Raw genomic sequence first — 57,671 nt, forward strand, 5'->3', positions numbered from 1 at the left:
CGCTTTGGCAAATACTATTGTAGCCGAGGCCAAAATGGGCGTGCAGCGCGCCGATTTGTTCTGGGCCGTCGACTCTGGCGCTATAGGTCTGGTCACCGATGCAGGCTTAGCTCACCCCCTACCTGATGATCTGTCTGCCCAGCTTCAGCCCCAATTCCGTTACCCTGGTTGGGCTCCGGTGACTGGCAGGGTTCGCACTTTACCCTACAACACTGAGCGCCTAAGTGTTGAGCAGATCCCAACAGATATTATGGATATTGCCGAGAGCGACTTGAGCATCGGTTGGGCGCCCGCTTACGCTTCGTTCCAATCATTTGTCACGGCCATGCGCCTCATAGAAGGTGATGACAAAACCGCTAAATGGTTAAAGAAGGTGCAAAAACGCGCCAAATCCTATGCTGGCGAACTGGGCGTAGTGATGGCTGTTGAACGCGGTGAGGTAGATATTGGTTTTGCCAACCATTATTACACCTTAAGGTTGAAATCCGGTAAGCCCGATGCCAATTTAGCGTTAGCCTTTACCAATAATGATGCTGGCTGTTTAGTCAATGCCTCTGGTATTTTGGCTCTGAGCGAAGACCCATTAGCAGTGAACTTTATGCGCTACTTACTAAGCGCCGAAGTGCAAAGTTATCTCGCCCAGGAAGCCTATGAAATTCCGCTTATAAGCGGTGTTTCGCAGCCACAAGGGTTGCCGCCACTGGCTAGTATTTCACCACCCAAAGTAGACTTAACGCAACTAGCAGATTTGCGACCGACTCTCGATTTAATGCGCGCCAGCGGTGTGTTGTAATGCGCCTACCTGCGTCTTACCCTCTAGCGCTGCTCGCGGCGCTAGTTGCCCTAACCCCTGTGTATGTGCTGCTGAGCTTAGCAAGTGACGCTAACACCCTATTTGACAGTCATAATCTCGAGATTCTCGGCAACACCTTAGCGCTAATGGCATTGACCGTGTTGGGCTCCATCCTCATCGGCGTGCCTTTGGCGTTTATAAGCGCTTATGTGCACTTACCACTGAAAAAATTCTGGTTAGTGCTTTTTGCGGCTCCCCTCGCTATCCCGAGTTATATCGGTGCATTTACCTTGTATGCCGCATTCGGTCCTGGTGGCGAAATAGAAGGGTTGTTTGGCCTGACCACCGCGCCTATGTATGGTCTCAGCGGCGCAGCGATAGTGATGACCCTTTATACCTTTCCTTTTGTGATGATGACCACCCGCTCGTCGCTATTAAGCTTAGATGCCAGTATGGTCAACGCTGCGCGCACTTTAGGAATGTCCATGACCGGCAGTATTTTTAAGGTGATTTTACCGCGCGTGGTCAATGGTATCGCCGCCGGCTCGCTACTGGTCGCGTTGTATACCTTATCCGATTTTGGCACCCCAGCGATGATGCGCCTGGATACCTTCACCCGCGTTATCTACGTTGAATACAATGCCTTTGGCCTAAACCGAGCAGCAATGCTGTCATTACAGTTAATGTGCATTGTTGGTTTTTTATTGTTTTTAGAATCACAAATAAAAACCGCCACCGAGCGCCATGGTCGTGCGCTTATACTGTTCCCCAGTCGCTTGCAGTTAATGGGGTTATTTACCATTTTCACACCTATTCTGATGCTTGCTATTGGTTTGCCTTTGGCTATTTTTATGCTTTGGCTCGCCCGTGATGGCGTTGCCGATTTTGACATAAATATCGCCTGGAACTCGGCGTATGCGTCGATTATAGCCGCGCTCACCGCCGTGATTGTCGCCATCCCCGTTGCCCATGCGGCACTGACCGGCAAAGCCGGGCGTATTATGGAGCGCGTCACCTACTTTGGTTTTGGTATTCCCGGAATTGTTATGGGCACAGCATTGGTTTATGGTGGCCTGCAATTACCCCTGCTCTATCAAACCCTCGCCTTATTAGTGATTGCCTATGTACTGCGCTTTCTCCCTTTAGCCGTAGGTAGCATTCGTACCAGCACTGAACATTTGGATGGCAGTTTAGTCAAATCCGCACGGGTATTAGGTGCTTCTCCGAGGGAGGCCTTTATGCGCGTGACTTTGCCCCTGACTGCACGCGGCATTGTCGCTGGTGCTGCACTGGTATTTTTAGAGTCTATGCGCGAGCTCGAAGCAACTTTATTGCTTGGTCCAACTGGCTTTGAGACCCTGTCTACCTACCTATGGCGAGTGTATGAGGCCGGATATTTTGGTCGCGCAGCAATTCCAGGGCTACTTCTAGTAGTGATCTCCGCCGGCGGCCTCGCTATTATGCTTTCAGGCGAGAAACGCAGTAGTTAAACGTGAAGAGGAAACCTAAACATGCTATCTGTAAGTAAGCTGTCTATCGATTACGGTAGCAATCGCGTTGTCAGTGAACTCGACCTGGCCCTTGATAAAAGCGAAATTTTGATGCTCGTAGGCCCCACAGGCTGTGGAAAAAGCACGATTTTACAGGCCCTCGCCGGGCTTATTCCCATCAGTGAGGGGCAAATCGATGTTGGCAAGTGGCGCGCTACCCCCACGCAAACGGTGCCTCCTGAAAAACGCAGCGTAGGTATGGTATTCCAAGACTTTGCGCTGTTCCCACACTTAAATGTGCAGCAAAATATTTGCTTTCGTTTAAAAGACCACACCTTGGCCGATCATTGGATTGACTTACTTGGCCTTCAGGCATTTCGCGATAAAAAGCCTGCCACCCTCTCCGGCGGCCAAAAACAGCGTGTTGCCCTGGCTCGCACTTTGGCGCATCAACCGGATTTTGTGCTACTGGATGAACCCTTATCAAACCTAGATGCAGCGCTCAAAGACACGCTGCGCTGGGATATTCGCAACGCTTTGAAAGAAGCCGGCGTGCCCGCTATTTGGGTGACCCACGACCAAGAAGAAGCACTCTCTGTGGGTGACCGCGTCGGGGTGCTCCGCGATGGTAAAATTCAACAGATTGATAGCCCAGAAAAATGCTTCAGCATGCCTAGCAATCGCTTTGTCGCACGATTTTTGGGCGAAGCAAGTTTTATTCGCGGACAACATCAACACCACCAAGCCAGTACCGCGATAGGAATAGCGCCAGTAGTAGGCATTGACGACAGCGCAGCGGAAGTAGATGTGTTGCTGCGCCCAGACGATGTGTTATTAGCGCAAGATGCAAACAACAGCAATGGTGTTGTTACTTGGGTCAGGTTTGAAGGCGGCAGCAGACTGTGCGCGATTGAACTACCCTGCAAAACCACGGTGACCAGCCGCGTGAGCCATGAAATGCTAGTGCGCCCTGGCGATAAGGTGCATGTTTCCTTAAGCACCTCACACCCATTAGCCGCATTTACAATCCAGAGCAGCACCTAGTTACGGGATAAAGTTCGCTCTCAACGCTGGTTGTGTACTAAGGTTAGTGAAGGTATACGAGCGAGTGGGTGAGAGACAATGCTGAGTCGAAATATCCGCCTTGCCAGCTTAGCGGTCGTGGCGGTACTCCTTACGTGGCTGATTTCAGGTGAGTACGATTACTGGCAGCATCAACGTCAATGTGCAGCACGCTGCGAGCAACTAACGCGTAGCGCGCCATCCGTACACGAGGTGAGATACCAAGAAGATGTGCAGTTGTGTCGTTGCTCAGACGTTACAGAACAAGCATTGCTGCTCAATTAGATACAAAAAAAGCGCCTTAAGGCGCTTTTTTTACTTTAACGAGCTCACCCTTACTTGGTTAAGTCATCAAAGAACTTTTTCACCCCGTCGAAGAAACCTTTCTCCTTCGGGCGGTATTTTGAGCTGTCTTTGCCCAAGCTGCTTTCTAACTGCTCAAGTAGCTCGCGTTGCTCACTGTTGAGGTTCACTGGCGTTTCAATCACCACCTTACAAATTAAATCACCGACTGAACCGGAGCGCACTGACTTGACCCCTTTACCACGCATACGGAACATCTTTCCAGTTTGCGACTCTGCTGGGATTTTCAGCTTAGCACGACCATCTAGCGTTGGTACTTCAATCTCACCGCCTAACGCTGCTGTGGTAAAACCGATAGGTACTTCACAGTACAGATTGTTGCCGTCGCGAACAAAGATAGGGTGTTCGCGTACACTCACTTGTACATAGAGATCGCCTGCAGGCGCACCATGAGCACCGGCCTCACCTTCGCCAGCAAGACGAATACGATCGCCAGTATCCACACCCGGGGGAATTTTCACCGACAATGTTTTGGTGCGCTCTACGCGGCCTTGACCATGACAACTATCACAAGGGTCGGAAATAATTTGCCCTGTCCCCTGACAAGTTGGACACGTCTGTTGCACTGCGAAGAAACCTTGGCGCATTTGTACCTGCCCTGCACCATGACAAGTATGACAGGTTTTCGGTTTTGAGCCTGGTTTGGCACCTGAGCCATCACAAGGCTCACAGGCCACCCAAGTAGGCACTTTGATTTCGACGTCTTTACCGCGCACCGCCTCTTCTAGGCTTAAGTCCATGTTGTAACGTAAATCGGCGCCACGTTGTTGACGTGACTGACGACGACCGCCGCCAAAGATGTCTCCAAAGACATCCCCGAAGATGTCACCAAAATCGCCTGCGCCACCGCCAAAGCCGCCGTGGCCGCCACCGCCGCCTTGTTCAAATGCTGCATGGCCGAACTGATCATAGGTTTGGCGTTTTTGCTCATCACCGAGGACTTCATAGGCTTCTTTGACTTCTTTGAACTTATTTTCAAGCTCTTTATCGCCGGCAGTACGATCCGGGTGATATTTCATCGCCAGGCGCTTATAAGCCTTTTTAATATCTCGGTCACTGGCGTCCTTTGCTACGCCAAGGACTTCGTAATAATCGCGTTTTGACATATCTACCACTACTGTTAATAAATGCAGCAAGGCTGCAAAGTGAAAAAGGGTTTACCGTTGAGCCTTAGCCATGGCAACCCTTATTCCTAAAATCTACATACACTAAGGGCGCGTCAAGCGATTTCGCCAGCGCGCCCTTACAAAGTTCAAGACTTATTTATTCTCGTCTTTCACTTCTTCAAACTCAGCGTCAACAACATCGTCGTCTTGCTTTGCTTGTGATTGCTGCTGTGCACCGGCATCAGCGCCACCTTGCTGTTGGGCTTTCGCTTGCGCGATTTCCATTAGCTTTTGTGACTTCTCAGCAAGCGCTTGGGTTTTCGCATCGATTTCTTCTTTGCTTTCACCCTTAATCGCAGTTTCAAGTTCCGTTAGCGCACTTTCGATAGCTGTTTTATCTTCTGCCGGTAAATCATCACCCGCTTCTTCGATTTGCTTACGCGTACCGTGTACTAAAGCATCTGCTTGGTTACGTGCAGTTACTAACTCTTCGAACTTTTTATCTTCCTCAGCGTTTGCCTCGGCATCACGTACCATTTTTTCTACTTCATCATCGCTTAGACCTGAAGAAGCTTGGATAGTGATTTTTTGCTCTTTACCTGTGTCTTTATCTTTTGCTGACACATGTAAGATACCATCGGCATCAACATCGAAAGTGACTTCGATTTGCGGCTCGCCGCGACGCGCTGGACGAATACCCTCAAGGTTGAACTGACCAAGCGACTTGTTGTCGGCAGAGCGCTTACGCTCACCTTGCAGTACATGAATTGTTACTGCATTTTGGTTATCTTCCGCTGTTGAGAAAGTTTGCGACTTCTTCGTTGGAATGGTCGTGTTTTTCTCGATCAATGCGGTCATCACTTGGCCCATGGTTTCGATACCAAGAGACAGTGGAATAACATCAAGCAGAAGTACGTCTTTCACGTCACCAGCAAGAACACCACCTTGCACTGCCGCACCCATCGCTACCGCTTCATCCGGGTTTACGTCTTTGCGAGGTTCTTTGCCGAAGAACTCAGTAACCGTTTTCTGCACTAATGGCATACGTGTCTGACCACCCACTAGGATGATGTCATTCACATCACCTACCGATAAATCGGCATCCGCCAGTGCTTTTTTCAATGGCTCGATAGACTTAGTAACAAGGTCTTCAACTAATGACTCAAGCTTAGCGCGAGTCAGCTTCACGTTCATGTGCTTAGGACCGCTAGCATCAGCCGTAACATAAGGTAGATTCACCTCAGTTTGCTGTGCACTTGAAAGCTCAATTTTAGCTTTCTCGGCGGCTTCTTTAACACGCTGCATCGCTAGCGGATCGTTATTAAGCTCAATACCTTGCTCTTTTTTGAACTCTTCTACCAAGTAGTTGATAACGCGGTTATCAAAGTCCTCACCACCTAGGTGCGTGTCACCGTTGGTTGCCAGTACTTCGAAGGTGTGCTCGCCTTCTACTTCGTCGATTTCAATGATAGAGATATCAAAAGTACCACCACCGAGGTCATACACAGCAACCACGTTGTCGCCTTTTTTCTTATCCATACCATAAGCAAGCGCAGCGGCCGTTGGCTCGTTAATAATACGCTTAACTTCTAGACCCGCGATACGACCTGCGTCTTTTGTTGCTTGACGCTGTGAATCGTTGAAATATGCAGGCACTGTGATTACAGCCCCTGTGACTTCTTCACCTAGGTAATCCTCGGCGGTCTTCTTCATTTTCTTCAAGACTTCGGCAGAAATCTGAGGAGCAGCACGCTTTTCGCCTTTTGCTTCGACCCAGGCGTCGCCATTGTCTGCTTTAACAATCTTGAACGGCATGATGCCGATATCGCGTTGTACTTCTTCGTCTTCAAAACGACGACCAATTAAACGCTTGATTGCAAAAAGTGTGTTAGTCGGGTTGGTTACCGCTTGGCGTTTCGCCGGCTGACCTACTAGCGTTTCACCGTCTTCAGTGAATGCGATAATAGAAGGAGTCGTGCGATCGCCCTCGGCGTTCTCAATTACGCGTGGCTTATCACCGTCAAGTACTGCTACACACGAGTTAGTAGTACCTAAGTCGATTCCAATAATCTTACCCATGAATCTTCTCCAACTTCAAAATTCTGTTAACGTGTTCGATGACTACTAGATAGGGGCCGCTTTTGTTAATTCAAGCGTCATAATTAAAAAAATTTCGTTTTTTTGTCATTTTTTTCAATTTTCCCCCTCGCCAAGGAAAAATTTGCCGTTAAACTGGTCTGACAAGTTCAATTAAGGTGAGACAGATGACCTTTGATACCCTATTGGCCAGCGTGACTGGCGAGAACCAACAAACGCTCGAATTTCCTGCTTCTTGGACACAAGGGCGCACAGCCTTTGGCGGCTTGTCTTGCGCATTAGCCTTACAATCCATGCTGAAACATTGCGATCGCGATCGTATTTTACGATCGTTTAGTGCGCAATTTATTGGCCCCATTGCTCCAGACACCCCCTTTACCCTGACCTTCCACCATTTACGCGAAGGCAAAAGCTCTAACCAATACAGCGCAACCATTGAGCAGCATGGACAAGTGTGTTTATCTGTCCAAGGATTATTCGCCAAAGACCGCGCCTCCGAGGTTGAAGTGCCAGTGGCCGCTGTCACCGTCCCAAAAGCCGCCGATGCAGAAAACTGCTTACCCTATGTAGAGAATGTTATGCCGGCCTTTTTTCAGCATGTGGACTTAAACCTAACCGAGGGCAATATGCCTTATAGCGGCGCCGAACGCACTGACTTAACAGGCTGGATGCGCTTTAAAGGACAACAGCAGCAGTACGACTGGACCCATGTCATTGCCCTGATTGACAGTTGGCCACCATCGCAATTACAAGCATTTAAGCAACCGGCACCAGCAAGTAGCATGAGTTGGCATGTAGAATGTTTAACGCTACCTCAATTAGCAGCGTCACAATGGCTAGGCTTGCATGTGCACACCACCGCCGCACATAACGGCTACGCTTATGAAGACGCCACTGTTTACTCTGAGTCAGGGCAGGTGCTTGCTCGCTCTAAACAAACTGTGGCCTTATTTGCTTGATTGGCGCTGAGCATACGATGGCGCGCTGGCAAGCAATGCCTTGTAGCGCGGTGTTTTTTTTAGCTCTGCAAGACCTTGGTTGAAGCGCTCACGCAGCTGTGAATCAGTAAATACCACGTGTCGGGGAGAAGGAGGCCAAAGCGCATGGATGGTAACTGGCTTTGTCTGTTGCCCCTGGTTCATTGCAAAGGTGTGTAAGTAATACTGAAAAATGCGCTTCTCCAGCACAATCACATCTACCCACCCCTTCATGAGATGGTCTATTTGCGCATACTGATTGACTACCTCATCATAACTCAAGGCGTTAGTAATGGCCTTGGTATAGTCAGGTCCAAGGTAGTTTTTGGCATTTTGAAACGCAAGAATGCTTTTACCATGTAAGTCACTGAACTGCTCAATGCTGAAGTTATGCTCAGCTAAGCTAATAGCTACATTCTCAAAATACAATAAGGGCTCGCTGTAATAGCCCTCGAGCCCTGACTCTTTCGGAATATTAATCGCGCCGCTAATTTTACCTTGGCGTAACTGCGCCTCGGCACGGCGATTACTTAAAAAGTGTAAAGTTAATGGCCCAAGCTGCGCTTTTTCCAAAGCATGTTTGATAATATCTATCTCAATCCCGTGGTGTCCGTCTTTAAATACATAAGGTGGGATGTAAGCACTGGCGGAGAGCTCCACAGCGTTATCGTCGAGGTTATTGGCAGCATTTGCTGTGCACATAAACATCGTACACAGCATTACCTTACTGATAGCTAGCCAGTTCATCGTTGCCAGACCCCTTGTCATAACCCGTCCTTAGTCACTAGGAATTACATAAAATAAGCGCTATGCTCTAACATTAGCAGTTAACTGGATAAAGTTTGAGAAAACATGCAACTGGCCTGCCCGCAATGTGATCTAGTGGTCGATGTGCCGCGACTACAAGCCAAACAAGTTGCCCAGTGCCCTCACTGTCACTCGAGCTTAAATGCAAGCAACGTCAATAACGACCCTAAAGTTGTAGCCCTCACCCTGAGTGCCATTATTTTATTATTGAGCTCAGTGTTTTACCCTTTTATTTCGTTCTCCAGTCGAGGCATCACGCAAACTATGACCTTGCCTGATGCCGGACGCATGCTTTTTAACTACGACAGCACCCTATTAGGGATATTTATTGATATCAGTATCATTATCTTACCCTTAGTGATGCTGTTGTTACTGCTGCCTTTACACTTGGGTTTTTTGCGCACCTTGCCAAAACATTGGGGACGTAAGCTGCTGAAATTGACTCTGGCATTGGACACCTGGGTGATGTCGGAGATTTTCCTCGTCGGCGTATTGGTCAGTATGGTTAAAATAATGTCTATGGCTGACATTACCTTTGGCATTAGCTTTTGGGCCTATGGCGGGTTTGTGCTGACATATATAGGTGCCCTATCTTACGTCAACCGTCCTCGACTGTGGCGACAGATTGCCCCCCATAAAGAGGTCGCCGTTCCACAAGGAGTGAGGGCTATTGATGTCAACCTACGCGCCTGTCATGTTTGCCAGCAACTTACCTACGACAAATTATGCCCACGCTGTCATAGCACTACGCATTATCGCAATATGCAAAGTGTACAAAAGGCCGCTGCCTGGCTGGTGACGTCGGTACTGTTGTACATTCCTGCCAATGTACTGCCTATCATGTATACCACCAGCTTGGGAGACAGAGAGCCATCAACGCTAATTGGCGGCGTAATACTGTTGTGGCAAAGTGGTTCATACCCCATCGCTTCGATTATCTTCCTTGCCAGTGTGGTGGTGCCATTTGCTAAAGCATTGGTGCTTGCGACCTTGTGCGTGATGGTTTACCGCCAAGCCAGTCGCCGCTCTATGGTGTACACTCGGCTATATCAGGTTACTGAATTTATTGGCAAATGGTCGATGATTGATGTATTTGTTGTTGCTATCTTGGTAGCCTTAGTACAGCTAGGCAACCTGATGCTGGTCGAACCCGGGTTGGGCGCGTTATGTTTCGCAGCGATGGTTATTTGCCAAATGATGGCGGCCCATGCTTTTGATCCACGTTTGATTTGGGATCCCCCTGAAAAAGTGAAGAGAGTCGTGAATGAGTAATACTGCGCGCATTAAAACGGCGCCTAAACTGTCCCCTATTTGGCTGATCCCTATCATCGCCTTGTTTGTTGGTGCTTGGATGTTACTGCAACACCAACTCTCACAAGGGCAAACTATTTACATCAAAATGCCCCATGCTGAGGGTATCGTCGCCGGTAAAACAGAAATCAAAGTTCGCAGTGTAAAAATAGGCACTGTCGATGCAATTCGATTGGCGTCAAGCCGCGACCATGTTATCGCCCGAGCTCAAGTCGATAACCACTACGATAACTTACTCACTGAAGATGCAAAAATATGGGTGGTCAAACCGCGCGTGGATGAAAGTGGAGTCACCGGCTTTAGTACTTTATTTTCGGGTGTTTATTTAGAATTCGCCCCCGGCGAGAGTAAACAGCTCACCGAGCGCTTTGAATTGCAAGAGGAGCCCGCACTGATTGCCAATGATGTCAAAGGCGGGCGTTACAAGTTAATCAGCCGAGATGCTGAAGTGCTTGAGGTAGGCACAGGGGTTTACTTTAAAGGGTATAAAATCGGCCAAATCGAAACTGCCAATTTTGATTGGCAACAACAAGTGATGCGTTACGGTTTATTTATTAATGCGCCGTACGAAAACCTGGTGACGTTGAACACGGTCTTTTGGGTTAATTCAGGACTCGAATTTGACCTATCCGCTGATGGTATCAACGTCAAAACAGGATCGATCGCGAAAATGCTAAAGGGCGGTATTTCGCTGGCTACCCCAGAGGGCGATCCTCCAGGAGCAGTCGCCAAGCAAGACCACACCTTTAGCCTAAGTGACAGCTATAAAGCTGCGCTAGAACAGCGATTTTATGATTACCAGCACTACCTCATTGAGTTTGAGCAGTCTATTCGCGGCCTACGAGAGGGTGCGCCGGTCGAATACAGGGGTATGCGCATAGGCACTGTCGAGCAAGTCCCGGCTGAGGTTATGATTGATGGTCGCCCTGCTCACTTTAGCAATACCAGCAATGCCGTTCCGGTACTTATACGTATCGAGTATGGGCGCTTGTACCGCGACTCAACACAAGCGAGGGAGTTTTGGCAATCCCATGTTGATGAGCTCCTGCAACAAGGACTTAAAGCTTCTTTGAAGCCTGGCAACCTGCTTACTGGCGCCGTTTACGTTGATTTTGATATCTATCCTGATAGTGAATTGGTCGGCTTAACACAACGCGGCGACTACACTGTTTTCCCCAGTACCTCCAGCGGCATCACGGTGCTGGCCAACCAAGTTAATGATGTACTCAATAAGGTTAAAGGCCTTCGTATAGAAGAAAGTTTGGCTCAGTTTGAAAGCACCATGGCCCGTTATGAAACGCTTGCTGTGGATATGCGCCAGTTCATGAGCGACCCGAGTATGAAAGCGCTGCCCAAAGAGTTTACCCAAGATATGGCTGATATTAGCCAAAGTATGCGCCAATTTGAGCAAAGCATGGAGCAATTTGAGGTGACCATGGCGAGCTTCCAAAATGGTTCGAAAATGTATCAACAAATGCAGTCTTCACTTGAGCAAATGCAGCGCCTAATGGATGAACTGCAGCCCCTATCGAAAGGGTTAAAGGAGCAACCTAATATGCTGATCTTTGATAAAGAGCTGCCTGCTGATCCGCTGCCAAGGAGTGATAACTAATGGTTCGACTTATTTTATTACTGATGCTGGCATTGCTGATACAAGGCTGCGCCACAGACTCGCGAACTAGCAATATACGCTACTACCAATTAGATAGCGCGCTGTTTAATAACAATCTGCTACGCACCGATGAGCAGACCCAACACCTATTGCGTTTAAGCCCTATCAGTTTACGCGGTAACCTTAATAACCGTGCCATGGTGGTACGACGCTCACCGCAAGAAATATACAGCGCTAATTACCATTTTTGGGCCGATAGCCCAGCACTCATGCTCGAAAGTAGCGCCCAGTTGCAGCTAATGGCCACATTAGAGCAAGTGCTGGTCGTCAAAGGGGCTGATGTCTACGCCGAGCAGCTGCAGTCATCGTTTTATCAGCTCGATATCGACATCGACCATTTTAACGGCGGCCTCGATAACAATGCAGAAATAGCAGGCTTGTGGCGTTTATCTCGAGTTGATGAGAAAGGTAAATTACACGTACTCAGTATGGCGCGCTTTAGCCAAAGCGAGCCGCTGGCACAAGATGGCTACGCTGCTTTGGCATCCGCCCTGAGTAAAGCATGGCAAACCAGCTTGAAAGAGATTGCTAACGCCCTTCCTCAGCACTTTAATCAAGGCTAAATCAAACACATAAAAAAGGCTCCCATGGGAGCCTTTTCTGCACATTATTATCCAGTCAACTACTGCTGCCAGCTGATTTGCTTTTGGAAGTCAGCCACCGATTCCACCTTGGTTTGCTCAGGTAAATCAGCGAAGTCCTTGTCGGCAAATTTACTGCCACGAAGCTGCACGTTGAGCCTTGCGGCTTCTGGGTTCATCATCGTTTGCTGGTAAAATGCTTGAATGTCTGCAAGCGTCAGTTGCTCGACCGCCGCAATCAGTTGGCTACGGCTGTTGAAATCAAACTGTTCGCGATACCAATCGGTAATAAGACGCCCAAGTTCATCTTTTAGATTTTTTGGCTGCTCTTTGAGCGCCACGAGAGTGGCATTTTTAAGTTGCGCAAACGTCGCCTCATCCATCTCATTAAGCTCTTGTTGATATTGTTGCTTGAAGCTATCAAAACGGGCCTGCATTGCCTTCGGACCTTTGACCGGGGTTTGAATAAACAACCCTATGGCGGCATAGTCCTCAAGTGGACGGGCGATAGCACCAACGGCGTAAGCCAGCTGCTCTTCAGTGCGCAGTTTATCAAAGGCCACCGTACGGAAGTGCCCTTGTAATACCGCAGCGGCTGCTTTTTGCGCATAACCTGGGGTCGGGTGATAAACCATGTCAATAATAGCGACATCAGCCACCTCTATGTCTTTATGAACAACATAGGTTTCGCCCTGCTTAGGTTGCCAAGACTGAGAACGCGTATACTGGCTATCTTCTTTTTGCGTTGGCAGCGCCTGAGTAATATTTTTGGCAATAACGTCAATACTGCTTTGATCATAGTTACCAAAAGCAAATACCCGCACTGTGTTATGCGTCAACACTTGGTTCATCAATTGCTCTAAGTCCGCGACCGTAAGTGATTGCGCTTTGGCAATCAGAGCCTCGGTGTCGTAACTGCCAGAGCGAACTAGGTTGGAGTACTCATCAAACGCTTGGTAAAAAGGAAATTGCTGCTGCGCATTGTTTAGTGCTCGTACATAGCGGTCTACGGCTTGATTAAATGCTTGTTCATCGACTTCAACCTGCAAGTTGCTTAGCGCTTCACGTAATAATTCTGGCTGTTTATCGGTGAACCCGCCGACAGTGAGAGTAAACCCGTTACCAGGGTCCATGCCTACCGACATGCCAGCAATAGAGGCCTCGGTTGCCAACGCGGTTTGCGACAAATTGTATAAATCGGCCCACAAACTCATTAACACCTTCGCAGTCATATCGTTTTGTGGCGCTGGTGAATTAACATACACCTCGACCAACCCCTTAGGCTGCTCAGCAAAATGTTGGCTCGGCTGCTGCCAAATCTTGATACCGTTTTTATCGTAGCTCACAACCGGTTTAGTTTGCGCCGCGTAGCCACGAGTTTTGATATCAAAATGCTGTGGCAGCAGACGATTAACGCTGGGTAGAGACAAAGCAAACTCGCTCGCTTGCTGCCAACTTGCTTGCTCTTCGCTGCTGATATCTTCAATGCGGTATTCGCCGTCGTAGAAGTGCAGCTGGCTATCGGTTTGCTCTTGCTGAGAAATATACCAAACTCGCAAGGTCTCGCCGTTAAGCTGTGCCAGCACCTCCTGCACTGCCTGCGGATTAAACTCACCATAATAGTAAGGCGCGTTAATTGCGTTGGTGAGCGGATAATCCTGCATGCTTTGCGTTAACGAAGAAACATAGCTAAATTCATCGCTTTTCTCTAAGAACTGAAACTGGTTATTCAGCGACGTTCGAATTTCGTCGAAGTACTTCTCATCAACACCATTTTCCTTGATAAGCTCAATGTAACGCATAATCGTAGCAACGATTTGTTCGCGGTTTTGCATCCCTGCATCTGTCAGTTCAATATCCACTGACAACGCGCCATAATTGCCGTACATATTCGCTGATGCATTGGCACTCAATTGTGAGACCCAGCCCTTATCACGCAGTATTTGCGCTGGAGAGCCTGGCATTTCATTGCTAAGTAAGTAGGCCACAAAGCGGTTCGGTTTAAGGGCAAACTTATCCATGTTATTTTTAATCGTGAAATCAAGCTTCAGCTGTTTCACATCTTCATTGGGCTTGTAGTAAATACGTTTGCCACCAGCCTGATCAAAATCCAGTTCAGCCTTCACTTGTGGCTCTTCAATGTTTTTATTTTCGATATTGGCGAAATATTGCTTCGCTAGCTGGCGCATTTCATTGAGTGGGCGATTGGAGATCATCGCCACTTTCATTATATTCGCGGAGTAATACTGGTTGTAGAAATCAACCGTTTCTTGGTGTAATGAGCTCCCTTCTTTATCGCCCAACGTCTCTAAATTACCAATCAGGAAGCGGTTTGCTGGGTGCTCACCCATCATTTTACGCGCGAGTTTAAACTGCCCGAAAAAGTCCATTTCCCGGCGCATCGACCACTCGGCATTGACCGCATTTTTCTCTTTATCAGTGTACTCAGGGTACAGCTTTGGCGATTTGAAAAAGTCACTAAAACGGTCAAGCCCCTCTGCGTAGGCATCGTTATTCACTTTGAACATATAGTTGGTGATATCGAGCCAGGTATAAGCGTTATGAGCACCGCCATTTTTGGTCATAAAGTCACTGTAGCCCTTGGTATCGGGGTAGCGTTCAGTGCCTAAAAACAGCATATGTTCGAGGTAATGCGCCATGCCTTGTTGCGACATGGGGTCGTGCAAAAGCCCAACGCCCACGCTTAATGCCGCCGCAGATTTCTCCGCACTGGGGTCAGAAACCAGCACCACATCAATGCCATTGTCCAACGTCAGTGTCTCGTAGGCCCGCTTGTCGTTAGGGCTCACAACTAAGTTTTCCGGGATCAATTGCTGAGTCAGTTCGCTTTGTGAAGGCGTCGATGTACTTTTACAACCAGCCAGTACGGCAAGGCTCAGGGCACTCAGTGCTAATGTCTTTTTCATGAATTTGTCTCTTATAAGTGGACGTTTTCTTTTATGATCAAAAATCACTGATGAAAATGCAATGAAAAAGCTATCAAGTTTGTAACAATGTATGAAAACACTGACTACCTTTTCTGGCACTCGAATAATAAGAGTAATTCAGGTATGGTCTGGGATGTTTATAAATAATAACGAGTAATGGGAGATTAACGTGCACCAATGGCTTATTTTGGCAATGTTCGCGCAAGTACTGTTAACCCTTGTGGTGATGGTAATAATGGGGCGACGTCGTTTTGCTGCCGCACGCAACAAACAAATTAAAATGCAACAATTTGCCACTATGGATCTCGACAATGCCCCGGAGTCAGTGCAAGTGGCCGGGCGTAACTTTATTAACCAATTCGAAATCCCAGTTTTATTTTATGTTGCGGTGCTCACTGCATTAATTACACAAACCACCGGCTACGCTTTCACCGCCTTGGCTTGGGGTTTTGTACTACTGCGCCTTGCGCACACTGTGGTCCATATTAGTAGTAACCACCTAAAAACACGTTACTACCTCTTTTTGTTTGGTTGCATCACCGTGCTGGCGATGTGGATCATGTTGGTGTTGCGCATGCTCTAATACCCGCCCAAGAAACGGCGCGCTAGCGATACCCTAGCACGCCGATTAGGCTTGCCTTACGCACGGCGCCAGCGAATCAACAAGCTAAGAGGTAATAACCACCAAAATGCACCTGAGCTTGAATCATCCCCTGACTCGACAGGTTCATCAATTAAGGTATTTTCAACCGGAGTCAAGTTTGCCGCCGAATTGGGGTCATCATCAATGACAATAACGTCGTTAACAATAACTAGGTTGTTTGCCGTTAGCTCAGCGCCTTGCTGGCATTCGTCCGTACTGTAATCAACGACCGGCGTGCTAGAACAAGTAGGCAGCGCATTAATGGCTTTAACAACCTCCATCCCCTCACCTATGACCTGACCAAACACCGTAAATCCACCGTTTTGCAGATCTAAGTTACTACTGTTATCGGCGACATTGAAAAACCACTGACTTGACGCGCTGTTAGCGTTGCCACTGCGTTTAGCCATGGCGATGGTGCCAGCGACATTGGATAGCACAGGCTCATTATCTACCGTCCCTTGGGATTCAATGGCCACGGCCCCGCCATCGTAAATAAACCCGCCCCCCTGAACAATAAAATCCTGCTCGGAGCGATGCAGGTAACTAAACTGATAATCGCCACGCTCAACATAACCTAGAAAATTAGCCACTGTTTTTGGTGTATGCTGATCAAAGAGGTTAATTTGAATGCTGCCTTGGGAGGTTTGCATTTCAACGACAGTCGCGTGAACAGGTTGCGCAAGAGTAAGCCCCGCTGCGACCAGACCAAAGCCAATAAGTTTATTCATGGGATTTCCTATGTTGTTGTTTTGAGCCACTTTACATTGACTCAAGCCATGCTTCCATGAGGCACAGTGAATAACAACAAATTGATACCTGGGGGTAAAACCCAGTTACAAATTGGTTAACAACATATAACTATAAAGTATCTTTTTGCGCTTTTTTAAAACAGATTCGACTTATCAAACTATTAAGAGTTCTCTAGTATGTGCATATCATTTGAGCAGCTAAAAACAACAACTATGGATAACAGCAACAACCTCATTTGCGACTTTGGTGTTCACAAAGGCGAGTCGTACCGCCAAGTGCCTGCATCGTTTTTAAACTGGATGGTCGGTGTCAATCATCATCAAGCACCCGTAGCACGTGCTGAGTTACGCCGTCGTGAACAAGCAGCACTGGCCAGCGTCTCGTCTTGTGCAAGCCAGCACAGTGAGCTAACTGGCTGATCTGTTGCGGCTGAGCCCGGTTGCTTCAGCAAATATCTTAACTTAGGGTATAGGCAGGCGGATTTGCACAGTCCGTCTCAGACTAGTGAAATTGTCATAAAGTTTAATTAAAATCAGGCGCAACGACAATCGCCGATAGGAATCCCCTGTGCGCCTAATTACTCTTTCAGTGCTTACATTGCTCAGTGCATGCTCTGCCTCCACGCCGACACCCGAGTCACACTCTAACTCCGCACAAGCACACTATATTAGTGTGTTTCATACTAACGATCATCATGGCCGCTTCTGGCATAACGATAAGGGTGAATACGGTATGGCTGCGCGCGCAACATTACTAAAACAATTGCGCGCACAAGCTAAACAACGAGGCGATACTGTGCTGTTGCTTTCAGGGGGAGATATCAATACTGGTATTCCTGAGTCTGACTTACAACACGCGGAACCTGATTTTAAAGCCATGACGTTGTTAGGCTACGATGCCATGGCCATTGGCAATCATGAGTTTGATAATCCATTAGCGGTATTAGACAAGCAGCAACGTTGGGCCGACTTTCCGTTGCTGAGCGCTAATATTATCGATAAACGCAATGGCGAGCCTGCTTACACTCCTTATACGCTGTTACAAAGAGATAATCTAAATATCGCTATTTTAGGCCTGACCACCACCGACACCGCGAAGATTGCGAACCCTGATTTTATCGGTAATTTTGATTTTATTGAGCCCGCAACCGCGACCAAAAACATGCTTCCTAAAATTGAGCGCCGCAACCCTGATATCGTTATTGCCGTCACGCACATGGGTCACTACAGCAATGCTCAACACGGCATTAACGCCCCCGGCGATGTAACCTTAGCTCGTAACTTGCCCAAAGGCGCCGTAGATATGATCATCGGTGGCCACTCCCAAGAACCAGTGTGCATGGCGGCAAAGAACAGCAACAACGATGGTTACCGCCCAGGCATGCCCTGCCAGCCAGATAATCAAAACGGTATTTGGATCATGCAAGCCCATGAATGGGGCAAGTATGTGGGTCATGCTCGATTTAAACTGCTAGGTGAAGAGTTGACTCTTGAAAGCTATGAGCTGATCCCAGTAAACCTTAAAGACGAGACCGGTGAATGGGTCGGTGATTACATCAATAAAGACCAAGAAATGCTCGACTTTTTAACTCCTTACCAGCAAAAAGGCCAAGAAAAGTTAAGCGTGACTTTAGGGCATACCGAAGTTCACCTTCAAGGCGACAGAAACAAAGTTCGCTTTGGACAGACGAATTTAGGACAGCTGATCACCCAAGCACAAATGAATCATGTCGATGCTGATTTTGCAGTCATTAGTGGCGGCGGTATTCGTGACTCAATCAGCCAAGGAGATATCGATTACAAAGATATTCTTCGTGTACACCCGTTTAAGAACCGCATTGGCTACATTGAATTTAGTGGTCGTGAGGCTTTTGCATACATCAGTAAAGTCGCATCATACCCTGTCGATTCTGGCGCCTATGCCCACTTCAACCAAGTGGCACCGGTGTGCGAGGGGGATGAATTGGTCTCAGTGCGCATTGACGGTCAACCGTTAGAGCTAGATAAGACCTATCGTATGAGTATCAATAGCTACAATGCGGCAGGTGGCGATGGCTATCCGCGTTTAAACACCGACACCCGCTTCGTAGACACTGGCGACTCGGATGCCAGTATTTTGAGCGAGTATGTAAGCAAGCACAGCCCAATTAAGGCAATTAACGTGCCTCATCCGGTTACTTGCCAATAACCTCAAAATCATCGCCATTGACGGCCCTAAGCCCATAGTGATGGACACGCGAGCGTGACCCTTCACCATGGGCTTTAGGCGGAAAATAAGGTTCTTTATCTTGCGAGTCTGCTGCAAACACTTCATCCAGTGCAGCACGAATTTCACTTAGCGTTTTCTCTAAACTATTGCCAAAGTTGGGGCGCTTTCTAATCGTGTGTCCTAAATCGATAAGGCGGCTAAAATACTTATGGGCCAAATCCAGTAGCTCCTGTGGCACCTCTTTATTTTGATTTAACGTCACCTCAGGGTATTCAATGCCAAACTCCAACAGCGCCAGATAAAAACAAAGGGGTTTGTTCGCCAATTGCACCTGCCTACCCTGCTCACCATAGCGTAGGCTTTTATCTGCTAAATCAATCAGTAGGCGCTTGCGCTCAAGTATCGGCGTCCCCGCTTCTCGCGCTTTATCTAATTTGCTTTGAAGGGTTTTAAACCATGCTCGCATGGCGACAGACAGCAGCAGCACGATGAGAAAAGGCCAAGGGCTCAATAGCTGGGCTAGAGGCATCACCGCTGGTGACAGCGTCACGGTGAACGTTTCCCCACCTGTGCGAACGAGGTTGAAGCTCTCAAGATTGCTTGTCTCATTACCGAGCGTTGTACCCGCTATTGCATGCACTTGAATGGCGTAACCTTGTGATGTGAGGTGAGTGTTGAGCTGCTTGAGATAGTGCACCACACGTTTGCGGTCGCCCGGTACCTCCAACAACCTATTGGGTAGTCCAATGTATTGAGCATCCAGGGCTATCCGTGTTTTGACATGGGCTATCGCTTGTTGCTGTTGATGATGCCAGCTACTCAATGCCCCCACCGCGTAACTGCAGTAAGCGATAGTCATAGCCAAACATGCAAATAATACCGTGGCGATATTGGCATTAAAGCGCCGAACCCAGCTGTGCACGTGCTTCAGCAATGCAACTTTAATCGCTCTCACAGCGGCTCTCCTTGAAATGTTGCAGGTGCTGAATCACTGCACTGCCAATAAGGTTTGGCTTGTTTAAAGTACTGTGCCGATTGCTCTTCTGCTTGGCTTAAAATAGCGCCCTGAATAGCACAAGCTAAGTCAGGGTTGTCACTGGCTTGGCGTAAAAACCAATGGCTACCACTGATATTGTCACTGATTGCGGTTATATAATTTGCAGAAAAACGCTCGTTATCTGCTTGTTGCCAATAAGAACTAATGATATCCACTTCACCTAGCGCTAACTTATCTCGCAACGCACTGTGCGAGTTCACAAAAGTGATATTCAAGCTATTCATATTAATATCCAGCTCCTTGAACACCTGCTTGGGCATAATGTGGCCGGAGCGACTGGTGGGATATTCAATTAGGCCAATGCGCTTATCAAGAAAGTAGCTTTTCTCTAAGCGCGGCTTTTCTTTACTAGCAATAAAGTAGGCCGTGTAAGAAGGATAACCGACTAGCGGTGAGTAACCATAGGTTTCATGGGCGGTGAAGGCACTGAAGAGGTTTTCCTTGGCGAGGATTAAATCCGCTAAACCTTTTCCCAGCACATTCACCTCAAACTCAGAAGAGCCTCCCCAAAAAGCTTGGACAGCGCCGTATTGCTTAGACACAGTGGTGTCCTTACATAGCGATTGAGCCAATCGTTTGACGACATTTTCGCTTGGGGCAAACAACGTAAGCTGCGTTTTATTTTCTGGCTGGGTGGTATTACAACTGTAGTGAGTCGCTATAACATTACCCAGTTGCGTAGTTGCCAAGGTAAAACGCATTGTTCCGATAAGGTAACTAGTTAACGCCAGTACCATTAATGTAACCAGGATAAGCGCAGTGTCACGTCTGTTAAATATGCTTGTCACGGGCTTTTGTGCTGCTTTTATTGAATTCAATTACTATTTCAACAATTATAATTACTTATTGCAATAGGTAATTTTATTTATAACCTATAAGCAATTGTTTTATATGCTTTATTAACAAGTAATTATGAATCCCATCAAGTCCTGTTTTTTCGCTTAAAAATCCGGACAATTTGCCTTCACTTAAGCAAGCCAGTAACGTGACAACAACAATGAGTTTACAGTTCAATTATACGCATCTGAGCAAATTGACGCTTATTTGCATCCTCGCTTTTGTTAGTTTTTTCGCAACGAAAGTGAGCGCTTGGGGCGCCAACGGTCACCGTATTGTAGGATCCATTGCTGAGCACCATTTGGATGCTGATGCAAAGCAACAGGTGTCTACCATTTTAGCGGGCCACAGTATGGCCAGAGTCAGTACTTGGGCTGATGAAATGCGCTCTTCCCCCGATACATTCTGGCAAAAGCAGGCCAGCCCTTGGCATTACATCAATATCGACTCCGTTGAGGAATTTACGCACCAGCACTTCTCAGCAAAAGAACACAAGCATGATGTAAAAGACGCCTATACAGCCATCCTAACGGCTATGAAGGCACTGCGCTCTCCAAAAACAAACCAACAACAACAGCAATTCTATTTGCGTTTTTTAATTCATATCATTGGCGATATTCACCAACCTATGCATGTCGGTAATGCCGAGGACCGAGGCGGTAACCGCATCGATGTCACTTTCTTTCGTGAGCAAACCAATTTACATCGTTTATGGGATACCGACCTTGTTGAGAGCCAAAAGCTGTCATATTCCGAATACGCAGACTTCCTATGCTGCGTTGATATCAAGGCAATCAATAAAGATCTGGATATTAAAAAGTGGCTCATTGAGTCTCACCACTTAGCGCAAGACATTTACGCCAATACCGGTGAGCAAGTCAGCTACGACTACTTATTTACCTATCGTCCAGTGATGGAGCAACAACTGCAGCGTGCGGGTGTACGCCTAGCAGCCGTGCTTAACGCGCTATACGGACAACAATAGACCGAATTAATAACAATAAAAATATTCACTCGATTACACACTGTTTAACCAATGAAACAAAACACGGGAAACAACATAATGAAAAACGTTCGCTTAACGAAAGTGGCCGGCGCGCTCGTACTCGCTTTGGGCGTGTCAGCAAACGCTTTCGCAGCCGATACTTCATCATCAATGCGCGGTAAGATCACCACGCCTAAAGGCGATGCTGCACCTAACGTGCAAATCTCAGTGATCCACGAGCCTACCGGCACGGTGAGCACCTTTACGACTAACGATTCTGGCGCGTTCATCGCCAAGGGTTTGCGTGTAGGTGGTCCATACCGCATCCTCATTGACTCAGATAAATACAGTGATGCAGAGCTGGAGAACATCTATCTTGAACTAGGTGAAACTCGCCGCGTCACTTCTCAGCTTGAGCCTATCAACGTAGAGCGTATCGAAGTATCAGGCTACCGTATTTTGCAAAAAGCAGGCGGTTCAAGCAGCGTATTTGGCCAAGACACAATTGCTAACACTCCGAGCTTTAATAACGATATCAAAGACATTGCTCGTTTGAATCCGTTAGCAAGCATTAATGGTAGCGGCGAGCTAACCATTGCCGGTAGCAACCCAAGAAGTAACAGCTTAACCGTTGACGGCATCGGCCAAAATGACGATTTCGGCTTAAACTATGGCGGTTACCCCACTGAGCAGCCACCTGTTGCACTTGACGCTATTGAACAAGTGTCAGTAGATACCTCACCGTTTTCAGCGAAAAAAGGTAACTTTGGTGGTGGTGTTATCAATGCGGTGACTAAATCGGGAAGCAATGAGTTTGAATTCACCGGTTTCTATGAATTCACTAACCCAAGTCTTGCTGGAGAAGTAGAAAGTATTTCTCAGGTATACGCAGATGGAAGACCGGTACTCGACGAGGATGGTCGCCGCACCTTCGAAACAACCAAGACAGACCCTATTCAATCTGAAAAGCGTTTCGGGATCAGCACCGGTGGCGCCATCATCGAAGACGAATTATTCTTCTTTGTTAACTACAACAGCTGGGCCAGTGAACTGGAAATGGACTATGGTTTTGAAGGCTCAGGTGCAACGCACGAGTACGATACCTCAGAGCAAAACTTTAATGAGTTCCTTTCTGTACTAGACAGCACCTACGGTCTGAGCGATGAGCTTGGTGGTGACCCGGAAGATACCAACGACAGCTTACTGGTAAAACTAAGCTGGAACGTGGCTGAAGATCACCGCGCTGATTTCACCTACCAATGGCAAGATGACGCCGACGAGCGAAACTACGGTACCGGTGGCGACACAGTAATGTTGGCTTCGAGCCGTTATACCTACGAAACCAAGTTTAACAACTTTGCTGCTAAGCTATACTCAGATTGGTCAGGTAATCTCTCGACCGAAATTGGTATTGCCTATAAAGATGTCAGTAGCGACAGCCTCACCAACTCAAGCATTGGTAGCGTTAAGGTAGAAGAATACTATCGCGGCCCAGCCTATCAGTTCGGCACCGATGAATATCGTCATAAAAACCAATCGGAAACAGAAAACCTCACCCTGACCTTTGATGGTACTTACTTCTGGGGTGACCACGAAATCAATTTTGGTGCTCAGTACGAGTCACTGCGCCTGTACAACCTATTTGCAGCAGGTTCATTAGGTGTGTGGGAATTTGATAGCCTAGAAGGTTTCCAAAACCGCGAAGTGGGTAACTACAACGGTAACTACGACTTCGATTATAGCAATGCCTACACTAATAACGCCGATGACACGGCTTATGACGCACGTCGAAATCAGTTTGCTGTGTATGTTGAAGACAAATTCTACCCAACTGATGAGTTGGAACTTACTGTTGGTCTTCGTTATGAGCGCTTATCATCAGATGATAAACCCACGCTAAACGAAAACTTCCTAGCCACTTATGGGTACTCAAACCAAGAGAACCTTGATGGTTTAGATATTATTCTGCCGCGCGTTGGCTTTAAATACTACGCGTCCGAGAACCTCACCATCAATGGTGGCGTAGGTCGCTTCCAAGGCGGTATTCCAAACGTTTGGTATAACAATCCATACCAAAATGACGGTCTAACTTATGTAGCAGCCACGTCGCAAGCGATTGCGGATTACTATTCACAAGACGGTGTTGAAGCGGATATCACCCGAGTACCTGAAGCAATCCAAGCTTCTATGACTCAAGGCGCAGGAAGCACTAACTACACCGACCCTAACTTTGAATTACCGTCTTCAATTCGTGCTCAACTTGGCTTTGAATATGAGTTTGATTCAGAGCTACTAGGTGATGGCTTTAGCTGGACCGGTGAAGCGGTTTATCACAAAAAAGAAAACGAAGCAGTATGGCACAATACCGCTTTGGTTCCAGTGGGTGAATCAGCTGACGGTCGGGTGATTTACGAGAGCCGTTATGATGGTGAGCGTGAAGAAAACTACGACATCATGATGACCAATGCTGACGAAAACGGTCGCTCAGTGATCCTAGCCACGGCACTTGCCAAAGAGTGGGACAACGGTCTGTATGCGTCTGTGAGCTATGCGCACCAAGATATTACTGAAGTAGCGCCTGGTTCATCATCACGCGCGATCAGTAATTATAAGCATGCGCTAGTCGAGAGCCGCAATATTGATACTGTGGGCCGTGGTCACTATGAAGTAGAACACAGCTTTAAAATTAACCTTCGCTACAAGACCGAGTTCTTTGAAGGCTATGAATCACAGTTCAACATGTTCTTCGAGCGTCGTTCGGGTCGTCCTTACAGCCACTCAATGGGCTTCTACAATGATTACGACTTCGGCGATATCGGCAGTGAGTTCCAAAGCCACTCAGCCTACCTAGCCTATATTCCATCTGGCGCTGATGACGCAGCGGTCAACTGGGATGAGTCACAGGTGACGTGGAATGAGCTAGAAACCTTGCTAAACCAAGCTGGCATTTCTGAGCGTGGTGAGATCATCGGCCGTAACACCGGCACACAACCTTGGGTAACCACCATGGATGTAAGCTTCAAGCAAGAGATCCCTGGGTTTGCCGAAGGCCACAAAGGCCAGCTTTACGTGATGGTTGAAAACTTCGCGAACTTACTTAATGATGATTGGGGCGTAGAAAAGCGCCTAAGCTATTCAGACCAAGCAGTCTATGACTTTGGTGGCTTAGATGACGAAGGTCGCATCATCATTGACCGTCGCCACAATGGCTTCGACACTCGTAACTACAACTCTATTTCAAAGAGTTCGTCGGGTTGGCAAGCTAAGATTGGTGTACGCTACACTTTCTAATTAGTTAGAAAATCGCAACCTCAAGCCCACCTCCTCGGTGGGCTTTTTTATACCTAGACTTCCCCCTTCCCTAGGGTTATTCGTGATCATTATACCCCTGACACTCTGGTGTGCTTTTATGCAACCGCCTCACCCGACGATATATACATCCCGCTGCTAGTTAATACTCCAACTTACAGTTTATAAACAAAGTTCAATCTAAAGCGGACAAATGGCCTTTAATTTGCTGAAAAAGAGTGACTAAGCTGGCTATGATGGGTACAATTCACCCACTTTCAACAGCCACTAAGCCAAGCGCATTAGAGTGTGTCGATATACTGGCATCTATGAGTCGATGAACTAGGCTTAGCTGTTAATATATTTAAAGCAAGTAACAATAAGAGTCACGCCGTTGAGCAAGGTAAGGGCTTATTTTTGCAATAAAATGTGCAATTTTAGCTTTTCGCAATACCACGGTAACAATAATAGTTTTTAATATCTTACGATAATTAATGACCGTCTAACTAATGACACTTAAACACGGGAAAACAACATGAAAATGCAACTTAGGAAATCGGCACTGTCGATGGCCATTGCCGCTACTGTGGGCATGTCTTCAGGTGCTTTTGCTAACGAAACCGCATCCTCAGTCAAAGGTCAAATCACTGGACCAAACGGCAACCCGGCTGCAGGCACTGAAGTGACCATTATTCACTTGCCGACAGGCTCTGCAAAAACCGCTGTAGTCAATGATGCTGGCTACTTTAGCGCTAAAGGCTTGCGCGTTGGCGGCCCTTACAATGTACTGATCGACTCAGATAAATTTGAAGACCAAGTCGTTGAAAATGTTTATCTATCACTGGGTAAAGAATACCCAGTAACAGTGCAACTTCAAGCGAAAGGCGATATCGAGCAAATCGTAGTCACCGGCCGTCCTATTAGTTCATTTTCAGGTGGCACCGGCCCGGCCGCGACCTTTACTCAAGCAGATTTAGAATCAGCACCAGCCATTAACCGTGATATTAAAGATATTGTCCGTGCCGACCCACGTATTTATGTGGACGATAGCCGCGATGCGATTCACTGTGGTGGCGCTAACCCGCGCTTTAACAGCCTAACCCTTGATGGCGTTCGTATGAACGACAACTTTGGTTTGAATTCAAATGGTTACCCAACGGTGCGCCAGCCGTTCTCATTTGATGCGCTAGAGCAAGTCGCCGTTGAAATGGCCCCGTTTGACGTTCAGTACGGCAGTTTTACCTCTTGTAACATCAACGCAGTTACTAAATCTGGTACCAATGAGTTGCACGGTGGCGTATTCTTTGACTACACCAATGACTCGATGAAAGGCGACAGCATCGACGAAATCGATGGCGACATCGATAACGGCAACTACACTGAAAAACGCTACGGCTTTAATGTGGGCATGCCACTGATTGAAGATAAGCTATTCTTGTTCACCTCTTACGAGAAGTTGGAAGGGGTAAAACAGTTCGATTACGGCCCTATCGACAATGGTAATATCAGCCAATCAGATATCGACCGCATTCGCCAAATCACCAGCGATGTTTATAACTACGATATCGGCGGAACGCCAGGCAGCATGCCTATCGAAGATGAAAAGCTGTTGGTAAAACTAGACTGGAACATTAACGAAGATCACCGCGCCAGTGTAGTGTATAACTACAACGATGGTTTTGATCTTTCACAGTCTGATGCTGACAACGACGAATTGGCATTTTCTAGTCACTTCTACGAGCGTGGCGCAGAGTTCTACTCTATCGTCGGTTCACTTTACTCAGACTGGTCGGCCAACTTCTCAACTGAAGTACGTATCGGCAAGTCAGACCTAGATGCTCGCCAAGAGTCACTTGATGCGGCCAGCGGTTTCGGTGAATTCCAAATCAGCTACGGCCCCAATGACGACACTGTATACATCGGCCCGGATGATTCACGTCAGTCAAACGACCTTAACTGGGATAACCTGACTGCGAAAATCTCAGGTACTTACTACCTTGACCAGCACACCATTACTGCCGGTTATGAGTATGAAGATTTGAACGTGTTCAACCTTTTCGTACAGCACACCGAAGGTGAGTTCCGCTTCGACTCAATCGAAGATTATGAGCAAGGTATCGCTGATCGCGTTTATTATTATAACGCAGCAGGCAGCAACAATCCGAACGACTTAGCGGCAGAATTCTCATACCAAGTGCATACTCTATACGTTCAAGACGAGTATAGTTTCACTAATATCGATGCGACCTTGTTGTTTGGTTTACGCTATGACAAATACCAAAGCGACGACTATCCAAACTTCAATGCGCAATTTGAAAATCGCTATGGCTTCTCTAACCAGCAAAACCTAGATGGCGTCGACTTGTTGCAACCGCGTGTTGGCTTTAACTGGTTCGTAGACGATGCCCTTGAGATTCGCGCTGGTTTCGGTCTTTACTCAGGTGGTAATCCGAACGTATGGGCGTCAAGCGCTTACCAAAACGACGGTGTAACACAAATTCAATTGCGTGCGGATGACGTCGATCTGTTCAATACTGCAATGACCAATGGTGATACTCCGGGTTACGGCGTGCCACAGTCACTGTTTGATGAAATCGCGGCAACCACTCCAGGTGCGGGTGACTCAGCAACTCACTCTATCGACCCAGACTTTGAAATCCCGTCAGAGTGGAAGTACTCAGTCGGTGCTACGTACACCTTCGAAAATGACTATGTTGTTAACTTAGATGTATTGCACACGCAAAAACAAGATTCAGCGTACCTACAAGACATCGCTTTACGTGATAGCGGCGAGACAACCTTTGACGGTCGTCCTATCTTCGAAAGCATCGAAGGTCGCGATCAAGAGTACATGCTCACCAATGTGGACGGCGATGATGGCGAATCAACCATTATCTCGGCAGCACTAAGCAAGTCATACGATAATGGCATCGACTTCACTGTGGCCTATGCATTTACTGATTCAGAAGATGTAAACCCAATGAATAGCTCAGTGGCGGCATCGAACTACAGTAACTTCGCAACCACTAATCCGGGTATGCCAGGACCGGCCACTTCGGATTACGAAGTACCGCACCGCTTTACGTTGCGCCTTGGCTACACCCAAGAGTTCTTCGATGGTTACGAAACTCGCTTCAACCTACTTGGTCAAGCAAGCGAAGGCTTACCTTACAGCTACGTGTTTGATACCGCAGACAGCCAGTTCGGCGATTTCAACAACTACGGCTATGGTTCACGCCAATTACTGTACGTACCGTTGGAAAACGATCCAAACGTTGTTTATGACATGAGTGCCGAAGACCTCGCTGCGTTCAATGCATTCATCGAAGAAGAAGGCTTGAAGCGTGGCTCAGTGACCGATCGTAACTCTGAAAATGCCGAGTGGTATGTGAAGTTTGATTTGAAAGTAACGCAACAGCTGCCTGGCTTCGCAGAAGGCCACAAAGGTGAAGTGTTCTTTGTCATCGACAACCTAACTAACCTGTTGAACGACGACTGGGGCACTTACAAAAAAGGCTCATTCGTAGGCAACCGTATGGTTGATATGAATATCGACAGCAACGGCCGTTATGTTTATACCGGCTTTAACGATGGCAACCAAGACACGTCTGTACAACGCGACGCGTCACTGTGGGAAATGCGCATCGGTGTTCGCTATACGTTCTAATTGCTAGTAAACACGATAATTGGAGGCCCACCTAAGGTGGGCCTTTTTTTATGCCTGACGACTGGCGCTCGCCTCTGCAGCGCGGTTTAATTTCTGCAAACAACCTTTCAGCAAGGCCTGTTCCTGTGCGCTTAGCTCGGTTATTAAGCTCTGTTGCCACTGCAAAGCCCTCGCCTCTAACTCATCCATCAATGACTCGCCCAAAGGCGTTAAACGCACTTGTTTGGCGCGCCTATCCTCCGCACAAGGCTGCACCTCAACCCATAATTGTGCGTGCAAACCATTAATTGCCCGCGATGCCGTTGATTTGTCTAATAGCGCATAGTCGCATAGTTGCCGTGACGTTAGGCCTGATTTTTGTTGTCTCAAATGACACATAATGCGCCATTGGGGAGTTGATAATGAATCTTGATAAACAGAGGCAAAAGCAGCGCTGACTTTGGCCCCAGACAAGGTGAGTAGATAGGGGATGAAGTTATTTAAATCAAATGACATCGACTTTACACGTAAAATTTATGTTACACCCGCCCTGTGCGTGATGTTTGAAATTACTCTCACATGAGAGTATGTTGACTAACAATACAACAGGAGCCTACTAATGAGCAAACACACACTGCAATACATGACCGGCTTTGGCAATGAATTTGACACCGAAGCCCTTGCCGATGCCTTGCCAATTGGTCAATTCAGCCCACAGAAGGTCAACTATGGCCTTTACGCTGAACAATTCTCGACAACCGCGTTTACTGCACCGCGCGCCGACAATCGTCGCTCTTGGCTATATCGTATTCGCCCATCGGTGGTTCAAGGAGATTATCAACCCCTGGACAATGGCTTACTGCGCAGTGCCCCCATCACCGAAGTGCCGACTCCACCGACTATGCTGCGTTGGGATCCAATCGATATTCCCGTTGAGCATACTGACTTTATAGATGGTTTGGTGACCATGGCAGCTAACGGTAGCGTCAATGGTCAAGCCGGGATTGGTATTCACGTCTATGTGGCCAATACCTCGATGCATGAGCGTTACTTTTATAACGCCGATGGCGAAATGTTGTTTGTGCCGCAACAAGGCGGCCTGCGGTTGCGTACAGAATGCGGTATCATCGAAATTGTCCCTGGAGAAATCGCGGTGATCCCTCGTGGCATGAAGTTCCTTGTCGAATTAATCGATGGCCCCGTGCGCGGCTATATCTGCGAAAACTACGGCCACCCCTATATTCTTCCCGAGCGCGGACCAGTGGGTGCCAATGGCTATGCCAATGACCGCGACTTCCAATACCCTGTCGCCGCATTTGAAGACAAAGAAGGTGACTTTGAATTGGTGGCCAAATTTAGCGGCCAACTGTATCGAGCAGATATCACCCATTCACCGCTGGATGTGGTGGCTTGGACCGGTAACAGCGCGCCATACAAATATGACCTGTCACGTTTTAATGTCATGAACACGGTCAGTTTCGATCACCCAGATCCATCCATTTTCACGGTATTGACCTCTCCTTCGGGCACCCCAGGAGTGGCCAATGTTGACTTCGTTATTTTCCCTGAGCGATGGATGGTCGCCGAGCACACCTTCAGACCACCTTATTACCACCGCAATGTCATGAGTGAATTTATGGGTCTGATTAAAGGCACCTATGACGCGAAAGAAGCGGGCTTTGTGCCAGGTGGCTCGAGCCTACACAATTGCATGTCACCGCACGGCCCAGAAGCCGAAGTGTTCGACAAGGCAAGCCAGGGCGAGCTTGAGCCGGTACGCTATGAAAACACCTTAGCCTTTATGTTCGAATCCCGCTATATCATTGCTCCCACAGAGTACGCGTTAACTGGCAAAGAGCGCCAAAGCAACTATCTTGATTGCTGGAAAGGGATAAAAAAACACTTTAATGGAGAGAAATAATGAAGCTATACAGTTATTTTCGCTCATCAGCGGCGTATCGCGTGCGCATTGCACTAAATTTAAAGGAGCTGGAGCATGACATTGTACCGGTCAATTTGCTCAAATCCGAGCAGCGTGGTGAGCCCTATCTCAGCAAAAATCCACAAGGCTTGCTACCTGCCATTGAAACCGAGCAAGGCGTACTTAGTCAATCACTGGCTATTTTAGAGTGGTTGGACGAAATAGCCCCGCAGGCGCCGCTGGTTAGTGGTGATGCCTGGGAAAAAGCACAAATTCGCGCGCTGGCGTATGCCATTGCCGTCGATATTCACCCCATCAACAATCTGCGTGTGCTAAAGTATTTAACAGCAGAGCTCAATGTCAGTGATGAGCAGAAAACCAAATGGTATCAAGACTGGATAGTGACCGGCTTTGACAGCCTTGAAAATCAGCTCGGCGAGGGTCCATTTTGCTTTGGCAGCGCGCCAACGCTTGCGGACATTTGCCTGGTTCCTCAAGTGTTTAACGCCCTGCGCTTTAAAGTTGATATGGACCGTTACCCCAAAATTATGGCTGTCTATGAGCACTGTAATACGCTCAAAGCCTTTGTTGATGCGGCGCCGCAGCAACAGGTGGATGCCACCTAAACACGCAAAGCAACAGGTATCATAATTGTGTCTGTTGCTTGACATAACGATTACACCTCGGAGAAACCGATATGCGCACAGCGCTTGTGGTATTGATAACACTGATGTTCGCCCCGCAAGGGGTTGCCGATACCAAGAAAACCAAAACACATGTTTGGGTCGATGCGCAGCACACATCGGTGTGTTGGTATGAAGAGCGTCGTTACAGTGAAGGAGCGGTAATTGACATGTTTGGGGCGCCGAAAATCTGTGCCCGTAAACACCCAAACCAAGATAACGGCGCGCTTATCTGGCGAGCTGTAGATAAACAGGGCCACCCAGTTTATCCCGAGCAACAAGGCAAAATCCGCGTGCACTAACTGACGCTATAAGGTGATTGAGCCCAATGACCTGGGCCCAATCACTTTGTGCTTTTAAGATGACTCTTCGTTGCGCTGCGGAGCCATTACACGCAATGATGAGGGCTGAATCTCAATGACCAACTCATCTGCCTGACGAGTTTCACCATCTATTACGTAATCAATCGGTTCATTGGCTGTAACACGCACCTTGCGGGCATTGGTATGGTGCGCATTCACGTCAAGCTGAGTTTGAGTCACACTGTTAAACGCTAGCTCAGCAATACTAAGTACGTTAACACTGGAGTCTTTGGCCGGTTCGAGCCAATTGACATCTAATAAACCATCGTCATGCTCAGGTTGTCCTCGTCCTTGCGCTAGCAAAGTGAAAATAGGCGCTGCATTGGCAATAATCATACTGTTTGTATGCACGGACTGAGGTGCCATATCATCCAATGTTAATTCGTAATCTTTGGCCTTATGCTCGCCAAGTGCTTGCCAGAAGCCTTGCAAATAGGCGAATTGGCCGCTGCTATTCTTGGCGTCGCGATGAGCGCTCTCAATCATTTTTTGCTCAAACCCTAGGCCGATGAGTAACAACGTTAACTCATCATTACAGCGCGCTGTGTCTATGGCCTGAACATCTCCACTGATCAACACATCAAGGGCCTTATCAACCCCAAAGGCTTTAGACTCAATCCCCATAATCACATGCGCTAAGGCGTTGGCCGTGCCCATGGGAATAATACCCAAGACGATATCGCTATTACAGATCACTGAGGCGACTTCGGTGACCGTGCCATCGCCGCCGCAAGCAATTATCATATCAGGATGATCGGCCAATGCTTGCTCGGCTAGCATCGCCGCATTAACCTCCTCTGTGGTGGTTTTCACCGACATATCAAAATAGCCGTTGAGGCGTGACATGATCTCGTGCTTTTTTTCACCCCATAACTTACGTCCAGAGACTGGATTGGCAATTAAGCATACTTTATTGCGTACTTCGAGTTCACCACTGCTATGCATTTTCTTCAGGGCCTTGCGCTGGAAGCGGTTGAGGTTGGCCGTCTCACGGGTCTCCTGAATTCGCGACAACACTTCGTCTAAGTCCGCTTCAGGCTCTTTAGCCAGCAAGTAAGCAGCCATCACTAACACCGAGCGCCCGCGTCCAAGGGCACAGTGTACAACCACATTGCGGTTGCGTTTGCGGTGGTGATGAATCCAGTTGATGGCTTGGCGCAGTTGCGCACGGTTTGGTGCCGCATGATCCAACACAGGGATATTTAAATAACTGATGTTTTCACCGATGAGCGACCAGTCCAAGCCATCAAACTCGCAGGTAGCGTCTAGTATGGCAGTGACATTTTCATGCTTAAGGGTTTCCACATCGGAAGGAAACAGTCGGCAGGCGAGAAACAAGCCTGGCTCAACTTCTTGAATAGGCGGCACTTTATCTGTGCGCCGTTGCCAAGAGTTATATAGTTGCGCACCCAATAAGAAAGGAATAAATGCCCAACGAATATACCAAGGAATACTGCCATCTTGACGCTTTCTAAAAATGCGCCCTAAATTGGCGATATAGGCCAAGGAAACCAGTAGTAACGACAGTGCGCTCCAGTAGAAAAAAATTGCGAAATAGGGAATTTTAATAACTACGGCAATGGCACAAAGCGCCACGGCCATCAATAAGTAAGCAACAGCAGCGTACATCAACCACTCCTTGTATAGTGTTATAGTAAAACCATATCACGATCACCAGTAAGCGCAAGCGCTAAAAGCCCCCTCTTTAAAAATCGATGTGTACCGCTTTAATACAACGAAGTTATTGATGTCGTTGCTAATTATCAGCCCAATTAATTGTTAAAATAGTGTTATATGCTAGTCTGGCATAGAGTCTATGCATCCAATTAGACTTACTAATCGTTAAGGGGATAACGTCGTGCAAAAAGAACATCATTTAGCTTGGTTGACAGCGGTGGCGCAAGGTGATCAACGCGCTTTTGAACACCTCTACAAAGACACCAGCGGCCTCATCAACGCTATTTGTCGTAAAATGTTGAATAGCCCAGCCTTAGCTGATGAAGCGCTGCAAGAGGCCTATGTGCGTATCTGGCACAATGCCAGCGATTATCAAACAGATAAGGGAGAAGTGCTCAGTTGGATGGTGAGCATCGCGCGATACCGCTGCTTAGACATGCTGCGTTATCAAAAGGTCCGCCAAGAGGAAGAATATGAAGAAACTTATGGCAGTGAGCAACCCATCATGGCTGAAGAAAACTCACAATTGGCGCACTGTATCGAGGCGCTTGCTCCAGAGCAACGTCATGCGATTCATTTAGCTTATTTTCGTGGCTTTAGCCATGGCGAAGTCGTTTCCCATTTGGGCGACCCACTTGGCACAGTTAAAAGCTGGATCCGTCGAGGGTTATCGCAATTAAAGAGGTGCTTAGGAATATGAACTATGACAACCACAACCTCATTGATCATTTAGCTGCCGAGTACGTGCTCGGAACGCTAAAGGGTCCCGCACGTAAACGCTTTGCGCGTTTATTGATGACCTCAGAGTATGCGCGCCATGCAACAAATCAGTGGGAGCAGCACCTCAATGCACTGGGTACGCAGTTGCCCCACGATGCGCCCAACCCACAGGTATGGCAAAAGATTCAAGCTCGTATCAACAACACACAGAATGTCACCGCAATCGGCCACGGCAAATCAGTGACTAAAACATCAACGCCTTGGTTCTGGCCAACAATCAGCGCTGCCAGCCTTGCGGCCTGTGTATTGCTCACAATACTGGTGATGTTGCCTTCAGAGCCGGTGGACCAGCGCTTTGTCAGTGATCAGTTTGCGCTTGTAAAAGATCAGCAGCAACAGCCGCTTTGGCTTATTGATGCTACCGACAACGCACTGCTGGTTAAAGCAAATGAGCAGTTAAAAGCGAGACAAGATAAAGACTACGAGCTGTGGATGATAGTAAAAACACAAGAAGCGCCAATTTCCTTAGGCTTGTTACCCAAATCAGGGCAGGCATCGCTCCCTATCCCCAAAGACTTCGCCGATGGCAATATCAACCTACTCGCTGTCAGCTTAGAGCCACTTGGAGGCTCTCCCACTGGCACGCCCACCGAAGTGCTATATACGGCTGAGTTAGTCGATATTTAATGAAAACCATGTTTTTAGGGCCCGCACGGGCCCTTTTTAAAGCACCTAATCAATTGAAAATATAAAGTTTTAAAAAAAGTTTTAGCTTTTTTAATTTTTTTGCATCCAAAGTCCTTTTTGCCCCGTTACGGCTATGAACTCAGCAAAAAGGAGAATCCCATGCGGACTCATGCTAAACACTTATCACTTTCTATCGTCGCCGGTGCTCTCGGTATTCTTAGTGCCCTTCCCGCTCATGCCTCAAGTCATCGAGAAGCGCCTAATATCGCGCGAATGCCTACGGTCGATTCCACCGACTTTTATGCCTTCAATAGTTACGAGGCGCAACGGGGTGGCTATGTAACCGTTATTGCTAACTACATTCCGCTACAAGACCCCTATGGTGGTCCCAATTACTTCGCTATGCACCCAGATGCCAAATACGCCATTCACATCGACAATGATGGCGACGCCATCGAGGATTTAACCTATGTCTTCGATTTTAGTTCGGCACTCGCCGGTGGCGATGGCATTGCACTCAATGTGGGTCCTGAGGGCAATACGAAAAGTATCGCCGTCCCGCTAAAAAACGTGGGGCCAATCAGCGCCAGCGATCAAAGCGCAGCTAACTTCTCTGAAAGCTATACCCTAAGTGTCGTGCAAGGCCCAATGGCCTCAGGTACAAGCACCCCCGTGACTAACCCAATGACCAGCACAGAAAATTTTGCCAAGCCATTGGATTATATCGGTAATAAAACGTTTACCAGCCCTGCTGCCTATCAGCAATACAGTGACCAATTTGTCTATGAAGTGGCTCTACCTAATTGTGGCTCACCGGCAAAAGTGTTTGTTGGTCAACGCAAAGACCCCTTTGTCGTCAACCTTGGCAAAACCTTTGATTTGGTCAACTATGTGCCCGTAGAAGGCGATAGTGCACCGGGTGCCAATGACGGTGAAGGATTCCCAGGTGGTATTACTCAGGACACCGCTAATGACGACTTAGCAACCAAAAACGTGACCGCTTTAGCGCTCGAGTTACCTAAAGAGTGTGTTACCGGTGAAGGCAACGGCACCATTGGTGCATGGACTACAGCGTGGATGCCACAAGCGCGTATTCTTAATCCGCGAGCAAATTTTGCCAAGCCTGCAGTCAATGGCGGAGCATTAGTGCAGGTTTCACGTCTTGGTAACCCTCTGGTGAATGAGCTGGTCATTGGCCTAAAAGATAAAGACACCTTCTCCAGTGCTCATCCAAAAGATGATGGTCAATTTGCTGACTATGTGACCCACCCTAGCTTACCAGAGCTACTCAATATTCTTTTCAAAGATGCAGTCAACCAAACACTGGGCACTAATATTGAAACCTTGGCGCCAACTAACTTTCCGCGTATCGATTTGGTTACTGCCTTCCTAACCGGGTTTGAGGGCGTCAACCAGTTAGCAACCGTGACACCTTCTGAAATGTTACGCCTAAACACTGCGATTACAGCCACACCACAAGAGCAGCAGTCTACCTTTGGTGTTGTTGGCGATGATTTAGCGGGTTTCCCCAATGGCCGTCGCCCTGGTGATGATGTTGTCGATATCGCCTTACGCGTAGTGATGGGCCGTTTATGTTACCCCATCCCCGTTGCCGGTAACGACACTGATTTAGGACTTTGCAGCTCTGACGATGCAAGCGTTGGTAATGTCCCGTTCACCGATGGCGCGCCCATTAGTGCACAGGACACCAACGCACAATTTCCTTATTTAGCGACCCCGTTACCGGGTTCGCAGTAATAAGAGGTGATCATCATGCGTAACTTAATCCAATTAGCAGTTGCTACCACCCTAGCGCTGACTCTCAGTGGTTGTGGCAGCGATAACGATGGCACAGACAAAAAGCAGCCAATGCCAAGCAATAGCGCGCCCAGTGTTGCGGATGCAAGCTTTACGACGCAAGCTGACACCGAGTTGAACGGACAACTGCAAGCGTCCGATGCTGATGGTGATACCTTAACTTTCACCTTAGATATGGCGCCGACCAATGGCACTGTCACCGTCAACGCTGATGGCAGTTTCAGCTATCAACCAATGCTTGAGTACACCGGCAGCGATAGCTTTAGTTTTACTGTCGACGATGGCAAGAACATAGCCGTTGCAGCGACAGCGCAAATAACTGTCGACGCTTTACAGGTCAGCTTTTCAAGCTACAGCCGAGCGGCATTTACCGCTGCCAGTGACGCCATGCCGGCCCGTGTAAATGGCCGCATATTTAGCAACGATGTCGACACCACCGAGTTCTATCAAGACTTAGTCGACGCTAGCAATTAGGCAATACGGACCTGCCTTGTTAAACCTAGGCCATGGAAGGCCTTTTTTAAGGAGCTGTTATGAAACTCGCCACCCTTAGCTTTTTATTCGCAGCGACAGTGTCGGTGCCCTGTACTGCCCATTTGGAACATATACACGAACCTCAGAGTCAGGAAACACGCCTGAACGACCTTAGTTTCGATGAGTTAGTGGAGCATATAGCTGACAATAAGTTTGTGACCCCACAGCCATTTACCCATAAAGCACTGAGTAAAGAGTTAGCTAAGCACACAAGCGATGACCGACCTATCAGTCATTTTTGGCGCGCCAGCATGTTGCAACGCGCCCATCATTTTCAGCCGGCTTTAAGTACACTTGAGCATTACCTAACATTACGACCTAGCGATGCGAATGCGCTACTATTAAAAGCGAATATTGAAACCGTACTTGGCTCTTTTGATAAGGCGCTTGCGACCTGTTTATCACTGGCCGCTAAGCACAGTGTTGATTTGGCCATGGTGTGCACCCTTGATGTAAAAATGCAAAGTGAACCGCTGCAGCCAATTATTACTCGCCTTGCTCACTCGCCGCTGCGCGAGGGCAACTCTGAACTAGCTTATTTTACGCAAGAGCTCTTTGCCACCGCGCTGTATTTTGATGGCCAATACCTGGCAGCAAAACAAGCACTTTACCCCATGATGGGCGCAAAACTTAGTTCCAGCACTTGGCTACTTTTTGCCGATACACTCATGGCGCTGGGTCAAGCACAGCAGTTCGTTGAGCAGTTTTCTCGCCTTAATTTGAACATCGACGACATTCCCGATGCCTTAATTGTGCGCCTAGCACATGCGGCTCCAAAACAGTGGCTCGCACGTGCGCAACAACGCATGGCTCACCGACTAGCGGATGATGCCAATAACTATGCCGATGCTCTGGCCTATTATTTCTACCATGTCGTCGACGATCCCATCACTGCGCTGCACTGGGCCAAGCAGCAAACCCATATCAGTGCATTGAAGGTCGACACAATGTTCTATGAGCAAATTCAAAGCGAGCTGCGTGCGCAAACCATTAATTAAGCTTGAAGCGCCCGCTACTGGTTTGCAGCTCATAAGCTAGACGTTGGAGTTCTTCGCTGGCCGCTTTAACCTGCTCAGCAGTAGCGACATTATCGTTGGCGGCATCATTAATGCGCGTCATACTTTTAGAGATATCTTGAGCGGTGTAGCTCTGCTCATTGGCGGCCGTGGCGATCACTTCAACATGGCCTGCCACTGTTTTCAACTGCTCTAGCGTTTGCTGCAGTGCTTGTGTGCTTTTGATAGATTTATCTGCTGTATCACTGGCGTATTGACTGCTTCGAGCCATCGACTCGCGAGCGTGCTTAGCATCCTTTTGTAGCATGCCAATCATCGACTCTATGTCTTTCGTAGAGCTCTGCGTTTTCTGTGCCAGTTGCCTCACTTCATCGGCTACCACGGCAAATCCACGACCCTGATCGCCAGCCCGCGCCGCTTCAATTGCGGCATTTAATGCCAACAAATTTGTTTGCTCAGCAATAGAGTTAATCACATCGAGCACCGACCCGATTTCTTGGCTACGTTCACTCAGGCTATTAATAGTATTCTCACCACGACCAATTTCTTCACATAACTGTTGCAGGGCACCCGAGGTTTGATTAATAGAATCATTAGTCTGTTGCGATGTGCCTTCTAAACCATGCGTTAAATCAGCAACGTTACGAGCACTTTTTGCCACTTCATCAATGGTGGCCGACATCTCTTGCATGGCTGTGGAAATACTAATGATATTTTCCATTTGTGTGCGATTATTCTCCAGCTCTTGCTCGGTACTGGCCGATGTTTGCTCAACTGTAGAGCCCAAGGTATCAACGGTATCGCTGAGCTGACCGACCAACTGCCGCAGATTGGAATTCATCGCTCGCATGGAGTTGTATACATTTTTGCCCTCGCCTCGTGCGCTTAGTTCGCAGCTTAAATCACCATGGGAGATACGCTCACTGATGTCTTGCATTTCCTCAGGCTCGCCGCCAAGAGGGGTGATGATCATTCTTACCACCCACCATGTTGCCAGTAATATTGCCGCAATAACCAAGACCAGCAATACAGTCATACTGGATATCAGCTTATCAACGCTACTGAATACCTCTTGTTGATCGATTTCTACCACCATCGCCCAACGCGTGTCGCCAATATCAAGGGGCTCATAAGAGCTCAAAACCGGATTACCGTTATAATCGATGATCACTTCGGTGTTACTGCGACCAGCCAAGGCTTCAGTGACCGCTTTGGTTTTAATCCCATTATCAGCAATAGTGCCGGCAAAGCTGGCTTTAACTGAGCGTCCCTGAGCATCTAAGAACGAGTCTGAACGCATACGATAATCTTGACCAACTAAATAGCTCTCACCACTGCGTCCCATTCCCTCGCGCGTGTTCATGACCTCGTTGATAGCGTCAATGGATAACTGCAACGCAAGCACCGCCTGAACTTCACCACCAGCAACAACGGGCGCGCCGACAAACGCAGCGGGGGCCCCGCCGCTGGGTGCATAAGGCTGAAAATCGCTGAATGTGTATTCGCCAGTTTCCATCACTTGATGATACAGTTGGGCAAGCCCCGAGTCACTGTAAGGGCCACTGACGAGATTGCTTTGATAATCCGCCTCTTTAGTGACCGAATAGCTCACCACCCCTATGTCATCAATAAGAAATAAATCGTAGTAGCCTCGGCGCTCAATGTAATCAGCAAAGCGGCTCTGGTTTTGGTGCGCACTTCTAACCCAGTCCGACTCACTCATGCGTGCTGACCAATCGTTGGCTGCACTGAGGGTATCCACTTCAATGCGCTCGAAGTACTGTTTAATTTGTAATTTTTTGATAGTTTCGATGGAGCGTAATTGGTTGTAGGCCTGCTCGCGCAGAGCCTCACTGCTGATGTAGCCACTGATCAGGGTGATAACCAGAGCTGGGATCAGTCCCACCAATAAAAAGGCGATAAGTAATCTAAATTTCAAAGGCATAACCGTTCTCCCTCACGCTGCAACTCCCTCAGTATAGTTAAAATAGGGACTGTGGCTAATTACAACTAGGAAAAAACGCTTACACAGCATTACCGCGATATGATTTATTGTCATACCTGCTATTGTTGCTACCAAAAGTATCAAAGATAAGCTGATGACAAAGTAGGTACGAGTAATGGCACCCCGAGCCCGGTGCCATTATAGTTTATAGTGCGAGATTACTGGGCTTTAGAGAAGGTTATAAGCAAGTTCTCAACGGCGCAGGCATTGTTACTTATAGCGGTGTTAACCATGCGAGTCTGCTCGTCTGCATTTAGAGTAAAGTGCCAATACTGGCCATCGGCAAATTGCTGCGCTAGGGCTTTTTTTGTGTTGGTCATACACATTGCCTGAGTCAGGCTGCGAAGCTTAGCATCGTACATAATGTCGTTGAACCGAATATCCGGTAACGCTTGATTGGCAAGCTGAGGGCTACTGACTTGCTCGGTATTCTCAGCCAGCTGCCAGTGCCCATCGTTTAGTTTTAAGCGCACACCCGCAGGGTAAAAGCTGTAGCGAAAGGCATTTTCTGCCGTGGGAGTTATCTTTACCACACCTGCAGCACCGAGCACTGCAGCGCCGCTGCCTGAGGCCGATGACAGCGTGACCAGTGCCGTGGTCTCATCCACACCATAGCCATGATGTTGACCAATGTGTTGCACTAATGTGTGCAAACGTACACTACGATTACGCTCACTAAAATGGGTATCCAATACCCCGTAGGTAAAGCTTCCTAATCCCCCTTCTTGCTCATACGTCACGCCACCACGTTGCTGCACTCGCGCTGAAGGAGCTGAATGGGGTTTAGCACCCGCATTGAGAGCGCCTATCGAATCACCGCTGGTGATCATAGCCACCGCGCCGTGCTCATTACTGCCGCCACTTTGTACCGCCGTCCCAGCACTAGTGCCAACAATAACAGGGCGCGCCTTTAGTGCGGCTGTCCAAGGATAGGGGGCGCCATCGTCTGCAAAAAGTATCTTGCGCGTTAAGCTCTGATCGCCGCCATTAAACATCACCGCTGTCGCACTTTGGATTTTTTCCACTAAGCTAGCAACCCCGGATTCGCACAGTGCATGCTCTTGGGCGATGCGCTCTGGGTAGATTCGTGAGCGCGCAAAACTGAGCGCTTTCGCGCGCAGAGCAGGTAAGGCCTCGCAGCGATTCTCGGTAATGGCCTGCGCCAACGCTGGCGTCAATGCCAACCACTGCGTTTCGACCCCATCAAATTGCAGTAGTTGCTCATAAAAGTCAGCGGACTCATAAGGGTCTCTGCTTGATGCGGTGATCGCCAATATCTTTGCAGGTTGCTTCTGTTGTTGCGCTGCCACCAGCGTGGCTTTTTCAATGAAGGCGACAATATCTTTGGCCGCCTGCGAACGAGTGCGAGTTTTATCTACATGCTCTACCAAACGCCGGCGTTTATCTCCTTGATAGACTTCGAGGTTATCGAGGATGAAGTAATAGAGCTCATCGGTGATTAACGCCACTTGCTCATCCACCGCATGCCATTTGTCGAGTAGCGCTTGCCGACTCATTTTTTGCTCACTGGTGATGGCTTTTAGCGCCTCGATGATGCGCGCCTTTTGCGGTTGGTATTGCTCTGGCCAGTGCTTGTCTAGCCTGTCGATAGCTTGTGCATCGAGCTGATAAAGGTTACTACGCTTGCCCTGCAAATTCGTTTTATCAAGGCAATGCTTAGCACCTAGCGACGAACAAGTGTGCAAAGCGCCGCCAATCAATATGTGCGTCTGGGCATGCGCAAGTGGTAGCACGAATAAAAAAATGAAAAACAAGATAGGGTAAAAGAGACGATTATGAGTCGAAAATGCGCGAATAGCGCCTAAATCCTTAATCATGGTCATAAGTTTCCAAGGCTGATTTAAATGTAAAACAATTGTTGCTTTAGCAATAATTGGGTGTTATAACGAAAAGGACTCAAAAATCGAGTACAAGCTAACCCGTTTAGTTTGCGTTGTCAAAAACCTATGAGGAATGCGAGAAAATGTTGAAAAAAGCCCCAGTGCTTGCTGCATATTTCTACTCGCCCCATTACCTGTCGGAGTGGTTTGACGAGTAGCCCACCCGTTGTCTTTACAACGCGGTGGTTAAGTACGTCTTAGCCATCTCACCCTAACTCTATCTACCAATAATAAAATTCTGTGCATGAAAACGCGCACTCACTGAGCGTGTGCATGACGCGCACAGCAACATCGACAGGTGAAATATGTTTCGCAAGTTATCTTTAGCTGCGGCCGTGACTGCGGCTGTATGCCCTTCGCTATCGGCGGCTGAAAAGCCCCTAGCCCCTGCTGAGCAAAATATTGAGCGCATCGACGTCACCGGCTCCCGCTTAAAAGGCGTGGATTTGGAAGGCGCACAACCGCTGACTGTGTTAGACCAAGATGATATCGCTCGCTCCGGTGCCGATAGCATCCACGACCTACTGAAAGACATTTCCCAGCTGCGTGGGGGGACTGGCACGTTTTCCACATCTCAAAGTGGCGGTACCTCTAACTCCACGCCTGCTGGGCAATCAGCAGCGAGCCTGCGCGGGATGGGCCCGTCCTCAACATTGACACTGGTTAATGGCCGACGCATTGCGCCGAGCTCATTTGCAGCGGGCACGGAAAACTTTGTTGACGTTAACGCAATTCCGCTCGCGGCCATTGAACGTATTGAAATTCTTGCCACCGGTGCCTCGGCCATTTACGGCGCAGACGCTGTTGCCGGCGTTATCAACTACATCCTTAAAGATGATTTTGAAGGGTTTGAAGTCAATGCCTCATACGGCGACAGCTTGGCACAAAGTGATGAAAGTAAAACGCAAATTAATTTGCTTTGGGGCACGCAACTTGGCAAAGGCAACCTCAGTGTATTCGCCGATTATTATCACCGTAATGCCTTTAAAGCGACAGATCGCGACTACACCAAAGACCCCCTCCTAGTCAGTGGCTATTCTTATTTACCCAAGCTCGAGAACACGCCGAACATTTATTATTACTCACAGCGAGATGGCTTAGAACTCCCTGCCCCTGGGTGTAAAACCGAGTTGGTAGAGACCGAACATGGCGAGCAAATATGTGCTTACTACGGCAATGAGGACGACTATCTTGATAGCCCATTTGAGAGCCTCGCCACCGGATTTACCTTTACGCAAGCCGTTGGCGATCTTAATTGGAAAACAGATTTTTTCTACAGCCATACGCAATCAACAGCCTACTCTTCGCCAGCGCCTATCAATCAAATTGATGACAGCGAAGGCCCTTATGCCCTTGAGCAAAGCCTGTTTATTTTTGACCATGCAGATGGCTCAAACCCGCTTTTAGAGCAGCTCTATATCGATCCCTTTGACACCGTAAATAATCGCCAAGTTTATGGTTTTGCCTTTGATGCCCGTTTTAGCGACCCGCGTACCGTCGAAGTAGAGTCGGATAACATGCGCTTGGTGAGTGAACTTGAAGGCAGCCTCGGTGAGTGGTTTTGGCAAAGTGGTATCACCTTATCGCGTTCAAAGTCAGAGCAAGTTGCCATTGCTGGCGTCTATAACCGCTTCAAGTTTCACGCTGCTTTAACCGGTGAGCTGTGCAGTGACGGACAAATTGCAAGCTACGATGGCACTACCTTAAACTGCGCAGATGACGCTACATTACGCCAATTTTATAACCCGTTTTTGCTCGGCGATAGCACCAATGATGCGACTTTGGCGTTAACACAACAGCAACCCTCTCGCTCAGGAAAAAGCTCGGTTTATGCTTGGGATGCCAATATTAACGGTGAATTACTGCTGCTTGATGCGGGCGCAGTGAATGCAGCTTTTGGTGTTGAAGTTCGCCGCGAAGAGCTTGAAGACATCCCCTCTTTAGACTCACAAGCTCAGGCGCAAAATGACTATTTAGTGGATGTATTCGGTTTTGGCTCTAGCCTGGCCGAGGCCGACCGCACTCAGTGGGGAGCCTATGCAGAGTTCAATATTCCACTAAGCACCGAGCTTGAGCTGCAAGCCGCCGGGCGTTACGATCATTTCGATGATTTCGGCAGTACCTTTAACCCCAAGTTTGGTTTCACCTACCGCCCCACCGACACTATGGTGCTGCGAGGTTCGTGGTCGACCTCCTTCCGCGCTCCGTCATTGACTCAGGCCGGCGTAAAGCTGCGCACGACCACCTCAACCTTTGATTGTGGCGCTAACCAAGCGGTAGCCGATTTATATTGTATGGGCGATGGCACCGAAGTAACAGTCAATTCACTTGAACTTGGCAACCCGGCATTAAAAGCGGAAGAGTCGCAGGCATTAAGCTTAGGTTTTGCATGGAGCCCAAGTGCCCAAACCAACCTCACCATTGATTACTGGCAGTTCAATCACGAAAAAGTCATCGATACCAATATGACGGCGGTACTCGACAGAGCACTAAGCGATGCAGCCCTACGTCATTGCAGCCTGGTACCACAAGGGCAGCAAGGCATTGCCTACGATCAACAGCTGTGTGAGGTTACTGACGAACAAGGGCTCAACATTGAGCAACAAGGCGCTGATCTCTCAGAGATTCTTGACAATTATATTGCCGCTTTTGACCCCCGTGACAGTGAGTTATACCTGCCTTTATCTCGCGATCATGTGATCCCCTTAGAAAATACCGGCAGCCAAGATTTACAAGGCGTGGATATCAAATTTGACCATCGCTTTGCACTCGCCCAAGGTGATTTAACGCTGCGTTTTGACGCCACTCATTATCTCGAATACGAACGTAACCGCCCAGGCTCCGATGCCATTGAATCTTTAGTGGGTAGTTATCGTTACCCCGAGAATGTGGGCCGCGTCAGCTTAGCTTGGGATAGCGACAATTATTATATCGTTATAGGGGCCAACTATACTGACAGCTACAGCGACGATATCGATGGCCTGAGGGGTCGTGAAATTGACGAGTTGGAGGCGCTTGGCGCGCTCGATGCGCAAGGTGAACGAGAGGTCGACTCATGGTTAGTATGGGATCTCTCTGCTGGCTATGAGCTGAGCAACACACTCACCCTGCGCGTTAATATCGACAACCTCACAGATGAAGAGCCGCCCACAGCATATGGCTCCGCCCGAGGTTTTGATGCAATAAATCATAACGCCCTTGGCGCTACCTATCGTGTGGGCATGACCTACCGCTTTTAATGGTCAGCGCCCAAAAATCAATAAGGGGCCGTGCGCCCCTTTGTCCTTTTATAAGTGAAGACTCATGACTAATCACACGCGTTTTTCTTTGCCCAGTGCCAGCGTTATTTTGATGTCGGTGGCCTTACTTGCCTATGCCAGTACCTGGTTTGTGCAACCTGGCTGGTTTGCTATGGACGCTCAGCAAACTACGGTCAGCTTGGCGCAATTCCAACAACAACAAACGCAGCTGCAATTGCCGTTATTTGCCAGTAACGGCGAAGTCGGCTTTGTGAATGTACTATTCGAAGGGCTCGTTGCTGGCGATAAATTTGGCGCTACCATTGGCGTCATGGCATTTATTCTTATTACCGGCGGAGCGTTTTCGGTTCTGATGCACACCGGCGCTATAAACCGCGCTGTTTTAGCACTGATCGGCCGCACTCAAAAGCTACAATGGTTATTTATTCCTGTGCTGTTTACATTGTTTTCTCTTGGCGGTGCCATATTTGGCATGGGTGAAGAGGCAATCGCCTTTTGCGTCGTGCTGCTGCCAATTATGAAGCAGCTGGGCTACAACGCTCAAACCACAGTGTTAGTGACCTATGTGGCAACACAAATCGGGTTTGCGAGCTCATGGATGAACCCATTTAGTATCGCCATTGCTCAGTCCATTGCTGAACTCGGCGTGTTCTCCGGTGCCCCCTTGCGGATGTTCGCTTGGGGGTGTTTTACACTGCTGGGCATGACCTACACCTATCGCTATGCAAAACACAGTCGCGCATTACCCGCTGAACCTGCGCCGAGCGCAAGTTATGCGCCTCTTTGTCGAGCTGATAAAACACTATTATTGCTGTTTGCCGGTGTCATTGCCTGGGTGATTTGGGGAGTGACCTTGCACCAGTATTACATTCCGCAACTTGCTGGCCAATTTTTTACTTTGGCGGTGTTAAGCGCCATTGTTGCCAAGTTCATGTATCGCACCTCGTTTTCGCGCAGTGCAGAGATGTTTACGCAAGGAGCACAAGAGCTGCTACCGGCCGCGTTATTGGTCGCCTTAGCCAAAGGCATCGTGCTCTTACTCGGTGGCAATGAGCTCAGTGAGCCTTCGGTGTTAAACACACTTTTGTATTACAGCGCCACCCTATTACACGGCATGCCCGAAGCGCTGGCAGCATGGAGTATGTTGGTGTTTCAAAGCTTATTTAACTTTTTTGTCTCCTCAGGTTCGGGGCAAGCTGCGATCACCATGCCGATTATGGCGCCTTTGGGCGACTTGCTTAACGTTGGTCGGCAAACCGTGGTACTCGCCTTCCAGCTCGGTGACGGCCTGACCAATATCATTATCCCCACCTCAGCAAGCCTGATTGGTTGTTTGGGCGTGGTGAAGTTAGAGTGGGGCCAATGGTTTTTATTTATTTGGCGCCTGCAGCTTGCGCTATTTGCCCTCGCCAGCGCCTTTGTTATCGGCGCTCAATTTATGCAATACAGTTAAGTCATTATGATCACACTTATTAACAACGTTACTACTTACGACCCCGACCCTATGGGGCAACAAACTATCGCCCTGGGCGGTGAGCATATTCTCGGTATACACCCTGATCTCACGTTCACCAGCTCCCTGCAGCAAACGGTAATAGATGGCAGCACGCTGATTGCCGTGCCCGGCTTTGTTGATTCATTAGTGCATATTTGTGGCGGTGGCGGTGAAGACGGTTTTGCCAGTCGCACGCCGGAAATGATGCTCAGTGATGCGATAACCGCCGGGATCACCACAGTTGTTGGCGCCCTTGGTACTGATTCAATCGGCCGCACACACAGTAACTTGCTGGCTAAGGCTAAAGGACTCAAAGAAGAAGGGCTCAATGCCTTTTGCTACACCGGTGCGTATCATCTGCCAGCGCCCTCGCTCACTGGCAGTATTGAAAAAGACATTATGTTCATTGATGAAGTCATCGGTGTCGGTGAAGTCGCTATTAGCGATCATCGCGGCTCTCAACTGGATGCGAAGCAGCTTAGTGAGCTGGCAGCACATGCTCGGGTTGCAGGTATGCTAAGTAATAAGCGCGGCACGATTAGTATTCATGTCGGCCCCAGTGACAGTCATTTAGCGCTCCTGCATGAGGTGGCTGCCCACTATGATGTGCCATTAAACCGCTTCTACCCCACCCATATGAATCGCAACCAGCAACTGCTTGACGCCGGTATCGCCTTTGCCAATGCCGGTGGCTGGATAGATTTCACCACCAGCACCACCGACTATGATCTAGCCCATGGCGAAGTCAGTGCGGCGCGCGCTTTGGCACAATGCTTAGCCAAGGGTGTTGAAAAAACCCGTTTAACGATGAGTTCTGATGGCCACGCTAGCTTGCCAGTGTTTGATGAGAACAACCATTTGGTGGGTCTTGAGGTCGGGCATGAGCGCTCGTTATTACTGGCATTTATTGAAGCAGTCAAAGAGCATAAGGTGGCGTTTGCCGATGCGTTAAGAGCGATAACCAGCAACCCTGCAAACGCACTGGGTATACAAAAAGGTACGCTGGCAGCGGGGGCGTGTGCTGATTTAGTGTTACTTGATAGCACTTCACTGTTGCCACGGTGGGTGTTCGTGCGCGGTCAATGCATGATGGCCGATGGTGAGCTGATACGCAAAGGCCGTTTTGAATAGCCAAAGAAGCGCTTATCAACAATGAAAAAAGCGCCGAAAGGCGCTTTTTTTGGTTACTAGTAGAAGTGAAGCCTTACTTGTTCATTGCTTGAAGCAAGAACGCTGAGATTTTAGCCCCTTCGCGCAAGGTCGTCTCTGAGCTGCTTTTGCCTTCCAATGAACTGTCGGTGAAAGGAGCGATTTCCATCATGTCGGCACCCGTTATTGGAAACTCATCAGCCAGTGCGCCAAGAATAGTGAGTGCTTGTTGTGGGTTTAAGCCGTCGTCTTCGGGTGTGCCGGTGGCCGAGGCAAACTCAGCGTCCAAAGCGTCAATATCAAAGCTTACATACAGCTCGTCAACACCATCATTGCGCAGTTGCTGAAGTACTTCGGCAATAACGGCTTCACAACCACGCTCATTGATTTCGTGGGCCCAGTGTTGCTTCACACCAAAGGTAGACTCCCAATGCTCTTTCGGCTTACCGCTTGAGCGAATACCAAACTGGATTAAATGCGCAGGGCTCGGCAAAAATTCTAGAATATGCGTACACCAAGAGCCAAAGCATAAGTCAATACCCAAACGCTCCACGAGCAAATCGGTGTGCGCATCAAAATGGATGATAGCCACTTTCTTGCCCTGCTCGCGCTTGGCTTTAAGATACGCTTTTGTCAGTGGGTAACTGATTGAGTGGTCCCCACCGATACCGAAAATGCCTTTTTCAGGGAAGTTTGCATAAAAATCAGTGCATACATCTTCGGTGATGGATAGCGGGCTAACATGGTAGTCGCTCTGCTCGTTTGCGTACAAGGCTTTTTGACAGTTGCTGATAGTGCCTTCGTTGAGGTACTTATCATGCAATAAGTGTGGGATCACACGAACATCACCGATATCGAACGCTTTCGCTTGTGGTTGCTGTTCAATTAATGTACTACGAAGGAATAACGGGCCCCAGTTCGCACCACGTAAAATACCGCCACCACAGTCAGAGCTGATCCCCAGCATAACTGCTTTGTGCTCGCTAGTGGGTAAATCTTGAAGGGATGATTTCCACAGTGGTTCAATGTTTTCAGTTTGACCGTAGAGCTTGTGATGCAGGGCCGCTTTACGCTCTTTGGCGGTGTTAACAGTAAATACACCGTTACCTGGCGGGCACAAGCAGTGCTCAACTTTTTCTTGAAAATCTTGCCACTTAGCAGTCATGCTCTCTCCTCAATAGTTATGCAATTGTATGGTGCTTACAGAAAAATCGTGTTGCTGTACGTTGTTATCTTATTCTGTGTAATTTGTACCTCGACACCAAGCCACCTTCAAAACATAACATTATGTTTTTTAAAGGCTTATTTAGCATCCATATACACCTTAGCACCCAAGGTAAACGATTAATATACAAGCTGAGTGAAGAAGTCAAACTGACTTGGAGGGACCGCAAACAAAGGCGTGACTGGCTATGCATAAAAGCTGCATAAGCCAGCCAGAAAGTTACTCGTAGCTACGCGGACGCTTGGTTTTAATAATAGCGATATAGCCGTGCCAACTGGCGTAACTGAGCAGTGGCATAATGACTATAAAGCCCGCAGTACCGGTGATAAAGCCAAGCAAAACCAAAGAGACAATACAGGCGCACCACACCACCATTGCGCCCACATTGTTTCGCACTGCATTCATTGAGCTCACCACCGCAGTCATAATATCAACGCGACGTTCCATCATAATTTGCGGAGTAAAAGCAGAGATGGCGAATACACTTACCAGCAGCACGCCGCCAATAATAGAACCTAAGGTTAGAAACGCGCTCAGCTCTTCTAGTGTAGGGTTAACGGTATTGGGGTAAAGCGCATGCACCAAAGCGGCCAAGCGCATCCACACTATCATGACGACCATTAAGAGTACGGCAAAGCCCCACTCCCCTGCGGGATTACGAAACATAGATTTGAGGCTATGGCGAAATGTTGGGGTGTGCCCTTTTTCCAGCTCCCACGCCACATCGTAGAGGCCGGCCGCAAAGGCTGGTCCAACGAGGGCAAAGGCGACAGCAGCAGGCAAAATGACCAAATGCGACTGGCTAGAATAAACAAAAAACAACAGCGCAGCGGGAATAGCGGTAAACACTAAACCATAGACAAGGCTCAACAGCGGTGCCCGAGCCATATCTTTAAACGCTAACGCTAACCAATGTAAAGGAGCAATGACGCTCACTTTGTTACACTCAAAGCAACGAGCAAATTCACTGCGGCTCGAAGCACTAGAAGAAAGCCCCATAATTTATCTCCTATGATACATTCAATTAACATCTAGTTGAGATCTACTCAGTTCGCAAGCGAGAGGATCACTTGTATCGGACATTTGTCCTTATTGGCATGGACCGCAACACCGCAGCATGGCACCTTTAAAGGCACTATTATGCGTAAGATAAATCAGAGGCTTACATGAAAAAAATGTTTCACCTTGGCATCACTAAAGAAGACATTGCAGGGGCAACCTTGGCTATTATCCCCGGCGCTCCTGAGCGTGCAGGCGTTATTGCAGAGCAGCTTGAGCAATCGCGCTGTCTTGCCAAGCATCGCGAATTTCACGTTTATTTAGGTCAGTTAGCGGGTCAATCTGTGGTGGTGTGCTCAACCGGTATTGGTGGACCTTCTACATCCATCGCCGTTGAGGAACTCGCGCAGCTAGGCGTAGATACCTTTTTACGAGTGGGGACCACAGGAGCCATTCAGCCGCACATTGCCGTGGGAGATTTATTGATCACCCAAGCCTCTGTGCGTTTAGATGGGGCGTCGCACCACTTTGCGCCAGCCAACTACCCCGCAGTGGCCAACTTTGAAGCCACCGCCGCCTTGGTGAAAGCATGTCAGGATAGCAATATCACTCATCACGTTGGCATTACCGCATCCAGTGATACCTTTTACCCTGGGCAAGAGCGTTATGACACCCACAGTGGTTATGTTCCCACCCACCTTCAAGGGTCCATGAAGCAGTGGCAAGCGCTTAACGTGATGAATTATGAAATGGAGTCTGCCACCTTACTGACCATGTGTAGCGCACTAGGGCTGCGCTCAGCGTGCATCGCCGGAGTATTAGTCAATCGCTGTGAAAACGAGATACCCGACGTAGATATCTCGGCTGTTGAACAAAATGCGATAGATCAGGTTATTGCCGGAGCACAGCTGCTGCTTAGCAATTCATAATTAAATTGCGCGTGCGGAGCAAGTTGAGCTAACACTGTTTTGCTTGCTCCAAGGTGTGATTTGCCCGCTTGCTGCTCCAATAAAGTCACCGCTGTAATAGCACTAAAATCGATTTCTTGATTGGCCAACACGATTTGGCTCAGCGCTGCTTGCATGGGTGAAAAACTAGGATTAAACGCGGCATTCTCCATATAACGGCCAAAATAACTCGCGCCGGCATATTCAATGGCTACCGCCGCTTTACCACCACTGTAAGGGGCATAGCTTTGCGCAAAATGGTGGTGTAATGAGCGGCTCTCATCATGATGGCTAGCAGCATTGCCCAGCAAGGGCTGCTCTACCCCCAAATCAACTGGACCAAAGGCTTGAGGCAACAATTCGTTCAAGGTCGTTGACTTATCACCTATGGTTATAGCGATGTTCTTCGCACCTTTGAACTCATTGATAAATTGGCGGCAATGCCCGCAAGGTGCGGCGCTGATATAGATGTGCTCAATCTCTGTCGCGCCGTGTAGCCAGGCATTATGTAATGCGCACTGCTCTGCATGGGTGGATACCTCTAACCCCAAACCTGCTAGCTCAACATTTACACCGACCGCATAAAACACGCCACCTTGGCTATTTTTTGCTTTAACAAGAGCGGCGACATGAAATGACGAAATGGGTGCCACCGCCCATGTTTGGGTTTGCGCTAGCAGCCAATCGATGGTGTCTTTAAAAGAAGACCCCAGCTCCTGCTGAAGTTCTTTGAATTGCTGCTCAGAGGCGATACCGCCTTGGCGTTTTAGTTCTGCGAGTAACCCTGTAACCTGCATGTTCAGGCCTGTTGTTATTTTTTGGGCTTGGGATACTAACCTAGCACGAAAGTGGGCGCAACCAATTACGTGCCTGCTCCTGGCAATCAAAGTTTCTCACCCTGACCCCAAGCTCTCGTACTTTTTGCGTCACCAGTTCATGCATAAAACCCTGATAACTAACCACCCGAGCGATAATCAACTGGCCGAGCAATGGCGCTAGCTTATTGCACACATCAATGAACTCATCCTTAGCATAAGCATGTTCAAATTCGCGTACATCAATTAACACCGCTTTCGCATTGTAACTATTGGCGAATTCAATAATGGCGTTGGCGTTATTTAACACATCAATTGATTGCGCTTTACCGCGCATGGTTGCGCAGACAATATTTTCTTCAGCGCAATAACTTAAACTCGCAACAACAGAGTTGGCCATGTCGTTCTCTCTAATAAATACAGATACAACAAAGGCACAAGTTCGTTTGCACTAGGAGGGCAAAAGTGGAAGCGGCTCAGCCATCATAGCCAATGTATTGACCTTAGACCTGGAGCTTTGCGTGGAAACTCTTTCGAGCACCGTGCCTTTATTCTGAGCAGGCCATAATACGTAAATTAGAGCTTTTATTCAACTAAACTGAATAATCACCACTCTACGCTGTGATTCGCTTTGACCCCGTTATTATCGCTAACACCGAAATTCGTTTTACTGTCTGCAGACGCCTCAACTTTTCCTCACAGAGACCTATCATCCATACAACCAATTAGATCCAGGCTTAATAAAATGATGAATAGACGTTTCATGCTTTCCTAGGTAGGTGATGCTTCACTATGGAGTACATTAAGCTTGGCTATAATTGCGAAGAATGAGCGTCAGCTAAGCATTAAGACGCCAATTCCATAAACAGCTTGTTTTATACCGTTTACTTACCAGCCCTTATTTTGGGTAACTGAGTTTGCAAAATGACAAAAGCAGGAATTAGTGGCAAAAACGCTAACCACGATAATTCAGAAACAACCCAAAACCAAATGAACCATGACTCTGCAGCAATTAGCAAAAGCAATTTTATGATACGCCTAAAAAGCATAAGGCCGCCCATAGCTGCTAACGGTAAACCAAAACCTAGCGAGCCGACTAAAACTATAGCTGGGTGAATAGACTCAAATTCGGTATTTCGTATAAATGAAAAATAAAATTCGTAGCCATTGCTGAATAGCAAAGGGCTCAATAGACAAAGCATCCAAACAATGTTCCAGCTAGTATTACGCTGAAGCTTAGAGTGGATTTTATTTTTTTCTTGAAGCTTGCTCAATGCATCCATTTCACTCAGACTACCCCTAGGTATATAACGCTGCATTAAGGTGTGAGCAACGCTACCACAACACTTAGCCATACCACCGTAAACACGAAACCCAACGATGGAATGAAAAATGCCAAGCGTTGGGAATCACTCTTAAATGCTTTGTTATACAATTATTTTTCGATCGTATTTTTTAGATACTGGACTTCACACTCAGCTAAGTGAAGTAGATGTCCTAAGGACACAATTCTTGATGCGGCAGCTCCATGCCCCCAGTTGACGTCTTCTCCAAGTCTAATTTTTTCGTAAAGTTTATGAGATAAATGACGCCAAACTTCACTTAACTTAGAGTATATTTGCACTTCTACACGCAGCCCATCGGTGTATTTGACGTCAAGATGGTAGGCGAAGTATCCATTATCCATCTTTGCTTCTTGCTGTGTTTCAATCGACGCTATATCAGCGTAATCACTCTCATCTATGCGTAGTTCAGCGACAAGGTCTTTCCAAAGACCAATCGATGACGCTAAGTTCTCTGCATAAGAAAATGTAGAAGTTACAATAGATGTTCGAACCAAATCGCCCAGACTTTGCTTTATATTCTGACTCGTAATGCAGTCTTCAAGTTTCACTCCTTTGTTCTTTCGCCACAGTTTATCAATGATTGATTCTTTTGTTTTGAATAGGGAGTCGTAGTTTTGTAGCAACCGATCTTGAAGTTGGATTTGTGTTTCACAGTCAGAGACATCTTCTCGCTTCATTTTACTAGCTAACAGATGAAATGAGTGAATACGAGAAAGTAAGTCAGCTAACTTACCCAACCTGTCTTTATTGTTATCTTTTAACTCTGAAAGCAACAAATCTAGTTCATCATTTAATGACTTTCCTGGCTCTACATTCCGGTCATGCCATTGAATATAAGAAGCCATACTGTACTCTTGAGGATAGTTATCCATAGAAACCCCTCTCAAGATAAAACATTGCTGCTACTCTTTTGGCTAGAGACTTGACCTCAATGCTGCAATAACTCATTTCGAACGCTTCAGCAACGCTAACGGCAAGACTACGATATGCATCGTCGTCACTGTCAAGGTAATATGATAAACCAGAAAAGACCATTATTTCTTGAGCATTCCAGCGATTAAGACCTAGCTCCTTTAAACTCCATTCAAATTGAAGTTGTTTAGAGCTTAAAGCGTCAGCAAGATAACGAAGGTCACCTTGATAATTAACGAAGATTTCATCCCAAATTGCATTAGCAATACGATAGGCTTCAAGAACCCGCGCATCTCCATGCTTTAACAAATAAAAAGTTGCACTCATACTTTCCTCTATAATTGTATAACGCCCTAATAATGGGCTAAAAATAGTTTGCTAAAATTTGAGGAACGAAAACAGCAAACTGTTTTTAGTCCTTATTTATTAGCTTGTTAGGTACACTTTGCACCCAGTTACGTTTTATAAACTTTACCCCAGTTATTACTACTAAAGCTATGATGCCGCCGTAGTAAAATGACTGGGAAGGTATCTGATATAGGACATCTAAAAGTTGCCCACCAAACCTGATGTGCTCCGCACTACCTATGTATGCAAAAAGCGTGAAAACAGGGATATAGTGATATTTACTTTTAGGGCCTGCGAAGTATGAAACTAAGACAAACATACATCCAGCGAATATCTCCGGCCATTGGCTACACACGTAAGAATTATTATCAGGGAAACAGGCATCAAAAGCAGGACTAGGAAACCAAAAAATAACGAAAATAGCTAAAGCGAGAGCTAGAATACTTTTTCCAATATGTAAGAATATGCCTGAACTATCCATGTCTACCTAACGCCCCAATAAGGGGCTGATAATGCTTGGCTAAACTGTGTAGCGAAGTGGAACTGAGCCAAGCTTTAGCAGTCCCGCACTTAATTGGTTTGTTATATGCCGATTTTTTTGTGGCCATATATTCTTATGCCACGCTCAGTTTGCTCAAGTTCAAACTCTCCAGTTGACTTAAGTATTGAAACAACTCGATCTACGTCCTGTTCAAAATTCATATGAGGTATATTTTCATAACAGGGATCTACACCAACCCTTGGAATTTCGACCCATTCAATTCTTCGGTAAGCAAGTGGAGCGCCTGCTAACCCACAATCACCGATAAACCTATCCATTAAATCACTTTCGTCGACGAAGCAGCTGCGCAATTCAAAATCTAAATCGACATACTTCCAGAACGCTTGTTTCAAGGGTACAACACTAAGAACAGTAAATACCTTTCGCCATTTTGTATTGGACATAAACGAAGCATCAAACTTACATTTGATTAATTTTTTAAGTGCTTCTTCCATTCTAGCGGGCATGACATTCCTTAGGCATATAACGCCCTGTTAATGGGCAAAATTATGTTGGCTAAAATGTGAAGCGAAGCGGAACCGAGCCAACATGATTTTGTCCACTTTAAACAGTTTGTTAGGGTTACATCGCAATTAGTGCATCAACTACTTCTTTTGTGGGCTTACCAGGGCTAAAGTAAGCCCAAATGTGTTTTTGCTTTCCTTCAAGGTCTAGTTGGCTCCACCAATCTGCACTCTCTACTTGCTCTCTAAACATTTCTACTAAGGGGGACTCAGGGTTTACAACGAGACACTTTTCCCAGTTTTCTGCAGCCACTAAATCACCTTCATTTTTTTCCGCATCAATGAGTTTGGCTGCAACCTGTTCGGCGACATTTGCAATAAAGGGACTAAACAAGGCCTCTGGCAGGTCAGGATCATCGCTTCGTTTAACCGCACAGATTAATTTGTGAATCGCCAGTAATTCCCATTTGTCATTTACTTCAAGTTGAATCATAAATTTCCTGTAACCCTAACGCCAGTGGTAATGGGCGCCAACGGAGCGCAGCGTAGTTGGCGTCCAGTTGACCACATTGTTAGATTTCAACAGTCGTGCTTGCCCGTATCAAGCTCGGCCATTCCGAGCATATCTGCAGGACGCTTTTTTTCGAACGTAGGAGCAGAAAATGCAGCAGCGAGTGCTTGCTCCGCATAATTCACAAGCTCGATTAGTACAGTATATGCCTCAGAGAGCACGACTCTATGTTTACCAGCATTCATAGTTATCCATCCCGAGTCGTTGACGAAGTCAACACGGCCGGCTGGCATTGCCAGCTGATCTGATACTGTCGCTGGCATCACCCCAGGTCGGATAAAGCAAGTTTTAACTACAAGTGGTGTGTGACTAACTGAAGTCACCCAGCTAAGCGATCCGAGAACTGAGGACTTTAAAGACACTATCTGATCTATTTTTTGTGCGATATGGGCGGAAACATTCCTCAGTTGCCGAATTCCCTCAAGCTTTTCCTGCACTCTAGCCGGTGAATACTGAGCAGGCATCGATTTTGTGCCAGGCTGCATTTTCCAAAGGCTTCTGAACCTATCCGTCGCGTCGATAAATGCCCAAGCGTCCAAATACAGGTATGTAAATTCCCTAGGCGTTTCATTTCTGCTGTATGAAAGCACATGCTCGGTGAGCCCTGAACACAATCGTCGGTACGCCAAATCTGCTATTTGCGCGGCGTGCCTCAAACCATCGATATACAGCGCCTGCCTTGCATCTAGGGCTTGTGGAATATTTAGAAACGGTGAATCGTTGGAGAACATCATCTTTGAAATCTAACAGCTTATTAGCGTGCATTTCGGGTTAAGCCAAAATGCAAACAACAAAAAGTTAGTCGCACACTTTATATTTATAAGTAATTTCATAAAGTTACCAGAGTGGATTGGTAATGTCTAAGCAGTATTGGTTTGTTAAAAACGAGCATTGAGATATCCGAGCCTAAAATGGCACGATATATAAATATCGAACTTCAACACTTTGATAGGGTTAACTTTAGTTTCTACTTATTCGAGCCAAAAACTGGTGTATATAACGAGCCTTATTTTACACTCTTGGCCTATTTCCGCTCTGATGAGCAACCGCGTTATTTACACAAGGCAAGTAGCCTCTTTGATGATCGCTCATCGCATTTTATTGGGTGTGAATGATGGCCACTTACCACAATGGCGAGGTTCAGATGCGAGGCGGCTGATACACCGCCTCACACCTAATTAACCGGTATTGCGCATACCCGCTGCGATCCCAGCCATGGTGACCATTAAGGCTTTATCTAATGCCTGCGAGCTATTAGTGCGGGCTCGTTTCAATAGCTCTACCTGCAGGACATTAAGCGGATCTGTGTAGGGGTTGCGCAATGCAATAGACTCACGCACCCAAGGCTGATGCCCTAATAAAGTGTGCTCTGGGCTTAATTCTTTGATCAGTGCCACTGATTGCGCTAACTCTTGACGTAAACGTTCGCCAAAGTGCTGTAACTGCGGCGCCACTAAGTGCTGATCATAATGCGCACTAAGCCAACTATCCGCCTTACAGAATACCATTTCCAACATTTCTAATCGGGTGCGAAAGAACGGCCACTGCTGACTCATCAGTTGCAATGTATGTTCACCGTATTCACTAATTGCCGCTCCTAAACCTTGATAAGCCCCCAACCAAGCAGGCAGCATCAGACGGTTTTGCGACC

General features: G+C 47.6%; 48 protein-coding genes and 1 riboswitch (2 of these 49 only partly in view). Of the genes, 26 read left to right on the forward strand and 22 right to left on the reverse strand.

The window, feature by feature from the left end; all coding sequences use genetic code 11:
• The 4 genes from MHM95_RS05355 to MHM95_RS05370 form a co-directional block, all read left to right on the forward strand.
• Positions 1-793, forward strand: partial view of an ABC transporter substrate-binding protein gene (locus MHM95_RS05355; RefSeq protein ID WP_239384591.1) — the 3' portion only. Its footprint begins 248 nt before the window's first position; 793 of the gene's 1,041 nt are visible here — the last part of the coding sequence; its start codon lies off the left edge, out of view; it ends in the stop codon at positions 791-793.
• A complete protein-coding gene (locus MHM95_RS05360; protein ID WP_045979906.1) occupies positions 793-2,283 on the forward strand; it encodes an iron ABC transporter permease in 1,491 nt (496 codons plus the stop codon). The genes MHM95_RS05355 and MHM95_RS05360 overlap by 1 nt, the downstream gene beginning before the upstream one ends.
• Positions 2,284-2,304: 21 nt before the next feature.
• Entirely contained in the window at positions 2,305-3,327 is a 1,023-nt protein-coding gene (locus MHM95_RS05365; protein WP_152441653.1) for an ABC transporter ATP-binding protein, read from the forward strand.
• Between the two features lie 78 nt (positions 3,328-3,405).
• Positions 3,406-3,630, forward strand: a complete 225-nt coding sequence (locus tag MHM95_RS05370) for a hypothetical protein (protein ID WP_045979904.1) — start codon at positions 3,406-3,408, stop codon at positions 3,628-3,630.
• A 50-nt stretch (positions 3,631-3,680) separates the two neighbouring features.
• On the opposite strand, the gene dnaJ is transcribed toward MHM95_RS05370, so the two are convergent.
• Both dnaJ and dnaK read right to left on the reverse strand, forming a co-directional pair.
• Positions 3,681-4,814 (reverse strand): molecular chaperone DnaJ, encoded by a 1,134-nt coding sequence (dnaJ, locus tag MHM95_RS05375; protein WP_022945190.1) that lies wholly within the window; start codon positions 4,812-4,814, stop codon positions 3,681-3,683.
• 153 nt (positions 4,815-4,967) lie between these two features.
• Positions 4,968-6,893: a molecular chaperone DnaK gene (gene dnaK, locus MHM95_RS05380; RefSeq protein ID WP_022945191.1), complete on the reverse strand. Its 1,926-nt coding sequence runs from the start codon at positions 6,891-6,893 to the stop codon at positions 4,968-4,970.
• A gap of 185 nt (positions 6,894-7,078) precedes the next feature.
• Between dnaK and MHM95_RS05385 the strand changes: the two genes are divergently transcribed.
• Entirely contained in the window at positions 7,079-7,870 is a 792-nt protein-coding gene (locus MHM95_RS05385) for a thioesterase family protein (protein ID WP_239384592.1), read from the forward strand.
• Here the strand turns inward: MHM95_RS05385 and MHM95_RS05390 are convergent.
• Positions 7,859-8,656, reverse strand: a complete 798-nt coding sequence (locus tag MHM95_RS05390; protein ID WP_151174137.1) for a transporter substrate-binding domain-containing protein — start codon at positions 8,654-8,656, stop codon at positions 7,859-7,861. The genes MHM95_RS05385 and MHM95_RS05390 overlap by 12 nt on opposite strands.
• Before the next feature lie 84 nt (positions 8,657-8,740).
• Between MHM95_RS05390 and MHM95_RS05395 the strand changes: the two genes are divergently transcribed.
• From MHM95_RS05395 to MHM95_RS05405, 3 genes are read left to right on the forward strand one after another with little or no spacing between them, the layout of a single operon-like run.
• On the forward strand, positions 8,741-9,967 hold the full coding sequence (locus MHM95_RS05395; RefSeq protein ID WP_022945194.1) for a PqiA/YebS family transporter subunit: 1,227 nt from the start codon (positions 8,741-8,743) through the stop codon (positions 9,965-9,967).
• Positions 9,960-11,618, forward strand: a complete 1,659-nt coding sequence (gene pqiB / locus MHM95_RS05400) for an intermembrane transport protein PqiB (protein WP_022945195.1) — start codon at positions 9,960-9,962, stop codon at positions 11,616-11,618. The genes MHM95_RS05395 and pqiB overlap by 8 nt, the downstream gene beginning before the upstream one ends.
• Entirely contained in the window at positions 11,618-12,241 is a 624-nt protein-coding gene (locus MHM95_RS05405) for a PqiC family protein (RefSeq protein ID WP_239384593.1), read from the forward strand. Before pqiB ends, MHM95_RS05405 begins: the two co-directional genes overlap by 1 nt.
• Positions 12,242-12,300: 59 nt before the next feature.
• Here the strand turns inward: MHM95_RS05405 and MHM95_RS05410 are convergent, their stop codons facing one another.
• Complete coding sequence (locus MHM95_RS05410) at positions 12,301-15,186, reverse strand: insulinase family protein (RefSeq protein WP_239384594.1); 2,886 nt, start codon at positions 15,184-15,186, stop codon at positions 12,301-12,303.
• 190 nt (positions 15,187-15,376) lie between these two features.
• Here MHM95_RS05410 and MHM95_RS05415 point away from each other — a divergent pair, with 190 nt between their 5' ends.
• Positions 15,377-15,790, forward strand: coding sequence for an MAPEG family protein (locus tag MHM95_RS05415; protein WP_022945198.1), 414 nt, complete (start codon positions 15,377-15,379; stop codon positions 15,788-15,790).
• A gap of 56 nt (positions 15,791-15,846) precedes the next feature.
• On the opposite strand, the gene MHM95_RS05420 is transcribed toward MHM95_RS05415, so the two are convergent.
• Positions 15,847-16,581 (reverse strand): peptidylprolyl isomerase, encoded by a 735-nt coding sequence (locus tag MHM95_RS05420; RefSeq protein ID WP_239384595.1) that lies wholly within the window; start codon positions 16,579-16,581, stop codon positions 15,847-15,849.
• A gap of 198 nt (positions 16,582-16,779) precedes the next feature.
• On the opposite strand from MHM95_RS05420, the gene MHM95_RS05425 reads away from it, so the two are divergent.
• Together MHM95_RS05425 and ushA are read left to right on the forward strand one after the other, a co-directional pair.
• Positions 16,780-17,022 (forward strand): hypothetical protein, encoded by a 243-nt coding sequence (locus tag MHM95_RS05425; RefSeq protein ID WP_306341141.1) that lies wholly within the window; start codon positions 16,780-16,782, stop codon positions 17,020-17,022.
• 148 nt (positions 17,023-17,170) lie between these two features.
• Positions 17,171-18,790, forward strand: coding sequence for a bifunctional UDP-sugar hydrolase/5'-nucleotidase UshA (ushA, locus tag MHM95_RS05430; RefSeq protein WP_239384596.1), 1,620 nt, complete (start codon positions 17,171-17,173; stop codon positions 18,788-18,790).
• On the opposite strand, the gene MHM95_RS05435 is transcribed toward ushA, so the two are convergent.
• Both MHM95_RS05435 and MHM95_RS05440 read right to left on the reverse strand, forming a co-directional pair.
• Positions 18,777-19,766 (reverse strand): hypothetical protein, encoded by a 990-nt coding sequence (locus MHM95_RS05435; RefSeq protein WP_022945202.1) that lies wholly within the window; start codon positions 19,764-19,766, stop codon positions 18,777-18,779. The genes ushA and MHM95_RS05435 overlap by 14 nt on opposite strands.
• The gene (locus MHM95_RS05440; RefSeq protein WP_151174131.1) at positions 19,763-20,605 is read right to left on the reverse strand and encodes a PhnD/SsuA/transferrin family substrate-binding protein; all 843 of its coding nucleotides are present in this window, start codon (positions 20,603-20,605) and stop codon (positions 19,763-19,765) included. Before MHM95_RS05440 ends, MHM95_RS05435 begins: the two co-directional genes overlap by 4 nt.
• 260 nt (positions 20,606-20,865) lie before the next feature.
• Between MHM95_RS05440 and MHM95_RS05445 the strand changes: the two genes are divergently transcribed.
• From MHM95_RS05445 to MHM95_RS05455, 3 genes are all read left to right on the forward strand, one after another.
• Entirely contained in the window at positions 20,866-21,690 is an 825-nt protein-coding gene (locus MHM95_RS05445) for a S1/P1 nuclease (protein ID WP_239384597.1), read from the forward strand.
• 78 nt (positions 21,691-21,768) lie between these two features.
• Positions 21,769-24,981 (forward strand): TonB-dependent receptor, encoded by a 3,213-nt coding sequence (locus tag MHM95_RS05450; RefSeq protein ID WP_138587467.1) that lies wholly within the window; start codon positions 21,769-21,771, stop codon positions 24,979-24,981.
• Between the two features lie 532 nt (positions 24,982-25,513).
• Entirely contained in the window at positions 25,514-28,645 is a 3,132-nt protein-coding gene (locus tag MHM95_RS05455) for a carboxypeptidase regulatory-like domain-containing protein (protein WP_239384598.1), read from the forward strand.
• A 48-nt stretch (positions 28,646-28,693) separates the two neighbouring features.
• On the opposite strand, the gene MHM95_RS05460 is transcribed toward MHM95_RS05455, so the two are convergent.
• Positions 28,694-29,140: a MarR family transcriptional regulator gene (locus MHM95_RS05460; protein WP_045979893.1), complete on the reverse strand. Its 447-nt coding sequence runs from the start codon at positions 29,138-29,140 to the stop codon at positions 28,694-28,696.
• A gap of 103 nt (positions 29,141-29,243) precedes the next feature.
• On the opposite strand from MHM95_RS05460, the gene hmgA reads away from it, so the two are divergent.
• From hmgA to MHM95_RS05475, 3 genes are all read left to right on the forward strand, one after another.
• Positions 29,244-30,545: a homogentisate 1,2-dioxygenase gene (gene hmgA, locus MHM95_RS05465; RefSeq protein ID WP_239384599.1), complete on the forward strand. Its 1,302-nt coding sequence runs from the start codon at positions 29,244-29,246 to the stop codon at positions 30,543-30,545.
• On the forward strand, positions 30,545-31,171 hold the full coding sequence (gene maiA, locus MHM95_RS05470) for a maleylacetoacetate isomerase (RefSeq protein ID WP_138587470.1): 627 nt from the start codon (positions 30,545-30,547) through the stop codon (positions 31,169-31,171). Before hmgA ends, maiA begins: the two co-directional genes overlap by 1 nt.
• A gap of 71 nt (positions 31,172-31,242) precedes the next feature.
• Entirely contained in the window at positions 31,243-31,530 is a 288-nt protein-coding gene (locus tag MHM95_RS05475; protein WP_239384600.1) for a DUF1496 domain-containing protein, read from the forward strand.
• Between the two features lie 54 nt (positions 31,531-31,584).
• Here MHM95_RS05475 and MHM95_RS05480 read toward each other — a convergent pair whose 3' ends face one another.
• On the reverse strand, positions 31,585-33,219 hold the full coding sequence (locus tag MHM95_RS05480) for a diacylglycerol kinase family protein (protein WP_022945211.1): 1,635 nt from the start codon (positions 33,217-33,219) through the stop codon (positions 31,585-31,587).
• Between the two features lie 229 nt (positions 33,220-33,448).
• Here MHM95_RS05480 and MHM95_RS05485 point away from each other — a divergent pair, with 229 nt between their 5' ends.
• From MHM95_RS05485 to MHM95_RS05505, 5 genes are all read left to right on the forward strand, one after another.
• A complete protein-coding gene (locus MHM95_RS05485; RefSeq protein WP_239384601.1) occupies positions 33,449-33,967 on the forward strand; it encodes a sigma-70 family RNA polymerase sigma factor in 519 nt (172 codons plus the stop codon).
• Complete coding sequence (locus tag MHM95_RS05490; protein ID WP_138548961.1) at positions 33,964-34,674, forward strand: anti-sigma factor; 711 nt, start codon at positions 33,964-33,966, stop codon at positions 34,672-34,674. The genes MHM95_RS05485 and MHM95_RS05490 overlap by 4 nt, the downstream gene beginning before the upstream one ends.
• 159 nt (positions 34,675-34,833) lie before the next feature.
• A complete protein-coding gene (locus MHM95_RS05495) occupies positions 34,834-36,432 on the forward strand; it encodes a DUF4331 domain-containing protein (protein ID WP_239384602.1) in 1,599 nt (532 codons plus the stop codon).
• Positions 36,433-36,447: 15 nt separating this feature from the next.
• Entirely contained in the window at positions 36,448-36,966 is a 519-nt protein-coding gene (locus MHM95_RS05500) for an Ig-like domain-containing protein (protein ID WP_239384603.1), read from the forward strand.
• Between the two features lie 59 nt (positions 36,967-37,025).
• Positions 37,026-38,024, forward strand: coding sequence for a hypothetical protein (locus tag MHM95_RS05505; RefSeq protein WP_239384604.1), 999 nt, complete (start codon positions 37,026-37,028; stop codon positions 38,022-38,024).
• Here MHM95_RS05505 and MHM95_RS05510 read toward each other — a convergent pair.
• Positions 38,017-39,987, reverse strand: a complete 1,971-nt coding sequence (locus MHM95_RS05510) for a methyl-accepting chemotaxis protein (RefSeq protein WP_239384605.1) — start codon at positions 39,985-39,987, stop codon at positions 38,017-38,019. The two genes, MHM95_RS05505 and MHM95_RS05510, sit on opposite strands and share 8 nt — an antisense overlap.
• Before the next feature lie 218 nt (positions 39,988-40,205).
• The gene (locus MHM95_RS05515; protein ID WP_239384606.1) at positions 40,206-41,891 is read right to left on the reverse strand and encodes a cyanophycinase; all 1,686 of its coding nucleotides are present in this window, start codon (positions 41,889-41,891) and stop codon (positions 40,206-40,208) included.
• 362 nt (positions 41,892-42,253) lie between these two features.
• On the opposite strand from MHM95_RS05515, the gene MHM95_RS05520 reads away from it, so the two are divergent.
• The 3 genes from MHM95_RS05520 to iadA all read left to right on the forward strand — a co-directional run bounded on the left by MHM95_RS05520 (position 42,254) and on the right by iadA (position 47,834).
• A complete protein-coding gene (locus MHM95_RS05520) occupies positions 42,254-45,187 on the forward strand; it encodes a TonB-dependent receptor (RefSeq protein WP_239384607.1) in 2,934 nt (977 codons plus the stop codon).
• A 64-nt stretch (positions 45,188-45,251) separates the two neighbouring features.
• Entirely contained in the window at positions 45,252-46,661 is a 1,410-nt protein-coding gene (yfcC, locus tag MHM95_RS05525; RefSeq protein ID WP_239384608.1) for a putative basic amino acid antiporter YfcC, read from the forward strand.
• A gap of 6 nt (positions 46,662-46,667) precedes the next feature.
• Complete coding sequence (gene iadA / locus MHM95_RS05530; protein ID WP_239384609.1) at positions 46,668-47,834, forward strand: beta-aspartyl-peptidase; 1,167 nt, start codon at positions 46,668-46,670, stop codon at positions 47,832-47,834.
• A 73-nt stretch (positions 47,835-47,907) separates the two neighbouring features.
• On the opposite strand, the gene MHM95_RS05535 is transcribed toward iadA, so the two are convergent.
• Both MHM95_RS05535 and MHM95_RS05540 read right to left on the reverse strand, forming a co-directional pair.
• A complete protein-coding gene (locus MHM95_RS05535; protein ID WP_045979883.1) occupies positions 47,908-49,017 on the reverse strand; it encodes an arginase family protein in 1,110 nt (369 codons plus the stop codon).
• A 279-nt stretch (positions 49,018-49,296) separates the two neighbouring features.
• Positions 49,297-50,076, reverse strand: coding sequence for a DUF2189 domain-containing protein (locus tag MHM95_RS05540; RefSeq protein WP_239384610.1), 780 nt, complete (start codon positions 50,074-50,076; stop codon positions 49,297-49,299).
• A 167-nt stretch (positions 50,077-50,243) separates the two neighbouring features.
• On the opposite strand from MHM95_RS05540, the gene udp reads away from it, so the two are divergent.
• Positions 50,244-51,005, forward strand: coding sequence for a uridine phosphorylase (udp, locus tag MHM95_RS05545; RefSeq protein WP_239384611.1), 762 nt, complete (start codon positions 50,244-50,246; stop codon positions 51,003-51,005).
• Here udp and cdd read toward each other — a convergent pair.
• The 9 genes from cdd to ppc all read right to left on the reverse strand — a co-directional run.
• Complete coding sequence (gene cdd / locus MHM95_RS05550; RefSeq protein WP_239384612.1) at positions 50,963-51,820, reverse strand: cytidine deaminase; 858 nt, start codon at positions 51,818-51,820, stop codon at positions 50,963-50,965. The two genes, udp and cdd, sit on opposite strands and share 43 nt — an antisense overlap.
• A gap of 40 nt (positions 51,821-51,860) precedes the next feature.
• Complete coding sequence (locus MHM95_RS05555) at positions 51,861-52,238, reverse strand: hypothetical protein (RefSeq protein WP_239384613.1); 378 nt, start codon at positions 52,236-52,238, stop codon at positions 51,861-51,863.
• 67 nt (positions 52,239-52,305) lie between these two features.
• Positions 52,306-52,395, reverse strand: a riboswitch (cyclic di-GMP riboswitch).
• Positions 52,396-52,722: 327 nt separating this feature from the next.
• On the reverse strand, positions 52,723-53,121 hold the full coding sequence (locus MHM95_RS05560; protein ID WP_045979881.1) for a hypothetical protein: 399 nt from the start codon (positions 53,119-53,121) through the stop codon (positions 52,723-52,725).
• Between the two features lie 152 nt (positions 53,122-53,273).
• Positions 53,274-54,056, reverse strand: a complete 783-nt coding sequence (locus MHM95_RS05565; protein ID WP_239384614.1) for a hypothetical protein — start codon at positions 54,054-54,056, stop codon at positions 53,274-53,276.
• The gene (locus MHM95_RS05570; protein ID WP_239384615.1) at positions 54,049-54,423 is read right to left on the reverse strand and encodes a hypothetical protein; all 375 of its coding nucleotides are present in this window, start codon (positions 54,421-54,423) and stop codon (positions 54,049-54,051) included. The genes MHM95_RS05565 and MHM95_RS05570 overlap by 8 nt, the downstream gene beginning before the upstream one ends.
• A gap of 603 nt (positions 54,424-55,026) precedes the next feature.
• Positions 55,027-55,452: a hypothetical protein gene (locus MHM95_RS05575; protein WP_239384616.1), complete on the reverse strand. Its 426-nt coding sequence runs from the start codon at positions 55,450-55,452 to the stop codon at positions 55,027-55,029.
• A 115-nt stretch (positions 55,453-55,567) separates the two neighbouring features.
• Entirely contained in the window at positions 55,568-55,942 is a 375-nt protein-coding gene (locus MHM95_RS05580; RefSeq protein ID WP_239384617.1) for a hypothetical protein, read from the reverse strand.
• 86 nt (positions 55,943-56,028) lie between these two features.
• Positions 56,029-56,283: a hypothetical protein gene (locus MHM95_RS05585; protein WP_239384618.1), complete on the reverse strand. Its 255-nt coding sequence runs from the start codon at positions 56,281-56,283 to the stop codon at positions 56,029-56,031.
• 915 nt (positions 56,284-57,198) lie between these two features.
• Positions 57,199-57,671, reverse strand: partial view of a phosphoenolpyruvate carboxylase gene (ppc, locus tag MHM95_RS05590; protein WP_239384619.1) — the final stretch only. 2,152 nt of this gene lie beyond the right edge of the window; 473 of the gene's 2,625 nt are visible here — the last part of the coding sequence; its start codon lies off the right edge, out of view; it ends in the stop codon at positions 57,199-57,201.

The organism is Pseudoalteromonas sp. CnMc7-15 (assembly GCF_022347925.1).
GTDB lineage: Bacteria > Pseudomonadota > Gammaproteobacteria > Enterobacterales > Alteromonadaceae > Pseudoalteromonas > Pseudoalteromonas ruthenica.

Excerpts from the sequence above, each read along its gene's own strand:
- MHM95_RS05360 (WP_045979906.1), top strand. The coding sequence starts at position 793 with ATGCGCCTACCTGCGTCTTACCCTCTAGCGCTGCTCGCGGCGCTAGTT.
- MHM95_RS05365 (WP_152441653.1), top strand. The coding sequence starts at position 2,305 with ATGCTATCTGTAAGTAAGCTGTCTATCGATTACGGTAGCAATCGCGTT.
- MHM95_RS05370 (WP_045979904.1), top strand. The coding sequence starts at position 3,406 with ATGCTGAGTCGAAATATCCGCCTTGCCAGCTTAGCGGTCGTGGCGGTA.
- dnaJ (WP_022945190.1), bottom strand. The coding sequence starts at position 4,814 with ATGTCAAAACGCGATTATTACGAAGTCCTTGGCGTAGCAAAGGACGCC.
- dnaK (WP_022945191.1), bottom strand. The coding sequence starts at position 6,893 with ATGGGTAAGATTATTGGAATCGACTTAGGTACTACTAACTCGTGTGTA.
- MHM95_RS05385 (WP_239384592.1), top strand. The coding sequence starts at position 7,079 with ATGACCTTTGATACCCTATTGGCCAGCGTGACTGGCGAGAACCAACAA.
- MHM95_RS05390 (WP_151174137.1), bottom strand. The coding sequence starts at position 8,656 with ATGACAAGGGGTCTGGCAACGATGAACTGGCTAGCTATCAGTAAGGTA.
- MHM95_RS05395 (WP_022945194.1), top strand. The coding sequence starts at position 8,741 with ATGCAACTGGCCTGCCCGCAATGTGATCTAGTGGTCGATGTGCCGCGA.
- pqiB (WP_022945195.1), top strand. The coding sequence starts at position 9,960 with ATGAGTAATACTGCGCGCATTAAAACGGCGCCTAAACTGTCCCCTATT.
- MHM95_RS05405 (WP_239384593.1), top strand. The coding sequence starts at position 11,618 with ATGGTTCGACTTATTTTATTACTGATGCTGGCATTGCTGATACAAGGC.
- MHM95_RS05410 (WP_239384594.1), bottom strand. The coding sequence starts at position 15,186 with ATGAAAAAGACATTAGCACTGAGTGCCCTGAGCCTTGCCGTACTGGCT.
- MHM95_RS05420 (WP_239384595.1), bottom strand. The coding sequence starts at position 16,581 with ATGAATAAACTTATTGGCTTTGGTCTGGTCGCAGCGGGGCTTACTCTT.
- MHM95_RS05425 (WP_306341141.1), top strand. The coding sequence starts at position 16,780 with ATGTGCATATCATTTGAGCAGCTAAAAACAACAACTATGGATAACAGC.
- MHM95_RS05440 (WP_151174131.1), bottom strand. The coding sequence starts at position 20,605 with ATGGTACTGGCGTTAACTAGTTACCTTATCGGAACAATGCGTTTTACC.
- MHM95_RS05445 (WP_239384597.1), top strand. The coding sequence starts at position 20,866 with ATGAGTTTACAGTTCAATTATACGCATCTGAGCAAATTGACGCTTATT.
- MHM95_RS05450 (WP_138587467.1), top strand. The coding sequence starts at position 21,769 with ATGAAAAACGTTCGCTTAACGAAAGTGGCCGGCGCGCTCGTACTCGCT.
- MHM95_RS05455 (WP_239384598.1), top strand. The coding sequence starts at position 25,514 with ATGAAAATGCAACTTAGGAAATCGGCACTGTCGATGGCCATTGCCGCT.
- MHM95_RS05460 (WP_045979893.1), bottom strand. The coding sequence starts at position 29,140 with ATGTCATTTGATTTAAATAACTTCATCCCCTATCTACTCACCTTGTCT.
- hmgA (WP_239384599.1), top strand. The coding sequence starts at position 29,244 with ATGAGCAAACACACACTGCAATACATGACCGGCTTTGGCAATGAATTT.
- maiA (WP_138587470.1), top strand. The coding sequence starts at position 30,545 with ATGAAGCTATACAGTTATTTTCGCTCATCAGCGGCGTATCGCGTGCGC.
- MHM95_RS05475 (WP_239384600.1), top strand. The coding sequence starts at position 31,243 with ATGCGCACAGCGCTTGTGGTATTGATAACACTGATGTTCGCCCCGCAA.
- MHM95_RS05480 (WP_022945211.1), bottom strand. The coding sequence starts at position 33,219 with ATGTACGCTGCTGTTGCTTACTTATTGATGGCCGTGGCGCTTTGTGCC.
- MHM95_RS05490 (WP_138548961.1), top strand. The coding sequence starts at position 33,964 with ATGAACTATGACAACCACAACCTCATTGATCATTTAGCTGCCGAGTAC.
- MHM95_RS05495 (WP_239384602.1), top strand. The coding sequence starts at position 34,834 with ATGCGGACTCATGCTAAACACTTATCACTTTCTATCGTCGCCGGTGCT.
- MHM95_RS05500 (WP_239384603.1), top strand. The coding sequence starts at position 36,448 with ATGCGTAACTTAATCCAATTAGCAGTTGCTACCACCCTAGCGCTGACT.
- MHM95_RS05505 (WP_239384604.1), top strand. The coding sequence starts at position 37,026 with ATGAAACTCGCCACCCTTAGCTTTTTATTCGCAGCGACAGTGTCGGTG.
- MHM95_RS05510 (WP_239384605.1), bottom strand. The coding sequence starts at position 39,987 with ATGCCTTTGAAATTTAGATTACTTATCGCCTTTTTATTGGTGGGACTG.
- MHM95_RS05515 (WP_239384606.1), bottom strand. The coding sequence starts at position 41,891 with ATGACCATGATTAAGGATTTAGGCGCTATTCGCGCATTTTCGACTCAT.
- MHM95_RS05520 (WP_239384607.1), top strand. The coding sequence starts at position 42,254 with ATGTTTCGCAAGTTATCTTTAGCTGCGGCCGTGACTGCGGCTGTATGC.
- yfcC (WP_239384608.1), top strand. The coding sequence starts at position 45,252 with ATGACTAATCACACGCGTTTTTCTTTGCCCAGTGCCAGCGTTATTTTG.
- iadA (WP_239384609.1), top strand. The coding sequence starts at position 46,668 with ATGATCACACTTATTAACAACGTTACTACTTACGACCCCGACCCTATG.
- MHM95_RS05535 (WP_045979883.1), bottom strand. The coding sequence starts at position 49,017 with ATGACTGCTAAGTGGCAAGATTTTCAAGAAAAAGTTGAGCACTGCTTG.
- MHM95_RS05540 (WP_239384610.1), bottom strand. The coding sequence starts at position 50,076 with ATGGGGCTTTCTTCTAGTGCTTCGAGCCGCAGTGAATTTGCTCGTTGC.
- udp (WP_239384611.1), top strand. The coding sequence starts at position 50,244 with ATGAAAAAAATGTTTCACCTTGGCATCACTAAAGAAGACATTGCAGGG.
- cdd (WP_239384612.1), bottom strand. The coding sequence starts at position 51,820 with ATGCAGGTTACAGGGTTACTCGCAGAACTAAAACGCCAAGGCGGTATC.
- MHM95_RS05555 (WP_239384613.1), bottom strand. The coding sequence starts at position 52,238 with ATGGCCAACTCTGTTGTTGCGAGTTTAAGTTATTGCGCTGAAGAAAAT.
- MHM95_RS05560 (WP_045979881.1), bottom strand. The coding sequence starts at position 53,121 with ATGGATGCATTGAGCAAGCTTCAAGAAAAAAATAAAATCCACTCTAAG.
- MHM95_RS05565 (WP_239384614.1), bottom strand. The coding sequence starts at position 54,056 with ATGGATAACTATCCTCAAGAGTACAGTATGGCTTCTTATATTCAATGG.
- MHM95_RS05570 (WP_239384615.1), bottom strand. The coding sequence starts at position 54,423 with ATGAGTGCAACTTTTTATTTGTTAAAGCATGGAGATGCGCGGGTTCTT.
- MHM95_RS05575 (WP_239384616.1), bottom strand. The coding sequence starts at position 55,452 with ATGCCCGCTAGAATGGAAGAAGCACTTAAAAAATTAATCAAATGTAAG.
- MHM95_RS05580 (WP_239384617.1), bottom strand. The coding sequence starts at position 55,942 with ATGATTCAACTTGAAGTAAATGACAAATGGGAATTACTGGCGATTCAC.
- MHM95_RS05585 (WP_239384618.1), bottom strand. The coding sequence starts at position 56,283 with ATGCCAGCGACAGTATCAGATCAGCTGGCAATGCCAGCCGGCCGTGTT.